The sequence below is a fragment of the Acinetobacter sp. LT1 genome (assembly GCF_059800965.1).
Map to the genome: position 1 here is coordinate 115344 of NZ_JBBAXE010000009.1, position 57671 is coordinate 173014.

The 57671-nt window shown below is 37.3% G+C and carries 57 protein-coding genes and 2 pseudogenes (2 of these 59 cut by a window edge); 40 read left to right on the forward strand and 19 right to left on the reverse strand.

The features are described 5' to 3' along the window. The 7 genes from mtlD to WBW42_RS10965 all read left to right on the forward strand — a co-directional run. Positions 1 to 1146, forward strand: partial view of a bifunctional mannitol-1-phosphate dehydrogenase/phosphatase gene (gene mtlD, locus WBW42_RS10935; protein WP_032056982.1) — the 3' portion only. It extends 1002 nt beyond the left edge of the window; 1146 of the gene's 2148 nt are visible here — the last part of the coding sequence; the start codon falls outside the window, past its left edge; it ends in the stop codon at positions 1144 to 1146. Positions 1147 to 1246: 100 nt separating this feature from the next. Continuing rightward, complete coding sequence (locus WBW42_RS10940) at positions 1247 to 1873, forward strand: 2'-5' RNA ligase family protein (RefSeq protein WP_032056981.1); 627 nt, start codon at positions 1247 to 1249, stop codon at positions 1871 to 1873. Continuing rightward, positions 1861 to 2379 (forward strand): bifunctional adenosylcobinamide kinase/adenosylcobinamide-phosphate guanylyltransferase, encoded by a 519-nt coding sequence (gene cobU / locus WBW42_RS10945; protein ID WP_163114484.1) that lies wholly within the window; start codon positions 1861 to 1863, stop codon positions 2377 to 2379. The genes WBW42_RS10940 and cobU overlap by 13 nt, the downstream gene beginning before the upstream one ends. 1 nt (position 2380) lies before the next feature. Then, on the forward strand, positions 2381 to 3436 hold the full coding sequence (gene cobT / locus WBW42_RS10950) for a nicotinate-nucleotide--dimethylbenzimidazole phosphoribosyltransferase (protein WP_032056979.1): 1056 nt from the start codon (positions 2381 to 2383) through the stop codon (positions 3434 to 3436). Beyond that, positions 3429 to 4028 carry a histidine phosphatase family protein gene (locus WBW42_RS10955; protein ID WP_032056978.1) on the forward strand — a complete coding sequence of 200 codons (600 nt, stop codon included), beginning with the start codon at positions 3429 to 3431 and terminating at the stop codon, positions 4026 to 4028. The genes cobT and WBW42_RS10955 overlap by 8 nt, the downstream gene beginning before the upstream one ends. Positions 4029 to 4150: 122 nt before the next feature. Beyond that, positions 4151 to 5719, forward strand: coding sequence for a histidine-type phosphatase (locus WBW42_RS10960; RefSeq protein WP_032056977.1), 1569 nt, complete (start codon positions 4151 to 4153; stop codon positions 5717 to 5719). Positions 5720 to 5825: 106 nt separating this feature from the next. Beyond that, positions 5826 to 6569 (forward strand): adenosylcobinamide-GDP ribazoletransferase, encoded by a 744-nt coding sequence (locus tag WBW42_RS10965; protein ID WP_032056975.1) that lies wholly within the window; start codon positions 5826 to 5828, stop codon positions 6567 to 6569. A 72-nt stretch (positions 6570 to 6641) separates the two neighbouring features. Here the strand turns inward: WBW42_RS10965 and WBW42_RS10970 are convergent, their stop codons facing one another. Together WBW42_RS10970 and WBW42_RS10975 are read right to left on the reverse strand one after the other, a co-directional pair. Next, positions 6642 to 7751, reverse strand: a complete 1110-nt coding sequence (locus WBW42_RS10970) for a 3-deoxy-7-phosphoheptulonate synthase (protein ID WP_017482234.1) — start codon at positions 7749 to 7751, stop codon at positions 6642 to 6644. 96 nt (positions 7752 to 7847) lie between these two features. Next, on the reverse strand, positions 7848 to 8735 hold the full coding sequence (locus WBW42_RS10975; RefSeq protein ID WP_032052162.1) for a sulfite exporter TauE/SafE family protein: 888 nt from the start codon (positions 8733 to 8735) through the stop codon (positions 7848 to 7850). A 61-nt stretch (positions 8736 to 8796) separates the two neighbouring features. Here WBW42_RS10975 and WBW42_RS10980 point away from each other — a divergent pair, with 61 nt between their 5' ends. Next, positions 8797 to 8913, forward strand: a complete 117-nt coding sequence (locus WBW42_RS10980; RefSeq protein WP_080776883.1) for a hypothetical protein — start codon at positions 8797 to 8799, stop codon at positions 8911 to 8913. Here the strand turns inward: WBW42_RS10980 and WBW42_RS10985 are convergent. The 4 genes from WBW42_RS10985 to WBW42_RS11000 all read right to left on the reverse strand — a co-directional run bounded on the left by WBW42_RS10985 (position 8888) and on the right by WBW42_RS11000 (position 13216). After that, positions 8888 to 9169 carry a hypothetical protein gene (locus tag WBW42_RS10985; protein WP_032056973.1) on the reverse strand — a complete coding sequence of 94 codons (282 nt, stop codon included), beginning with the start codon at positions 9167 to 9169 and terminating at the stop codon, positions 8888 to 8890. The two genes, WBW42_RS10980 and WBW42_RS10985, sit on opposite strands and share 26 nt — an antisense overlap. Continuing rightward, positions 9166 to 10722: a PepSY-associated TM helix domain-containing protein gene (locus WBW42_RS10990; RefSeq protein WP_032056971.1), complete on the reverse strand. Its 1557-nt coding sequence runs from the start codon at positions 10720 to 10722 to the stop codon at positions 9166 to 9168. The genes WBW42_RS10985 and WBW42_RS10990 overlap by 4 nt, the downstream gene beginning before the upstream one ends. Continuing rightward, positions 10715 to 11014 (reverse strand): hypothetical protein, encoded by a 300-nt coding sequence (locus WBW42_RS10995; RefSeq protein ID WP_032056970.1) that lies wholly within the window; start codon positions 11012 to 11014, stop codon positions 10715 to 10717. The genes WBW42_RS10990 and WBW42_RS10995 overlap by 8 nt, the downstream gene beginning before the upstream one ends. Before the next feature lie 66 nt (positions 11015 to 11080). After that, the gene (locus WBW42_RS11000; RefSeq protein ID WP_284105520.1) at positions 11081 to 13216 is read right to left on the reverse strand and encodes a TonB-dependent siderophore receptor; all 2136 of its coding nucleotides are present in this window, start codon (positions 13214 to 13216) and stop codon (positions 11081 to 11083) included. 220 nt (positions 13217 to 13436) lie between these two features. Between WBW42_RS11000 and lpxB the strand changes: the two genes are divergently transcribed. Next, complete coding sequence (gene lpxB / locus WBW42_RS11005) at positions 13437 to 14612, forward strand: lipid-A-disaccharide synthase (RefSeq protein ID WP_032057498.1); 1176 nt, start codon at positions 13437 to 13439, stop codon at positions 14610 to 14612. A 35-nt stretch (positions 14613 to 14647) separates the two neighbouring features. Here the strand turns inward: lpxB and WBW42_RS11010 are convergent, their stop codons facing one another. Further along, a complete protein-coding gene (locus tag WBW42_RS11010) occupies positions 14648 to 15517 on the reverse strand; it encodes a DUF2797 domain-containing protein (protein ID WP_004708933.1) in 870 nt (289 codons plus the stop codon). Positions 15518 to 15556: 39 nt separating this feature from the next. On the opposite strand from WBW42_RS11010, the gene WBW42_RS11015 reads away from it, so the two are divergent. Then, complete coding sequence (locus WBW42_RS11015; protein ID WP_032057497.1) at positions 15557 to 16018, forward strand: DUF6231 family protein; 462 nt, start codon at positions 15557 to 15559, stop codon at positions 16016 to 16018. A 99-nt stretch (positions 16019 to 16117) separates the two neighbouring features. Further along, positions 16118 to 16708, forward strand: coding sequence for a YidB family protein (locus WBW42_RS11020; RefSeq protein ID WP_002122193.1), 591 nt, complete (start codon positions 16118 to 16120; stop codon positions 16706 to 16708). A gap of 109 nt (positions 16709 to 16817) precedes the next feature. Here WBW42_RS11020 and WBW42_RS11025 read toward each other — a convergent pair whose 3' ends face one another. The 3 genes from WBW42_RS11025 to WBW42_RS11035 form a co-directional block, all read right to left on the reverse strand. Beyond that, a complete protein-coding gene (locus WBW42_RS11025) occupies positions 16818 to 17936 on the reverse strand; it encodes a porin (RefSeq protein ID WP_032057496.1) in 1119 nt (372 codons plus the stop codon). 256 nt (positions 17937 to 18192) lie between these two features. Then, positions 18193 to 18606, reverse strand: a complete 414-nt coding sequence (locus tag WBW42_RS11030) for an HIT family protein (protein WP_005069390.1) — start codon at positions 18604 to 18606, stop codon at positions 18193 to 18195. A 17-nt stretch (positions 18607 to 18623) separates the two neighbouring features. Further along, positions 18624 to 18893 (reverse strand): YARHG domain-containing protein, encoded by a 270-nt coding sequence (locus tag WBW42_RS11035; protein ID WP_002122146.1) that lies wholly within the window; start codon positions 18891 to 18893, stop codon positions 18624 to 18626. A gap of 854 nt (positions 18894 to 19747) precedes the next feature. Between WBW42_RS11035 and WBW42_RS11040 the strand changes: the two genes are divergently transcribed. Then, positions 19748 to 20212 carry a hypothetical protein gene (locus tag WBW42_RS11040; RefSeq protein WP_032057495.1) on the forward strand — a complete coding sequence of 155 codons (465 nt, stop codon included), beginning with the start codon at positions 19748 to 19750 and terminating at the stop codon, positions 20210 to 20212. A gap of 113 nt (positions 20213 to 20325) precedes the next feature. On the opposite strand, the gene WBW42_RS11045 is transcribed toward WBW42_RS11040, so the two are convergent. After that, positions 20326 to 21411, reverse strand: a complete 1086-nt coding sequence (locus tag WBW42_RS11045; protein ID WP_032057494.1) for an alpha/beta fold hydrolase — start codon at positions 21409 to 21411, stop codon at positions 20326 to 20328. 136 nt (positions 21412 to 21547) lie between these two features. On the opposite strand from WBW42_RS11045, the gene WBW42_RS11050 reads away from it, so the two are divergent. The 5 genes and pseudogenes from WBW42_RS11050 (at position 21548) to WBW42_RS11070 (ending at position 25796) form a co-directional block, all read left to right on the forward strand. Beyond that, positions 21548 to 22735, forward strand: coding sequence for an O-succinylhomoserine sulfhydrylase (locus WBW42_RS11050; RefSeq protein ID WP_032057493.1), 1188 nt, complete (start codon positions 21548 to 21550; stop codon positions 22733 to 22735). 168 nt (positions 22736 to 22903) lie between these two features. Beyond that, the gene (locus WBW42_RS11055; RefSeq protein ID WP_032057492.1) at positions 22904 to 23140 is read left to right on the forward strand and encodes a hypothetical protein; all 237 of its coding nucleotides are present in this window, start codon (positions 22904 to 22906) and stop codon (positions 23138 to 23140) included. A 264-nt stretch (positions 23141 to 23404) separates the two neighbouring features. Beyond that, complete coding sequence (locus WBW42_RS11060; RefSeq protein ID WP_002113538.1) at positions 23405 to 23734, forward strand: YbaB/EbfC family nucleoid-associated protein; 330 nt, start codon at positions 23405 to 23407, stop codon at positions 23732 to 23734. 9 nt (positions 23735 to 23743) lie between these two features. Next, positions 23744 to 24340 (forward strand): recombination mediator RecR, encoded by a 597-nt coding sequence (recR, locus tag WBW42_RS11065; protein ID WP_032054989.1) that lies wholly within the window; start codon positions 23744 to 23746, stop codon positions 24338 to 24340. Positions 24341 to 24672: 332 nt separating this feature from the next. After that, positions 24673 to 25796: pseudogene (locus WBW42_RS11070) on the forward strand (ribonuclease D). A 464-nt stretch (positions 25797 to 26260) separates the two neighbouring features. Here WBW42_RS11070 and WBW42_RS11075 read toward each other — a convergent pair. Further along, entirely contained in the window at positions 26261 to 26935 is a 675-nt protein-coding gene (locus WBW42_RS11075; protein WP_081038763.1) for an FMN-dependent NADH-azoreductase, read from the reverse strand. 118 nt (positions 26936 to 27053) lie between these two features. On the opposite strand from WBW42_RS11075, the gene WBW42_RS11080 reads away from it, so the two are divergent. The 3 genes from WBW42_RS11080 to WBW42_RS11090 all read left to right on the forward strand — a co-directional run bounded on the left by WBW42_RS11080 (position 27054) and on the right by WBW42_RS11090 (position 28783). Beyond that, positions 27054 to 27905 carry a LysR family transcriptional regulator gene (locus tag WBW42_RS11080; RefSeq protein ID WP_032070425.1) on the forward strand — a complete coding sequence of 284 codons (852 nt, stop codon included), beginning with the start codon at positions 27054 to 27056 and terminating at the stop codon, positions 27903 to 27905. Between the two features lie 97 nt (positions 27906 to 28002). Continuing rightward, entirely contained in the window at positions 28003 to 28269 is a 267-nt protein-coding gene (locus WBW42_RS11085) for a hypothetical protein (RefSeq protein ID WP_014206661.1), read from the forward strand. 178 nt (positions 28270 to 28447) lie between these two features. After that, positions 28448 to 28783 (forward strand): hypothetical protein, encoded by a 336-nt coding sequence (locus WBW42_RS11090; RefSeq protein ID WP_032057488.1) that lies wholly within the window; start codon positions 28448 to 28450, stop codon positions 28781 to 28783. Positions 28784 to 28856: 73 nt separating this feature from the next. Here the strand turns inward: WBW42_RS11090 and WBW42_RS11095 are convergent, their stop codons facing one another. Next, positions 28857 to 29021 carry a hypothetical protein gene (locus tag WBW42_RS11095; RefSeq protein ID WP_002113596.1) on the reverse strand — a complete coding sequence of 55 codons (165 nt, stop codon included), beginning with the start codon at positions 29019 to 29021 and terminating at the stop codon, positions 28857 to 28859. A gap of 463 nt (positions 29022 to 29484) precedes the next feature. Between WBW42_RS11095 and WBW42_RS11100 the strand changes: the two genes are divergently transcribed. The 8 genes from WBW42_RS11100 to WBW42_RS11135 all read left to right on the forward strand — a co-directional run bounded on the left by WBW42_RS11100 (position 29485) and on the right by WBW42_RS11135 (position 36889). After that, entirely contained in the window at positions 29485 to 29790 is a 306-nt protein-coding gene (locus tag WBW42_RS11100) for a YcgL domain-containing protein (RefSeq protein ID WP_005069366.1), read from the forward strand. Beyond that, positions 29783 to 30169 (forward strand): hypothetical protein, encoded by a 387-nt coding sequence (locus tag WBW42_RS11105; protein WP_032057487.1) that lies wholly within the window; start codon positions 29783 to 29785, stop codon positions 30167 to 30169. Before WBW42_RS11100 ends, WBW42_RS11105 begins: the two co-directional genes overlap by 8 nt. A gap of 29 nt (positions 30170 to 30198) precedes the next feature. Next, positions 30199 to 31050: an AAA family ATPase gene (locus tag WBW42_RS11110; RefSeq protein WP_002113662.1), complete on the forward strand. Its 852-nt coding sequence runs from the start codon at positions 30199 to 30201 to the stop codon at positions 31048 to 31050. Positions 31051 to 31065: 15 nt separating this feature from the next. Beyond that, positions 31066 to 32253, forward strand: a complete 1188-nt coding sequence (locus tag WBW42_RS11115; RefSeq protein WP_000498060.1) for a vWA domain-containing protein — start codon at positions 31066 to 31068, stop codon at positions 32251 to 32253. 36 nt (positions 32254 to 32289) lie between these two features. After that, positions 32290 to 33495 (forward strand): tryptophan synthase subunit beta, encoded by a 1206-nt coding sequence (trpB, locus tag WBW42_RS11120; protein WP_032057485.1) that lies wholly within the window; start codon positions 32290 to 32292, stop codon positions 33493 to 33495. A 236-nt stretch (positions 33496 to 33731) separates the two neighbouring features. Further along, complete coding sequence (gene prmB, locus WBW42_RS11125) at positions 33732 to 34739, forward strand: 50S ribosomal protein L3 N(5)-glutamine methyltransferase (RefSeq protein ID WP_002113580.1); 1008 nt, start codon at positions 33732 to 33734, stop codon at positions 34737 to 34739. Between the two features lie 12 nt (positions 34740 to 34751). Further along, positions 34752 to 35843: a chorismate synthase gene (gene aroC / locus WBW42_RS11130; RefSeq protein WP_002113712.1), complete on the forward strand. Its 1092-nt coding sequence runs from the start codon at positions 34752 to 34754 to the stop codon at positions 35841 to 35843. 329 nt (positions 35844 to 36172) lie between these two features. Next, entirely contained in the window at positions 36173 to 36889 is a 717-nt protein-coding gene (locus WBW42_RS11135) for a hypothetical protein (RefSeq protein WP_032057484.1), read from the forward strand. A gap of 241 nt (positions 36890 to 37130) precedes the next feature. Here the strand turns inward: WBW42_RS11135 and WBW42_RS11140 are convergent, their stop codons facing one another. After that, the gene (locus tag WBW42_RS11140; protein WP_017386898.1) at positions 37131 to 38360 is read right to left on the reverse strand and encodes a GGDEF domain-containing protein; all 1230 of its coding nucleotides are present in this window, start codon (positions 38358 to 38360) and stop codon (positions 37131 to 37133) included. 320 nt (positions 38361 to 38680) lie between these two features. On the opposite strand from WBW42_RS11140, the gene WBW42_RS11145 reads away from it, so the two are divergent. After that, on the forward strand, positions 38681 to 39433 hold the full coding sequence (locus WBW42_RS11145) for an iron-containing redox enzyme family protein (protein WP_002113940.1): 753 nt from the start codon (positions 38681 to 38683) through the stop codon (positions 39431 to 39433). 48 nt (positions 39434 to 39481) lie between these two features. On the opposite strand, the gene WBW42_RS11150 is transcribed toward WBW42_RS11145, so the two are convergent. Both WBW42_RS11150 and lipA read right to left on the reverse strand, forming a co-directional pair. Then, complete coding sequence (locus WBW42_RS11150) at positions 39482 to 40621, reverse strand: hypothetical protein (protein WP_032057482.1); 1140 nt, start codon at positions 40619 to 40621, stop codon at positions 39482 to 39484. A gap of 156 nt (positions 40622 to 40777) precedes the next feature. Further along, entirely contained in the window at positions 40778 to 41764 is a 987-nt protein-coding gene (gene lipA, locus WBW42_RS11155) for a lipoyl synthase (protein ID WP_032057480.1), read from the reverse strand. A 362-nt stretch (positions 41765 to 42126) separates the two neighbouring features. Here lipA and WBW42_RS11160 point away from each other — a divergent pair, with 362 nt between their 5' ends. The 6 genes from WBW42_RS11160 to WBW42_RS11185 are packed head-to-tail and all read left to right on the forward strand — an operon-like array spanning position 42127 to position 48973. Then, complete coding sequence (locus WBW42_RS11160) at positions 42127 to 43089, forward strand: thiamine pyrophosphate-dependent dehydrogenase E1 component subunit alpha (RefSeq protein WP_001177517.1); 963 nt, start codon at positions 42127 to 42129, stop codon at positions 43087 to 43089. A 13-nt stretch (positions 43090 to 43102) separates the two neighbouring features. After that, positions 43103 to 44122: an alpha-ketoacid dehydrogenase subunit beta gene (locus tag WBW42_RS11165; RefSeq protein ID WP_032057479.1), complete on the forward strand. Its 1020-nt coding sequence runs from the start codon at positions 43103 to 43105 to the stop codon at positions 44120 to 44122. Position 44123: 1 nt separating this feature from the next. Beyond that, on the forward strand, positions 44124 to 45659 hold the full coding sequence (locus WBW42_RS11170) for a dihydrolipoamide acetyltransferase family protein (protein WP_032057477.1): 1536 nt from the start codon (positions 44124 to 44126) through the stop codon (positions 45657 to 45659). Between the two features lie 10 nt (positions 45660 to 45669). Continuing rightward, complete coding sequence (lpdA, locus tag WBW42_RS11175; RefSeq protein ID WP_032057476.1) at positions 45670 to 47073, forward strand: dihydrolipoyl dehydrogenase; 1404 nt, start codon at positions 45670 to 45672, stop codon at positions 47071 to 47073. 26 nt (positions 47074 to 47099) lie between these two features. Next, complete coding sequence (locus WBW42_RS11180; protein ID WP_032057475.1) at positions 47100 to 47885, forward strand: acetoin reductase; 786 nt, start codon at positions 47100 to 47102, stop codon at positions 47883 to 47885. Positions 47886 to 47914: 29 nt separating this feature from the next. Then, on the forward strand, positions 47915 to 48973 hold the full coding sequence (locus WBW42_RS11185) for a 2,3-butanediol dehydrogenase (protein ID WP_000642319.1): 1059 nt from the start codon (positions 47915 to 47917) through the stop codon (positions 48971 to 48973). Positions 48974 to 49023: 50 nt separating this feature from the next. On the opposite strand, the gene WBW42_RS11190 is transcribed toward WBW42_RS11185, so the two are convergent. Both WBW42_RS11190 and WBW42_RS11195 read right to left on the reverse strand, forming a co-directional pair. Continuing rightward, the gene (locus WBW42_RS11190; RefSeq protein WP_000637008.1) at positions 49024 to 49935 is read right to left on the reverse strand and encodes a bestrophin family protein; all 912 of its coding nucleotides are present in this window, start codon (positions 49933 to 49935) and stop codon (positions 49024 to 49026) included. 69 nt (positions 49936 to 50004) lie between these two features. Next, entirely contained in the window at positions 50005 to 51276 is a 1272-nt protein-coding gene (locus WBW42_RS11195; protein ID WP_032057471.1) for a sigma-54 interaction domain-containing protein, read from the reverse strand. 191 nt (positions 51277 to 51467) lie between these two features. Between WBW42_RS11195 and WBW42_RS11200 the strand changes: the two genes are divergently transcribed. The 4 genes and pseudogenes from WBW42_RS11200 (at position 51468) to WBW42_RS11215 (ending at position 55966) form a co-directional block, all read left to right on the forward strand. Beyond that, entirely contained in the window at positions 51468 to 52163 is a 696-nt protein-coding gene (locus WBW42_RS11200) for an MBL fold metallo-hydrolase (protein ID WP_032057470.1), read from the forward strand. 9 nt (positions 52164 to 52172) lie between these two features. Continuing rightward, positions 52173 to 53828, forward strand: coding sequence for a bifunctional protein tyrosine phosphatase family protein/NAD(P)/FAD-dependent oxidoreductase (locus WBW42_RS11205; RefSeq protein WP_032057469.1), 1656 nt, complete (start codon positions 52173 to 52175; stop codon positions 53826 to 53828). Between the two features lie 228 nt (positions 53829 to 54056). After that, positions 54057 to 54848 carry a sulfite exporter TauE/SafE family protein gene (locus tag WBW42_RS11210; protein WP_005076117.1) on the forward strand — a complete coding sequence of 264 codons (792 nt, stop codon included), beginning with the start codon at positions 54057 to 54059 and terminating at the stop codon, positions 54846 to 54848. Positions 54849 to 54957: 109 nt separating this feature from the next. Then, positions 54958 to 55966 (forward strand): annotated as a pseudogene (locus WBW42_RS11215) (homoserine dehydrogenase). A 33-nt stretch (positions 55967 to 55999) separates the two neighbouring features. Here WBW42_RS11215 and WBW42_RS11220 read toward each other — a convergent pair. After that, positions 56000 to 56917, reverse strand: coding sequence for a DMT family transporter (locus tag WBW42_RS11220; protein WP_163114488.1), 918 nt, complete (start codon positions 56915 to 56917; stop codon positions 56000 to 56002). A 166-nt stretch (positions 56918 to 57083) separates the two neighbouring features. Here WBW42_RS11220 and WBW42_RS11225 point away from each other — a divergent pair, with 166 nt between their 5' ends. After that, positions 57084 to 57671, forward strand: the 5' portion of a protein-coding gene (locus tag WBW42_RS11225) for a helix-turn-helix domain-containing protein (RefSeq protein WP_032057468.1). Its footprint extends 267 nt past the window's final position; only the first 588 of its 855 coding nucleotides appear in the window; the start codon lies at positions 57084 to 57086; the stop codon falls past the right edge of the window.

Genomic DNA, 57671 nt, shown 5'->3' on the forward strand with positions numbered 1-57671 from the left:
TTACCCGAACAGGCCATCGAAGTTGAGGCAAAAATAATTGCAAAAGGGCTATATGCACGTTTTAACTCATCACTTGAAACATGTATTGAACCGTTAACTTTTCTAATTATTTTAAATAAAGTCGGTGCGAAATATTTAGTTATGAAACATCTTAGAGAAGCTCTACTAGAATTGACCAACGATGAAGATGTGACTGAGCATATTTTAAAAGAACATTACTTTTGCGACACCGTTGTAAACCGCATGGTTTCAAAGCTATCTAATCAAAATTTATATCGCCAACTTCGTATTAAGCATAATTTTCTTGAACAGCATTTAGAAGATGTGGAAAACGAGGAACAAATCGAAATTGAAGACTGTAATAAATTGACTCAAGATCAGCAAAATCAGGCATCTTTATATGTTGATAACATGCGCCGTAATTTTCAGCCAGGCCATATATTACAAAGCATGGATCTAATTCTGTTTCATAGCGAAACGGATATGCCAATTTATGTAGAAAAAGGCAGCCCTTTACTTGAAAAGTTGCGTCAAGTTGTCTTGGTGAATCAGATTACAGACATTCAATTAATCAAAAACCGACTATGGAATGGCGTGCATGCCATGCTTGCTTGGTACGCATCTTTACTAGGTTATGAGTCTATTGGTGTTGCCATGGGGGATCATTCAGTTAAAGTGTTTGCAGAAAACTTAATTAGAGAAGTAAAGCAAGGGCTTGCAATTGTATTACCTAATTATGCAAAAGATCTGGACCGCATGGCACAAAGCTTTCTAGACTCATGTGAATATGCTTTTAAAGATCCTTGTCAAAGAGTGGCACGAGATCCACTTCGCAAGTTAACTCATAATGAAAGAGTAATCGCATCAATTGAGTTAAATATCGCACATGATTTACCTTATAAAAACCTATTAAAAGGTGCTGCTTTGGGTTATGCCTATGCGATTCAATTTTTAGAAATTGAAGAGACTGATGCAATTAAACATTTGCACGAGCAAGTTAAAAAACTGGATATGAGTGCTGCTCAAAAAGCACAACTTGAAGTTGAGTTAACACAATTAGTTCAATATTTATTTTCTGAACAAGGCAAACAGCCTTTAAACATGAATATTGTCAACTCACAAAAAGCGCGAACTCAATATGCCTAAATCCTTTTAATTATGCTCTACAACTGAAAGGCAAACATGCTTTAATACAAAAACTTAATGATTTTGAATTAAAGCTGTGTTGCTAAAACCCTCGACGTTCATGATGCCAACATCTATACGGGATTATCCTGAGTGGCATCTTGGGCGCCAAAATTATGCGTTATGGTATTTAGAAATTAATGATCAAAAAATAGTTGATTATTTAGATGCCTTGCGTGCACATTTTTCAGAATTTTTAATAGAACCTAATCATCGCCAATATCATGTCACATTATTTATATGTGGATTCTTAACTAACGAAACTAAAATTTATGGTGATGACTTTAGTTTTGGTGAGTTTGTACAGCAAAGAGAAATCTTAAGAAAAGAAGATTTTGCTCCGTTTTATTTAAAAATTGGTTCAGTCGATAGTTTTAGTAGTGCTTTATTTGTAGAAATAGGAGACACCGAAAATATCTTATCTCAGATACGCCAAAAGTTAGGTTTAGTTTCTAATGAAATTGCGGCTTTAGAATATTGTCCGCATATTACTTTGGGGTTGTATAAAAAAGACTATAGTAGTGATTTGATTTTACATAAAATTTCTGAATTACCTGTACAATACAAACACACTGAATTTGACTTTAAAGTTGAGCATTTAACATTTGGTTATTATCAAGCTCAAACTTTACAAGGTAAGTTATATCCATCTCAGCATTTGTTCTTAGGTGATTCATGTTGCAACTGATTTTGGGTGGAGCCCGTTCTGGCAAAAGCCGACTGGCTGAACAAACAGCAATAAATATGCAATTAGCTGTGACTTATGTTGCTACGGCGCAAGCGCTTGACCCAGAAATGCAAAATCGAATTGAACACCATCAAAATCAACGTCCTGCTCACTGGTCTTTGGTTGAAGAACCATTAAATTTAGCAAATGCTCTACAAAAAATTGATCGCCCTAATCAAATTATTTTGGTGGATTGTTTAACACTTTGGCTAACCAATTTGTTACTTTTAGAAGATCAAAATATTCAACAACTTGAGTGTGAGCAACTATTAAAAGTTTTACCCACGCTTCAGTCAGAAATTATTTTAGTAAGTAATGAAACGGGTTTAGGCGTTGTGCCACTCGGTGAGATTAGTCGTCGGTTTGTCGATGAAGCAGGCAGACTACATCAAGCTCTAGGGCAAATTGCAAATAAGGTTGTGTTTTGTGTGGCTGGTTTTCCAATGATTTTAAAAGGTGAGAAATAAAATGAACTGGTGGTTAGAATCTGTACAGAAACCTGATGTGGACGCAAAACAACAAGCTGAGCAACACCAGCTTCAACTGACCAAACCTACAGGTGCTTTAGGTGATCTAGAACTGATAGCAGTAAAACTTGCTAGTTTGCAATCAAATGCGCATCCACACATTAACCATCCATGGATTACAGTTTTTGCTGGCGATCATGGCGTGGTTGAAGAAAATATCTCTGCATATCCTCAAGCCGTTACCCGTCAAATGTTACAAAACTTCACGACTGGTGGCGCAGCAATTAGTGTCATTGCCAAATATCATCAAGCACATTTACAAGTGATTGATTGCGGTACAGTTGGTGAAGCATATCAATATGCAGGGGTTGAACGTCATTGTATTCGTGTCGGCACAGCAAATTTTGCTAAACAAGCCGCAATGAATGCAGATGAATGTCTTGCTGCTTTAGAGTTAGGAAAAAACAGTGTAGACACGGCCAAATCTAAAGGTGCAGATATTTATATTGCTGGTGAAATGGGAATTGGAAATACCTGTTCTGCTTCTGCCTTAGCATGTCTTTTATTAAATGATACTGCCGAGCAATTAACCGGAGTCGGTACTGGAATTGGTGCAGATCAGTTAAGACATAAAATTGAAGTAATTGAAAAGGCAATTGAACTTCATCATAAACATGTTACTGGCGATGCGTTCAAAACACTGTGTGCAGTTGGTGGATTGGAAATTGCGGCAATTACAGGGGCTTATATCCGCTGTGCGCAGGTGGGCTTACCTATCATTGTGGATGGTTTTATTAGTTCGGTCGCTGCTTTATGCGCAGTGCGGATGAACCCTAAAGTACTTGACTGGATGCTTTTTGGGCATCAATCGGCAGAATATGGCCACCAACGTATTTTACAAGAACTCAATGCTGAGCCGATTTTAAAAATGAATTTACGTTTAGGTGAAGGTAGTGGTGCTGGCGCTGCTTTGGCATTGGTTAAAATGGCATGTGTATTACACAACCAGATGGCTACATTTGCCGAAGCTGCTGTAAGCGGGGATAAAATTGGGTAAATTTAGAATTGATTTGCTCAGACATGGCGAAAGTCAATATAGCCATACTTTACGTGGTCATTTAGATGATGAGTTAACGGCAAAAGGTTGGCAGCAAATGCAGTCAACCATTGAGCAAGTGGCTAATCAGCCATGGGATGTTATTATAAGTTCATCATTAAAGCGTTGTGCTTGTTTTGCTGAGCAACTTGCGAAGACAACTCAGCTGCCTTTACTTCTAAATCATGACTTAAAGGAAATGTATTTTGGTGATTGGGAAGGCGTCTCAACTCAGCAAATTTATGAAACTTCACCCGAATTACTTGCAAATTTTTGGCAAAAACCGAGTCAATATTGTCCACCTCGCGCAGAAACATTAAACCAGTTTCAAATAAGGGTTCTTAAAGGCTTTCAAGATTTGCTGAAGCATATGCAAAAGCAAAACTTACAGCATGCTTTAGTTGTTACTCATGGCGGTGTGATTAAGCTATTGGCTTGTTTAGCCAGACAACAACCTCTAGATGACTTACTTAAAATGCCAGCAGAGCTTGGAAAATTATATTCACTCGAATTTTATGAAACAGATGGTCAAGTAACTTTTAAGTTAAGATAGTAGATTTATTTTTATACACTTGTAAGTTGTTATTTTTACAATATTATTTTAGCCTGTGTAATAGAACTGTCATTGCTAATATCTAAGCTAATAGCATTTCTTATTAATCACACATCTGGCTTATGAATATTTTATTTAAAACAACTATGCTCGCCGCATCACTATTACTCGTAGCCTGTAACAATAATGATGATCAAGAAGCTCAAACTGCACCATCTACAAACCAATCAAAATATTATCAAACAAAAACGCCTTACCAACCTCAACAAGAAATAAAAAACTATGAAAAAGCACCGAATGGATTTCAGCCAGTTTTTACAGAGCTAGTGGCACGTCATGGTTCAAGAGGTCTCTCAAGTCTGAAATATGATTTGGCACTTTATAATTTATGGAAACAGGCAAAAGCAGAAAATGCCTTAACACCATTAGGTGAGCAATTAGGTGCTGATTTAGAAGCCATGATGAAGGCAAATATCTTATTAGGTTATGGCGTGGAAGGGATCCGCCAGTATGGTTATGGGAATGAAACCATGACTGGTATTTTAGAACACCGCGGCATTGCCGATCGCTTATTACAGCGCTTACCAACTCTTTTAAACTCGCAAGCATCTATATTGGTACAAAGTTCTGGAGTGGATCGTGCTGTAGATAGTGCAAAATTCTTCACTGCTGAACTCATCAAACAACGACCGCCACTGAAAGATAAAATTGTTCCATTGTCTTATACCAATTTATCGAGTGAAAGTATTCCAAGTGTTGAAGATGGTGGCGTTGATCGTTTTAAACTTTATTTTCATAGTTTGAATGCAGACGAAGACTTGGTTCAATCATTGAGTCCTAGCCAACAGAAAATTTATGATGCTAGTCAGTCCTATCAAGATTTTGAAGAAAATAATAAAGATTTAGCCCAAAAGTTAGATGAGTTATCAAAAAATACAGAAGCTGAAAAAATAGCCCAAACTGTACTTAATCCGATTTTTAAAGCAGACTTTATTAAAAAACTGGGCACAACAGGTTATAGCTTTAGCAATACCGGATCCTTTACGGTAACTTCACCTAAAGGTGAGCAAATTACAGAAAAAGGTAAGGGTAAAAATACAATTACTAGTGCAGTTGATGCAGCAGCTTATATTTATGAGCTCTATTCAATTTCTGGTGGCATGAAAGATGAGTTAAAGGGTATCGATTTTGATAAATATATGCCGTTAGATGCTGCGAAATTCTACGCTGAATTTAATGATGCAAACGATTTTTACGAAAAAGGTCCAAGTTTTACAGAGTCAAATCAAGTCACAAGTGAAATTGCTCAAGGACTTAAACAGGACCTGTTCCAACAAGTTGATGCCGTGGTGAATAAAGCTCAGCCTTACAAAGCAGTTTTACGGTTTGCTCATGCTGAAATTATTATTCCTTTGGCAACCAGCCTAGATTTACATAATATGATGCAGCCTTTACCACTACATCAGACTTATAATTACTCAACCAGCGCATGGCGTGGTGAAGTAGTTTCACCTATGGCGGCAAATGTCCAATGGGATATTTACCAAAATAGCCAAGGCAATACTTTGGTAAAAATGCTTTATAACGAAAAAGAAACTTTGTTCAAATCTGCATGTAACTATGCACGTTATACACCAACTAGTTTTTACTACGACTACATCAAATTGAAACAGTGCTATCAAATGCAATAGATTTTCAGTTTTTGAAGTCTTTAATGGGAATAGGGATTGCTATTCCCATTTTTATTTCTTCATAATCCAATTTGCTTTTAAATATAGATCAGTTAGAGACTTGGATATGACACCTTTTTGGATTGCATTGCAATTTTTAACTGTTCTGCCTATTGAGCTAAAGACAATGCCAACGGCGCAACAAAATGGTCGAGCTATTTTGTTTTATCCACTGGTCGGGCTGATTATTGGCGGCATTCTTTTTCTTATCTCGTGTCTTTTAGTTAAATTACCGGTTATTTTGCTTGCTACCATCATAATGACTTTATGGATTTGGCTGACAGGGGGATTACATCTAGATGGTCTAGCAGATACGGCAGATGCATGGGTAGGCGGTTTTGGAGACAAACTACGTACCTTACAAATCATGAAGGATCCAAGTTGTGGTCCAATTGGAGTTCTCAGCTTAGTTATTATTTGTTTGCTCAAGCTTGTACTGATTTATGTGTTGATTGAACAGCATCATACGTTATTTTTAGTCTTTGTCCCCGTACTTGGACGTGTTGTGCCGTCTATTTTGTTTTTAACTACGCCATATGTCCGTGAAAAAGGTTTAGGGCGTTCTTTAACAGATCACTTACCTAAAACAACTTCATGGATAATCGCTGGGTTCGTTCTACTATTACCTTTGTATTGGGAGTTGCAAGGGCTTATTGCCATCATTAGTTTTTTAATAAGTCTCGTTTATTTAAGACATCTGTTTATTAAAAGAATTGGTGGTATTACGGGGGATACAGTTGGTGCAGCGATTGAACTAAGTGAAACCGTACTCCTTTTTGCTTTTGTTTTGAGTTATTTTTATTTACTTTAATTTTGAGTTTCATCCAAAAATAAAAAAGCCCTCAAAAAATGAGGGCTTAATTTTCAATCTTAAAAAGATGAATTAGCGGTTTGGTAAAACATCTTTTAAAGCTTCATGCATTTCAAGCAATGTCTTTTCAGTAGTTTCCCAATCGATACAACCATCAGTTACTGATTTGCCATATTCTAAATCACAAAGATTGTCAGGAATATCTTGGCGTCCACCTTTTAAGTGACTTTCAACCATAATACCTACGATTGACTTATTACCATCTAAAATTTGTTCAGTAATATTTTTAAGAACAAGTGGTTGTAAATACGGGTCTTTATTTGAGTTAGCATGGCTCGCATCAATCATAATTTTGTTGCTCACTTTAGCTTTTGCTAAAGCATTTTCTGCTTCTGCAACAGAGCCTGCGTCATAGTTTGGTTTACCATTACCACCACGTAATACAACGTGTGCATAAGGGTTACCATTTGTATTAATAATTGAAACCTGACCGTCTTCATTTAGACCTAAGAAACTATGGCCATATTTAACAGATTGCATCGCATTGGTTGCAACAGTTAAGCCACCGTCTGTACCATTTTTAAAACCAACTGGTGAAGATAAGCCAGAAGACATTTCACGGTGAGTTTGGCTCTCGGTTGTACGTGCGCCAATTGCAGACCATGAAATTAAGTCTTGGTAGTACTGTGGAGAGTTAGGATCGAGTGCTTCAGTTGCACATGGCAAACCTTTTTCATTTAACTCAAGCAAGAGTTTACGACCAATACGTAAACCTTTTTCGATGTTAAATGAGTCGTTCATATCCGGGTCATTGATTAGACCTTTCCAACCAATTGTCGTACGTGGTTTTTCAAAATAAACACGCATAACTAGATATAGGGTATCTTTAACCTTTTCGCTTAGCGCTTTTAAGCGATCAGCATATTCGTGAGCAGCTTTTGGGTCGTGAATAGAGCAAGGACCAATAACAACAAACAAACGTTTATCTGAACCATCTAAAATATTACGAATAGTTTCGCGGCCTTTTAGAACAGTTTGCGAAGCAACATCAGATAAAGGAAGTTCTGACTTAAGCTCATTTGGTGTTACAAGAGTTTGAATGCTTTTAATATTAACGTCGTCGATATCTGGCTTTGAAACGGAATTTGAATGTGTAGTCATTGCTGTCACTGGTTCGATCATACTAAAGGTTGTTTTGTGTACTGAATATACCATGAAATAATTATGAAAATACTACATCTCATGGTATTTCAGATTGGAAAAATCCTATTGATTTTACTATCTTTCAGTCGAGTTGCCTGTTTTTTCGGCAACTACTGCTTGTTGTTGTACCACAGGTGCTTTCGGTTTTGCTTTGACTGGATGAACCATAAAGTTAACACCGAGGGCAAATAGGGTAATCCCTAGAATTTTTCGGATTAAACGTTCAGGCATACGAGAGCTAATTAATGTTCCAATAATAATTGCTGGAATTGAACCCACCAATAACCACATCAGAAGTGTAAAGTCGACGTTACCAGCACTCATGTGTCCAAGGCCAGCCACTAAGGTAAGCAATACTGCATGTACAACATCCGACCCAATAATTCGGATCATAGGTAAGTTCGGGAACATAATCACAAGTGCCATGATTCCAAATGCACCCGCACCAACTGATGAAAGAGTTACGAATACACCTAAAATGATGCCCATAATCACGATAAAGCTACGTTTTTTATGGATTGCCAACTGCTCATTTTCAGTTTGAGTGACTTCTTTAGTTCTGAATTTATTAAAGAATTTCTCAATACGCGTACGGAAAATGATGGAAACACCAGTTAAGGTCAGCATAAAACCTAACACCATGGTGAGTACAGCTTTATAGTGTGTTGACTGGCTTAAATAATGCTCAAGTACCCATGAAGTACCGAAAGATGCAGGAATACTACCTACTGCTAACCATAAAACAATTGGCCAGACAATATTGAGTTTTCTAGCGTGAACCATTGATCCACAAAATTTTGAGATTGCGGCATAAAGTAAATCGGTACCAATCGCGATATGAGGTTCAATTCTAAAAAGACTAATTAAAATTGGTGTCATTAATGATCCACCACCAACTCCTGTAATCCCTACACAGAAACCAACTAACATACCCGCTAAGATAAATTCAAAAGCACCAGACATCTTTATCGCCACTTATCACGAAACGCAGATATCTTATTCCTTTTAGAGATAAACAGTTGTCATGAATAATGATTTACTTATGCAAAAAAAAGCTAAGCAACGAAAATTTTGCTTAGCTTGTACTATTTTTCATCATTTTTTAAAGAAAATGATTATTTTGGTGACTTTAGTGGGTTAACTAAAAGTATAAGAAGAAAAGTTAATGGCGTTGCAAAGATCCACCAACTGACAAAACCAATTGAAAATTTATATTGTTGAATAAGAATAAATGCACATAAACCAAATAATATGAATGCGGCTATTTTGAAATATCGGTAATACTTTTGAGCTAACGATTTGAAATGACCTGTTGATTTCGGCGATCGATATTTCTCGCTCGCCATAAACAACATATACATCCCTAATAAAATTAAGATGAAAGCTATAAGAATCATGAGCTCACCTCAGTATTTAATTTATTCAGCTTTTTTTGAATTTTTGCGACAGCTTTATGCTGGATAGGTTGAATTTTGCAAAATATAAAAATGGCTAAAGCTGCAAATAGCCACAAAAATACATCTACACGTGCAAAGGTCCAATAATCACTGAGGCTTTGAACATACTCATGTTTAAGTAAATAAATTAGATTTAAGATTGGAAGTGCAAGACACAGCATAATAAAAACGCTAAGTTGAGTTCGCCACAAATGCTGTTTTTTAGTGATTAATGCAATGATTAAGCTAATTAACCAAACCAAGAAAAAGCTATAAACTTCATAATTGATTGTGGTTGACGTGACTGTAAACAATCGATTTGAGCTTAAATAGGCCACAGTTGCACAAGGCAATCCTACAAATGCTGCAACATTTAAACGGTCAACTAAATAGTGTCCGAAATGAAACTGACTATTTTTATTTTGAATTTGGCGTTTAAGACTCCAAAGTAATAAACCAGAAGCAATCATTACACAGCCTAAAATGCCTGAGAAAAAGAATCCTAAACGAAGTAAAGGCTGAGCAAATGTTGCCATGTGCAGGCCATAAACACCCGCATTCAATGTTGCAATAGGGCTATTATTACGTGTGTCTTCTAAGACTTTGCCAGTTGAAGCATTTAATGTAATTTGAGGCTGATTTCGAGTAATAGTGCGGTCTTCTTTTTGAATAAATGTAATTTGAGCTTGATTGGTATTTGGATTTTTTACACTCATTGTTGATAAAGGTTGGTTGCCCCAACTTTGTTGAACTTGGCTCAGCAGCTTCTCAATAGCTAAGTTTTGAGCAGGTTGAATCGATTGATTCTCAAATATAGTCTTTGTGCGGATTTCGGTAAAATATTGATAAGGGTTTTCAGGGTAAAGTTTTTGCATTCCCCAAGGCAGATATAAATAAAAGAAAATAGCTAAGCCTGTAAATGTTATGGTTAAAAAGAAGGGCAGAGCAATGACTGAAGAAATATTATGAAAGTCTAGCCATGAACGCTGAGACTTAAATGTACGTAAAGTAAAAAAGTCAGTGAATATTTTTTTATGGGTAATAATGCCTGAAACCAAAGCAATCAGCATAATAAATGCGGCAAGACATACGACTAATCGCCCAACTATTATTGGAATGCCAAAAAGTTGGTAATGGAAGCGGTAAAAAAAATCTCCGCCTAGGGTTGCCGAAAGTTGAAGTTCTTTTCCCGTATTAGCATCAAGTGTGGCATTACCATAACCGCCGTCAGCTTTTTCCCAATACATGGTGTTGACGGGACTTTCTGGTGTAGCCACAGTTAAGTACCAAGATTTGGCGTCTGGAGCGTTTTCTTGTAAATATTGATATGCTGTTTTAATAGCAATATCTTGCTTTACTTCATATTGCGCAAGTGCAGGCTGCATCCATAAATTAATTTCGTGGCGGTAATAAGATAGGCTACCCATTAAGAAAATGGCAAACACGAGCCATCCAAAAATTAAGCCAGTCCATGAGTGTAGCCATGCCATAGATTGACGTATACCTTTATGCATAACCCACCGTCCGTGTCACAATAAAGAAAAGGGCAAATAGTGCGATTGATACAATGGTCAGTCGTACTAATGATTGAATGCAGAAACCAACAATTACAAAGACTACGTAAAATAAAATCGATATAAATGCTGAAAGATAGATAGCCTCAGCTTTGTCCAGATTCAAAAGGAAAATTCCAGTGAGTCCAAGACTTAAATACGTCATACAGGCAAAGCCCATACCGAAAACTAGCAAGAATCGATAGAAAACTTTTATACGATATGACACAGGGAGATTTACAGTTTTGGACATCTTTACTGACACATAAACAAAGAATAATAAGTAAAGCCAATCCCTAAATTGGGATTGGCTACGGTATTAATATTTAAACTTTACAGCAACTGTATAATTGGCTGGAGCGCCATAAAAAGCTTGCCCATCGGGGAAACTATTTAAATATTTCTTGTCAAAAATATTATTACCATTTGCTTGAAGCGTAATATGATCATTGACTTCATAGCTTGCCATTAAATTGACTAAAGCATATGCATCTTGTTTGATCGTACTGTTTACATTTGAATCATATAACTTTATCCCATCTTGCCATTGTAAACCTGCACCAACTTTCAGCTTAGGTAAAGCTGGCGGAGTATAGGTGGTTAGCAAGTTAAGTGTCTGGTTTGGATTGTAGGTTCTTGCCTCGCCACCATTTTTTGTATCTTTAATACTAAATTGAGCATAGCCGAAAGAAAGATTTACGTTATCAGTAATTTGACCTGATAGACTGACTTCTACACCTTGTGACTCTAAATCACTCGTTGGTACTTTTCGATTAAGTGGATTTCCATCAGAGCTGCGTAAAGGGTAATTATTTTGTTCAGTTTTAAATACTGAAAGTGTTCCTGTTAAACGGTCATCTAGCCATGAACTTTTTACGCCCATTTCATAGCTTTTACCATCAATAGGTTTTAAAGCTTGATTGGTATCTTTATCAATACCAGTTTGAGGACGGAAAATTGAGGTGTAACTCATATAACCTGTATATTCAGGTGTAAAGTTATAAGTTAGTCCAACATATGGTGAGACTTTACTTTCACTATATGACATTGGTGAACCATAACTTTCACCTTTACTTTCAGCTTGGACATAGTTTGCACCAAGTAAAAGTTTTAAATCTTCATTAAGATGTAAGCGTGTCGCGGCATAGATGGAGTTAATATTCTGTTTATAGTTTGCGGCTTCCGTAAAATTCGACCAAGTTATAGATTGCGGTGTCCAACTTGCCCAATCTGTAGTGGTTGATTTTATAACGTTACTATCGTTAATCGTTCCTGTAGATTGTTTATCTTGCTGATGATTACGTACATAGCTATAGCCCAAAGATGCCTCATGTTCTTGGTTAAAAAGCTTATAGCTCCCTTCGAGATTAAAATCGACAGCATGTTTTTCTTGGTGTTCTTGGCCACCCCAAGGAGTTAGAGAAACACCTGAACCGTCAGCTTTTGGATAACCATAGTAATAGAGAAGACGGCTATTATGCTTCGTATCAAGATAGTTGTAAGTTAGCTTAGCCGTCCATAGGTCATTAATTTTTTGCTTTAATTCAACAAAAGCATTTTGAGTTTCATTATCCCAGTGTGCCCAGTCAGGGTTTGGATTATATGAACGATCATATGAAATTTGTTTACCATTGGCATCTAATAAAGGCAGAGAACCCCAGTTATTTGCATTAGGTTTATTTTGTTCTTGGCTATAACCTGCGGTAAGTAAAGTGCTATCTGTCAAATCAGCTTCAATAATACCTGCGAAACCATTTTTCTCAGAAGAATAGCGGTCAAGGTAAGAATCACCAGTTTGTTTATAGCCCATAATACGGCCACGTACTTTTCCACTCGGTATAATTGCGCCAGAAACATCAGCTTCATAACGCTGCGTATCCCAAGAGCCATAACTTACACCGCCACTTGCTTGGAATTCCTGAGTCGGGCGTTTTCGAATATTATTGATTGTTGCACTTGGATCACCGAAGGCGTTAGTTAAAGAATCAGCACCTTTAACAACTTCTACACGATCATAGAAATAAGTATCAGGATTCGTATTGTTATAGTTATAACCTGAGAGGGGAAAACCTACGCCGTCAGTTAATATATTTGAAATCTCAAAACCACGAGCCATATAAGTAGTTCGCTCAGTTTCTTGATTAGATACTGTTACACCTGGGGTATTTTTTAAAACATCTCGGGTACTAGTAAGACCAAAATCTTCTATTTGCTGACGAGTAACGACGTTAATGGTTTGAGGAGTTTCTTTAGCCTCAATATTAAGCTTGGTTGCGCTACTCGAGTTCTTAACATTATATGCTTTGGTTTGTTCAGAAGACTGCTCAGCATTTGATGCTTTAACTTGAATTGTCTGTAAAGATTGTACCTCTGAATCCTGAGCATGAGAGAGGTTCGCATAACAAATCGCGCAGGCGATTACGGTAAGCTTAAATGGTCGAGGTGGGATATTCATAAGATTAAGGATAATGTAAATAATTCTCATTTATTTTATTGTTTGTAAATGTAAGCTACAATTCAAATTGCATTGTTAATTTAGATTAAAAGATGGTGAATGAGTGTAATTTTAGATAGTTTGTACTGTGGCTGCTCTTGGTAAGTACATATAGATCAAGTTCAAGATTGATAAACCTCTATGCTAGAATGCATTATTTCAAATTCTTGGGTAAATGACCTTGGCAAACCGAAAACTTAAAATAGGCATTGTAGTTGGTGAAGTTTCTGGAGATACGCTTGGTGTGAAACTTATGCGTAGTTTTCGAGAACAAGGAATCGATGCCGAATTTGAGGGAATCGGTGGTCCTCAAATGATTGCTGAAGGTTTTAATAGTTATTACCCAATGGAAACTCTATCTGTGATGGGGATTGTTGAGGTCTTAAAAGATTTAAAAAAATTATTCGCCGTGCGTGATGGTCTAATCAATCAATGGACTCAACATCCGGTTGATATGTTTATAGGTATTGATGCACCAGACTTTAACCTTAGACTTTCGAAAAGTATTAAAGAAAAGAATCTTCCAATAAAAACAGTTCAATATGTGAGCCCATCAGTTTGGGCGTGGCGCCAAGGGCGTGTTCATGGCATCAAACAAAGTATAGATTTAGTACTTTGCTTATTTCCTTTTGAAAAAGTTTTTTATGAACAATATAAAGTTCCAGCAGCATTTGTCGGACATCCGCTAGCTAAACAATTGCCACTTGAGAATCCAATTCAAATTGCCAAACAGCAATTGGGTATTGATGAAAATCAAAAACATATTGCCTTGTTACCTGGTAGCCGCAAAGGTGAAGTAGAGCGTCTTCTTCCTATGTTACTGGGGGCTGCCAATATTTTGCATACCAAACATCCAGACATTCAATTTTTAATTCCGGCAATTAACGATGCTCGTAAACAACAGATTGAGCAGGGTGTTGAACAATTAGCGCCTCAATTAAAAGCAAAAATTCATATTTTAGAAAATACAGATAGTGAATCGAAAATTGGTCGTATGGTCATGAACGCGAGTGACGTTATTGCTTTAGCATCAGGAACGGCGACATTAGAAGCCATGCTGATGCATCGACCAATGGTCACATTCTATAAATTGCATTGGTTAACTTATTTAATTGCTAAATTCTTGGTGAAAATTCCTTATTACTCTTTGCCTAATATTATTGCGGGTAAAAAAGTAATTGAAGAGCTAATTCAAGCTGATGCCACACCTGAAAATTTAGCAGCTGAAATAGAAAAACTAATGAATGTTGAGACAGCTCAAATTCAAGTGATGCAACATTTAACTATGCATAAACAGCTTATTTCTGGAAATACAGAAGACCCAGTCCAAGCAGTCCTAAAAGTACTTGAAAAGTAAAAAAAGCCCCATTTTTAGGGGCTTTTTAAATCTACTCAGGCACGTACAATCAGCTCGTAACCAGTATATTTACGAATGTTGATAACACCAATATCAAAAATTAAATATTGGCCTTTAATCCCTTGTAATACACCGCGAATTTTCGGTGTTTTATCTAAGTTTAGAGACTTAATTTTTTCAGGATATTGTTCAACTGGGTAAACAAACTCACGTGGCAATTCATTTTCTAGTAGTTCAACCGTTTCGTTAAATTCAAGGTTTTGACTAAATTCTTCACGAATAGTTTGAATTTTAGGGGCGAACTCTTCGATTAATTGATCCCGTTGTTCAACCATATTTAAAGGTTCAGCTTCACCCTTGAGGAGTTTGCGCCAATCTGTTTTATCAGCAATTAAAGAACCAAACATGGTTTCAAGTTGACCAGATAAACGGCGTGATCCAACTTTTAAAATAGGTAAGGCTTGAGTTGCACCTTGATCTAACCAACGACCTGGCATATGGCTAACACGAGTAATACCCACTTTTAAAGCACTAGAGTTTGCCAAATATACAATATGTGGTTGGAAACAAACGCTATGGGCAAAGTCATCTTCACGACATGTGCCTAAGTGATAGTGACATGTTTCAGGTTTCATAATACAAAGGTCACATTCTGCTTTGGTCTTAAAACATTTAAAGCAGTGGCCTTGAGAATAAGACTTTGGTGTTTTAGTGCCACAAGAAGTGCAATAAATATTACCTGTCCATTCGATTTCTAGTTCTTGTCCTAAATTAAAAGGAAGATCAATTTCTGAACGGTCTAATACAAATTTGTATTCAACATTTGCCTTGGTTGTCTGTTGATCAGTTACACTAGCATCTTTTAGGCCTGCATGCATTTTATGGCAAATGCCTTGTAGTTCCATAAAGTTTAAACTCACATCTTTCAATTAAGGGTTGCAGTTATGGCTGAACAAAATGTCATCACTTCTATGCTAGACGATTTATCAAACGAACAGCCCATTCATACTGCACTTTGTATTGGCCAGAAAATTGACCAGAATAACGCAATTCAATGGCACTATTTTACCGTAACTGAGCTTTTAAGTCTGCCTTTTACTCAGCGTTATGACTTGGGTTTTGTATTGTTTGATACTGATGAAATGCAAAACATCAGCGATGTACAAAAATCACAATTATTAGTAAAGCTAAGAGATTTATTAGCGAAACGAATTGTAGTGGTAAGTAAACGCAGTGATGAGCAGTTATTACGTTCTTTAGGTTTTACTCAACTTATTGATAAAACTTCATATGATAGTGATTTTGCTTTATGGCAATTTAATATATTGACTTATAAACATGTTCCAGACTGGTTTAATTCAAAGTTCTGGGCGAACCCGGAAAACTGGAATAAATTCCGCTGGTAAAAGGGCCTTAAATCTCTTTCAAAATTTAACAATTTGGTTTTTGCTGTCTTAACAAGAATCCGCGTATGCTCATGTATAAACCATACATAAGAGTTACACATGACTAATTTAAGCAACATTGTAGAAGTTTTGGCTAAGCAGGCTTTAGGTGGGAATCAGCAAGCGTCAGGTCAAGGTGGTTTAGGTGGAATTTTAGGTTCAGTGCTAGGACAAATGGGGGGTAATACTTCATCTGGTACCCAAGGTGGTCTTGGGGGCGTACTAGGTTCTGTATTAGGGCAAGTGACTGGCAATAACAACACACCTCAAGCAGGTGGCGGTGTACAAAGTTTATTAATTGCAGTTGTGCCTTTAATCTTAGGTTGGGTGCAGCAACAAGGTGGTTTACAGGCTGCATTAGAAAAGTTGAAAGGTGCGGGTTTAGGAAGCCAGGTTCAAAGCTGGGTTGATCCAAATCAAAGTAATAGCGAAGTTCCGACTCAGCAATTACAGAGTTTATTTAATCCAGCTGACATTGAACAAGTTGCTGAGCAAGCCCAAGCGCCAAAAGAGCAAGTTTACGGTGCAATCGCATCCGTCTTACCTCAGGTCATTGACTCTTTAACACCTCAAGGTGACAGTACCGATCATCAAGAAGCAAACCAAGATATTCAAAATGTCATGAATCTTGTAAGTGGTTTTTTAAAATAAGATATAAATCTACAAAAGCCGATAAGTCTTATATCGGCTTTTTTTACTCAGGACAAAAAATAAAAGGGCATAAGCCCTTTTATTTTAGATCTGAATCAAACATAACCGATTAGAAGTTATATTCGATACCAGTACCTACAACAGTTTGTTTGTCGTCTTCTTTAATCCAGTCGCGTTTTTGTTGAGCAACGATACCGTAGAAGCGAGCTTGTTTGTTGATTTGGTAATCAAGACCTAAACCGTATAAGTCAATTTTACGATCTTGTTTACCGCTTACTTGTGTTTCAGCAGAAGCGTATTCTGCTTTCACTTTAAGTTTAGTGTTAGGAATTTTATAAGCAGCTGTTACTGCATATGCTTCTTCTTCTAAACCTTTGTAGTTTATATAGGTATCTGTAGTTTTATCAACACCATCTACACGCGTAGTTTTTGACGTTTTATAAGCAGTCAAGTCATCAGTAGGTTCAGCGTGTTGCCATAAAGCACCTACAACAAAACCAGATTTGGCAATATCATAAGAACCAGTTACACGGTAAGCATCGGTATAAACATCTTTTAGACCGTAAGCTGCATATTTACCTTTAATACCAAAGTCACCAGCAGCAGCAATTGCTAAACCGATATCTTTGTTTTCGTAACCAAGCGATGTTGATACAGAGTCAAAGCTATCATTTTTGCTGTCTTTACCAGTTTCACCTTGTTTGCTATCAGAGGTGCTTTCACCAGTTTGAGCCATGATATTGAATGTTAAACCAGCTAATAATTTAGGGTCTAATTCAAAACCGATCACGTTGTCTAAACGGTTTTCACCGTACATGATATTAGTAATATCTAAACGTGTATCGTCATTAAAGATGTCTTGGTTACCACCAGCAGCTGTTTTAAAGTAAGAATCATACTTACCTACTTTTAATGTACCAACACCTTCAGTTTTTAAACCGATAAAACGGTTACGAGCACTAAGGTCAGTATCAGAACCTGAACCATCAGTAGAAATTGCCCATTCAGCTAAATAAACAGCAGATAACTTATCAGTTAATTTCTCTTCGCCTTTTACCCCAATACGAGAAGAGTTTGAGTTAACTTCGGTAACGTCACTTTTACCATCGAAATTTTTATTATCAACTTGGTTAATAGAAACATTTAGTTTGCCATACAAAGTTGGCGCTGCTTGCACCGCGTTTACGCTCAAAGTTGCAACTGCGGCAGCGAGTAGCAATTTCTTCATTGAGATTTCTCCAAAAGGTATTTAAAAATGGCGTATGCCTAGCTAACTATTTATTTTGTAGTTGACTTATGTACAAAAAGTTACAAAAGCTCACCAACTTGCTAAGCAGTATCGGCAAAATTTGTGACAGAGAAGTGAAGAATAAATGACAGTTTTATGACGTTTAAAATTTAGAAATAAATTAGTTGTTTTCATTTTTTTATAGTTTTTAGACGAAAAAAAGCGGAGCCTAAGCTCCGCTTTAACCATCTAAAAATCAAAGAGCTGCTTTAATTTTTTCAGCTAATTCTTTAATTTTTTCTTGATCCCCTAACTCAACAGCATGGCGTCCAAGATGATGCACATTTGTTGGAATTAGGTGAAAATGAACATGTGGAACAGTTTGTCCTGCTGCTGCTCCAGAAAGTTGCATCAATACAATACCTTCCAAATTGAGTGCTTTTTCCATTGCCTTAGCAATCTTTTGAACAATTTGTATAGTATAGGCTGCTGCTTCAGCAGGTAAGTCCAGCAGTGTTACAGCAGGTGTTTTTGGAATAACTAATGTATGACCATCGGCTTGAGGCATAATATCCATAAAAGCTAGAACTTGATCATCTTCATAGACTTTTATCGCTGGAAGTTCTCCACGTAAAATTTTTGCGAAGATATTTTGATCATCATATGCCATGTATTATTCCTTTAAAATTATTTACATTTCAATTCTTTTTGACGTTCTTTAATAGCGTCAAGACGTTGTTGCTCTTTGTCAGAAAACTTTGGTTTTGTCGTATGACAGTTTTCATTACCATATTTTTCTTTAGCATCAGGATCTTTAAAACAAAAGCCTTTTGACGCATAAATCAAATTGTAATCATCTTGCAATTTTTGACATTCTTGCTCAGGTGTTGCAGCTTGTACGCCTAAACTAGCAATGCTCACCATGCCAGTAAAGACTGCAACCATAAATTTATTCATGAGCTTTTCCTCAGTTAAAGGTATGAACCTGTACTCAATATAAGGTTTCTTACCAATATTTCAATGACTATTAATTACTCAGGTGTCATTTTGGTTTGTATTTTGGGCAAAAAATTAATAAAATCTTTATATATCAATGTCTTAAAAATAAACAATAAAAACAAAAACTTAACTAAATTTTTATATATCTTTCCATAATTTAACTACTATCTAATACCTTGTAATTGCTCATAATGAATGAAATAGGGGACTTGCTTCTATTAAATAAAAAATCAAAAAGTTCGTAGAAAAGCCATATTTATGACTCATCTTTTGCTGAAAAGACAGTTTTAGTTTGAATTTTGGTCAATGGAAAAGAAAGATATTAATGCCATGATCAAAGAACAAAGCGTGATAATTATCACATTTTGTATTTTAGGATTAGGTGGAATTCACTAGGTCCATTTATTTTAGACGGAAATGGGCTTCTCTTATTGAAACAGAGATAAAATTATTTTCGACTTTTATTTAAGATTAAAATTCACCTGAAAGATGCATTGATTTTACATATTTAAAGTCTTATTATATGCCCCATAATTGCTGCGTTTGATAGTTTTTGTTTTTTATAGCCCATTTCTCCAAATGAAATGGGCTTTTTTTATTAAAGTTATTTCGAATCATTAAAATTTAGTATTTTATATTGAGAATAATTTCGCCTTATATTTGGATTTTGTGGCATAGTCTAAATGTTGCTTTCATAATTGCCCTGATAGTTACTTTCTACCCTCATACCCTTACACATAGTAATAGTATATTCATCATACTTCCTTAAAGGATCAGTCGTTCGTTAAGACTAAATATTAAAGGAATAGGTGATGTCACAATTTTTACTAATTGCTGAAAAAGTTTATAAAAAGTTCGAAGAAGAAAAGCTTTTCTCCGAGGATGTAATTGGGCACTTGAATAGCTTAGTTAGTATTATACGGCAAGAGATAAAAGACACTTCATACAAACTAAAATATAACTTTATTGATTTTGAAGAATGTTTAAATAAACCTGCAAAGAAATGTTCAGTTAAACTCGATATCAGCTTAATGCCAATTTATAAGAATAAAAGTGAATACATTATGTGGTTAGCGAGTTTTATCGAAAAAATTACTCTAGGTGGAAGAGAAAAGTTTCCACCGCTTACAAATAGTTTACTTCCGAGCTGTATAGTGACTAATCCTTATGTAACAAAACTGGAGCAGGCCAAGGCCTCTTCTGAAAAAAGTGCACAGATGATTGTAAATTACTTTAAATCATCCGATTATAAAAAAGTTAACAAAGTGCCTTCATAGTGAAAATAATAATTTTCTATTAAAACAATAATATTATTGGTAAATGCACTGTTATAAGAGGGTTTATTCCACCCAACCGAATAAAAGCAATAGGTTGAATCATGACCTTATTCTTAAATTTGCGTTGATCGTTCGGTGAGCCATTTTGCTAGTTGTGGCCAGAACTCCAATGCACTTGCCTGACTCGACATGAGACCCAAATGTCCGCCAGGGATGAGAGTAAACGTAACATCTTGGCTACTGGTTAACTGGCTTAATGGTTGAGCTGCATCAGCGGTAACCAGTTGATCACTACGACCCGCGCCCACTAAGAGAGAGCAGTCGATATTTTTTAATTCAATTTTTTTATCTTTTAACTCAATAAAGCCGCGCTTCAATGGATTTTGCAACCAAACATTGAACAACATGTCCTGATTAATTCCACCAGGGTAATCAATCATATTATTTAAAAAGCTACTTAGAGTGGCATGCTCTTGTACGAACTGAAGATCATTAAGATTTTTTAGTAGTTGAATATGACCATCGAACCAGCCTTTAGGGTCAAGAATTTTGAAACCTAAAGAATTTAAAATTCCTGGGCTATGAATCAAACGTTTTGGCAATCCAGAATAAATACGTTCTTGAATTTTTTTATTGCGACCAATCGCGTTGTTTATGGTTCGATAGAGTTTCCCAATATAGCCAGAAGCATAACTGTCTATTGGACTACCAAGTACTATAAGGTTTTTAACATAATTTGGATGATTATGCGCTGTATATAAAGTGACGAATATACCTGCCATACTCCATCCATGAAGCGAGATTTGTTCACTTCCTGAGTGTGTTCTGACAAGTTGTATGGCTTTAGGAATGAAATCTTCAATAAATGATAAAAAGTTAAGATGTCTATCTTTAAAATTTAAGCGGCCCCAATCCACAAGATATACGTCAAAACCTGCATTTTGGAAGTATTTAATAAGAGAGCGATAAGGATATAAATCATATATCGCCATATTAATAGCGAGTGGAGCAACGAATACTAAAGGTTCTTTGAATTGTTTTTGAGTAGCTGCGTAATAACGTATACGGGTTTGATTAAATTCACCAATCACTTCGAACGGAGTGCTTTGTGACAAAACCAATGTTTTTGGGCGAAATAGTCGGGTAGAGAGGTGCTTGATTTGACTTTGTTCAGAGACAAGGGACTTTAAGCGTTTCATCTTGCTTTTACCAACTATTTACTAAAGTTGAATAAAGTCTAAGCGATAATTTTAAGGTTTACCTTGACCTTAAATACCCTAGACACTCAAAATGATGATAGTTTTTTAGTACATGACCAGTAAAGGCGAACATTTAATGAACCAGTCTGATGATTTAGAATACCAACTTGATACTTTAGCCATTCGTACCGGACATACTCGTAGTTTTGAAGGCGAACATGGCGAACCGATTTTTTTGACTTCATCATTTGTATATGAAAATGCGGCTGAAGCTGCAGCAAAATTTTCTGGTCAAGTTCAAGGAAATATCTATTCTCGTTTTACTAATCCGACTGTATCGATGTTCGAAAAACGTTTAGCAGCTTTAGATGGTGCTGAACGAGCTGTAGCGACGAGCTCTGGAATGGGCGCAATTTTGTCAGTTGCTATGGCATATCTAAAAGCGGGTGATCATGTTATTTGCTCAAGAGCAGTTTTTGGTTCAGTTGTTGCTTTGTTTGAAAAATATATTGCCAAGTTTGGTGTAGACATTACATTTGTTGATTTGTGTGATTTAGACGAATGGAAAAATGCTGTACGTCCTGAAACCAAACTTTTCTTTGTTGAGTCACCGTCTAACCCTCTAGCTGAGATTGCAGATATACAAGCGCTAGCAGATATCGCCCATGCGAATGGCGCATTACTTGCGGTTGATAACAGTTTCTGTACACCTGTTTTGCAGCAACCACTCAAGTTTGGTGCGGATCTTGTGATTTACTCTGCGACTAAATACTTAGATGGCCAAGGCCGTGCATTAGGCGGTGCTGTTGTTGGCAATCATCAGTTGTTAGAAGAAGTTTTTGGTGTTGTTCGTACGCTTGGACCATCAATGAGCCCATTTAATGCATGGGTTTTCTTAAAAGGTCTAGAAACTTTACGTTTACGTATGAAAGCACACTGTGAGAGTGCTCAGATTCTTGCAGAATGGTTATCTACACATGAAAAGGTAGAGAAGGTTTACTATGCTGGTTTACCAGCTCATGAAGGTCATGAACTTGCTGCTAAACAGCAAAATGGCTTTGGCGGTATTGTATCCTTCGTTGTTAAAGGCGAGCGTGAAGATGCATGGAAGGTTATTGATAATACTAAGTTTATCTCGATTACTGGTAATCTAGGTGATGTAAAATCGACGATTACCCACCCAGCAACCACAACTCATGGCAAACTTTCTGTTGAAGCAAAAGAAGCAGCTGGTATTCAAGAAGGTCTAATTCGTGTTTCTGTTGGTCTAGAAGATATTAATGACATTATTGGTGATATCTCACGTGGGTTGGATTTAATCTAATTAAATTTTGTTAGTTAGGGAAAAGTCACATTTATTTTAATGTGGCTTTTTTTGTTACTAATAAGCAACAATAGCAATAAAAAGTCTACGTTTTGTTATAAATCAGTCTAAAATTTCAACGTATAAAAGTTCTAAATTTAATAAAAATAACAAAGAGAGTCTTTAGTCATGCTTAAACCAATAATTATTTTAGTTGCAATAGGGGCAATTGGTCTGGTCGGATATAGAGTATTTGCCCAAAAAGATGAACCAACACAGATCAGTGAAACTGTATTATTAATTAATGATGCAAACAAATCTGTTCAAGATGCTGATCTTTCAATAGAAAAAGCCAATACTTCTTTCAAGAATGTTCCCTTAAGTGAATATAAAACAAACAATAAAAGTCTACAGGCTGCACAGTAACTTTTCTAAATTTTACTTTTTTCAATTCAACAAAAGTTTTTTATATAAAAGCTTTATAGTGGATTAACCATAGAAAATAGTTTCATAGATACCAATAGAAAACATTGATTTATTGTGTCAGAATTACGGATTAATTTTGATTTAAACGTACTAACCTCAATGATCTTGAAGATCAATAGGGGAATAGAAAGAGTTTAAGTTTTGCAGTGTTATGTGACTATCAATAATACTTGAAATATTTGATAGAGATACGGAGTTAGGTTTATGAATATCAATATGCTTATGCAGCAAGCGCAGCGCATGCAAAAAGATATGGAATCAAATATAAAAAAGGCTAAAGAAGAGCTTGCTCAAACTGAAGTACATGCTGAAGCGGGCGGTGGTTTGGTTAAAGTTACAATGACTGGCCGTTATATCGTAAAACGTATCGAAATTAATCCAGAATTACTTCAAGATGAACCAGACATGATTGAAGACTTAATTGCTGCTGCTGTAAATGATGCTGTGCGTCAAGCAGAAGTGATTTCTGAAGAAAAAATGCAAAAAGCAAATTCTGGTATGGGTTTACCACCTGGCTTAGCGGGCATGTTCTAAGGAAATTCAGTGTTTAGCGATAGATTTGAACAACTCGTTCAAGCTTTACGTATATTGCCAAGCGTTGGTCCGAAGTCGGCTCAACGTATGGCTTTACATCTTTTGATGAAAAATCGAGAAGGGGCATTTGCATTAGCGCATGCTTTACATGAGGCTTCAAGTTATATACATGAATGTAGTGTCTGCCATTCTCTGACTGAACATGAAATTTGTGATATTTGCGCCTCAACTGACAGAGATGATCAGTTATTGTGTGTGGTTGAATCACCAGCGGATGTGATGGCGATTGAGCAAAGCGGTAGCTTTCGTGGAAAATACCATGTTTTAGGTGGCCATCTTTCTCCATTAGATGGTATTGGTCCGGAAGAAATTGGTATTCCTTATCTCATTCAGCGTTTAAGCCAAGGTAAGATTGAAGAAGTCATTTTGGCAACGAATGCAACTGTAGAAGGACAGGCAACGGCTCATTATTTGGTAGAGGCGACTAAGCACTTACCAATACAAATGACACGTATTGCTCAGGGCGTACCTCAGGGTGGTGAACTCGAGTATGTCGATAGCCATACCTTAAGTCAGGCAGTGCATAACCGTATGAGAATGAAATAAGCATTGCGATGCTTATTTCATTAATGAATGCACTATCAATTTGATTAAATTTATTAATTAAATTCAGTTATTAAACATAAATATTATTCTGTCTTTTATTATTAAAGATAGTTTAAATAAAATATGAATATAAGAATGAAAAAGGTCTTATAAATTTTAAATAAAGAACATTTGGAGATAAATTTAAAAAGTACAATTAAAAGATCAAAAAATTATCTATTTTCGAAAAATTGTTCAAAAATAGAGTATTCATAAAGGATTAAGTAGCATTTTTCTGCTTCTATGTTATATATACCAGAGTTTAAAGCACTCTTTGCAATACTTGAGAAAGCATGTTTCAGTTTATCCAACAGCAAACCGAATTGGTTGATGTTCTTCAAAAAATGGATCAATGTTCAATATATGGACTTGATACAGAATTTATTAAGGTTGACACACTCTGGCCTAAACTTGGAGTATGCCAAGTCAATGTAAATGGTGATGTCTATCTGTTGGATGGTGTTTCATTAGATCTAAGCCAGTTTTGGAAAAAGATTTTCCTCGCGCAGCAAAACATTTTTCATGCATGTGGAGAAGATATTGATTTAATCTATCATTATGCTGATCAAGAAGATTTGCTTAATGTATTTGATACTCAAGTGGGCCTTTCTTTTTTAGGTCATGGCCTGCAAGTGAGTTACCAAGGTGCTTTAAAACTTTGTCTTGATATTGATATTGAAAAAGATCAGACCAGATCTGATTGGTTAGCTAGACCTTTATCGCCTCAACAACTTTGTTATGCTGCTAACGATGTTTTGTATCTAATGAAGTTAGCTCATCATATTCAAGAACAGCTTAAGCAGAAAGGGCTTTATAACTATGTTCTTGAGGACTGTAGTAGTCTAACTAAAGAAATCATTAGTGAAACCCCTAACGAATTACTATATACCGATGTGGGAAATTATCGTCACTCACGTCGTCAGCTAATGCAATTACAAAATTTAAGTGAATGGCGTGAATACATTGTGAAAGCAACGAATCAGCCACGCAGTTTTATTCTTAGAAATTCAACCATGATTGATATGGTTGAAAAAAACCCTCGCAATAGCTTTCAACTTTCGCAAGTTAAAGATATTCGTCCAAACGTAGTTCGCGAGTACGGCAAAACGATTTTAGAACTTCTTAAAGATTTGCCAGTCGAAAGCAAATGGCCATCAAAGATTGCAAACCATTTAAGATTACGTCTAAAGAGACTTTAAATAAAATGGATATGGTGCTTGCTCATGCAATAAATGAGACTTCTATTCCTAAAGAAGTGTTGCTGAGAAAAAAATGGTTAAACGCCATTCATCAACATGTTCTATCTCAAGGGGATGAACAGGATTTACCTGACTATCTATTAGGATGGCGTTATGAGTTATTAACGCAACCATTAATCCAGTTGTTTCAAGAAGAAAAACAAAGTTTATCTATTTAAAATGCAATAAATAATTAGAAATTTAAAGGCTCATCATATGATGAGCCTTTTTAACTAAAGCATAACCATTCTGTTAAATTTTTAATTAATTACTATTTAAAATGAGCTAATTATAATATCTAAGTATACAAAAAATAGATTTTCTGTAGTTTATCTAAAGAATTATTTAGTCTAATAAAATTCATAAAATAATGTAATAAAGTAAATATAATTTGAAATTTCAATAATGAATTAAATTAACTTATATAATGAGAAAAATTCAATTGATTAAACATACAGGTCTGTATATTCTTGGATTTAAGAAAAACAACTTCAATTTATATAATATATAACTATAAGTTTGTTTCGGTGCAGAAATGAAAAGCCTACCCAATTGGGTAGGCTTTTTTATTTTTAATGATATGGCTTAGTTAAAGTAACTTAATTTTATGAAATTTAAAAATGAGTATTAAAATCTACAGATATTATCTAAATGAATCAGCAAGTTTAGAAACAACTTCTTCAGCTTTTTGGAAAGCATTTTCCAATGATTCTATATGCCTATGATCTCCAAACTCTTGATACTCAGAAGTAATTTCATAAATTTTTTCTACGCCTAAATATTTGCTCAGTGTACGAATGTGGGGTACAAGATGACTCATATCATGCCGAATCCCATCTTTCTCAAAGCCAAATTCACCGCTGGAAGTGATAATAATTAAAATTTTTCCAGCTAAAAGAGGCTGTAAGGGAAAGTCTCCACGAGCTAGGTCAAAATCAAAGGTTTTATTGATACGAATAATTTGATCAAACCATGCTTTCAGTTGAGCAGGCATGCCGTAATTGTACATAGGTGAAGAAATTACAAGAATATCTGAGCTCGAAACTTCTGCTATTAATTGATCTGATATAGATAAAACATCACGTTGAGCTTCGGTCCTTTTATTGTCAGGTGTGAATACAGCATCAATCCAGTCTTGATTAATAAAGGGTGGTGGATTCATTCCTACGTCACGATAAATATACTCATCTATAGGCAATTGTTGTTTCCAAGAGTTGATCAACCGACTGGCAATATTTTTTGAAATAGAATTATGATTTGAGTTGGGGTTAATCGCAGCTCTGACACTAGCATCTATATGTAATATTTTACTCATCATTAATTCCAAAAAGGTTAGGATTTAATTTATTTTGAGTTTTAAAACATAAGTAGACAAACGAGAAAATTACATTTATAGATGATTTTAATTCATTCATAAATGTAAATGGGGAGGAAGCATGCAAGTTTCTTTGCAAGCACTTAAAGCATTTGAATCAGCCGCTCGATTGGGTAGTTTTAAGTTGGCTGCTGAAGAACTTTCGCTTACACCGACTGCAATTTCACATCATGTTGCGAATCTAGAAAGCAGATTAAATGTTGATTTATTTCATCGACAGGTAAGGAAAATAACGCTTACAACGACAGGGCAAAGACTTGCTGCAGCAATTTCTGAGGGGTTTCGTAAGATTGAAGATGCACTAGATGAAATAACAGTAAATGGAAACGTAGTGAGAGTCGCTAGTACGTCTTCACTAGCTGCAATGCTGCTAATTCCTTCCATAAATGAATTTTATCAATTGCATCCCAATATATCAGTTGAGTTTTCTACAGGTGAAACTTTAGACAATCACTTATATACATTACCTATTCGATATGGCGACGTATCTTTGGTCCAGTCTCAAGATATCGTTAAATATGAGTCTTTTAATGTATTTGGTTCATCCAAACTTGATCTGCTTAAATGTTCTAGTGAACCAATAACTTTATTTTCGACAGAATGGAAAAATAAGGCATTACCAAGCCCACCATTAGAGGCTTGGCTTGAGGAAAATGAATGGAACCAAGATAGGGTGACGATTAAGAAATTTGATCAGGAAATTTTTGGGATACACGAGGCTTTATCTGCCAATGGATTGGTATTTTGTTCTACTACACTTTCCCAAAGGTTTGTTAAGGCAAATCTTTTACGGGAGTTTAAAACTAAAGCTGTTCAATCAAAGCTGTGTTACTACATTCCAAATAAGGAGGATCTTAAAAATAGAAATGCCAGAAAATTTATCGAATGGGTGGAAAGTTTATTCAATCAATAAACCTATATCTCTGATTGGTTTTAACTACACAACACTAAAACTTATATAGCGTTTTTATGATATAAAATTAGATAAATTAATAATTAGAGAGATAAATATGCTTAACAACTTTAATGCTGAACAAGCTCGTCAAAACGCTAAAAACTTTAAAATAAATCAAGACGTCATATTGGAAAAAATTTTAACTGGTACTGAGTCTGAATCTAAGGAGGGGAAACGAAAAGCAACTTTCTGGTTTCCTGTTGATGCTATAAGCCCTGATCATCTTACACTGGTTGAAGAGGAGCTTAGAAGCAGAGGTTTTAATGTCTCAACTGATATTGAGCACTCCGGTACCACGATTACAATTGAAATAAGCTTCTAATGAATGATTGTTTTAACTAAACCACTCTTAAAAAAGAGTGGTTTTTTATTGCATGATATATTGTGAGTTAAAAGAAATTAAATATAAATTTATTTACAATTAAATTTATATTAATCAGGATATTATTTGACAGGTTCTATCTTGTTCTGTAGCTTTACTTTTTGAGTGGAATATGGATATGAACTTCCAAACAATACTTTTATCTTTCAAAAATCAATCTACTGGTACAGATGCATTTAAAGACTTAAAAAATGCATGTGAGCAGTCTCTTAAAGAATCTCAAGATACAAAAGAAAAAGCAGCAGTTTACCTAATCTACGGTTTCGCACGTAGTTATGTAATCTTATATGAAGATGAAGCTGTAACGACCGAATTTGCCCATACTTCTAAAACCCAACTCATCACTTATATGGAAAGTCTTAATGATGCTTTATTAAGTCAAGATGATAGCGCTATTTTGAGTGCCTTAAATCAAGTAAGCGATGACTATATAAAAAGCTCTCGCGTCTTCTAGAAAAAAATTAACACGTCCTTAAATAAAAAAATACTTCTTTAGTTTGGGCTAAAGAAGTATTTATTTTTATATATTAATGGGACTTTTTCTTACCGCCACCATCTTGTTTGTTGACGGTAGACCATGCAATTCGTTCGGCTTCTTCTTGAGAATGGCCTCTATCTACTTCACTCTCAACAATATGTTTGGCCTGACGTTTTTGCTTTGCTGTATAAGCAGTTTTATCACCACGAGGCATAATTTCGTCCTCCATATCTATGAACAAGATACTTATTATTGAAACATATCTCGCTATTAAACGAGTTAAGTAACGTCTGGTGATGTGTAGTGAAGTAGTTAAAAGTTTTACTCAAGTGTGTATTCTTAAATAGGTGAAAAAGAAATTTATTATTTTGATAGCTTAAGTATAAATCTTGCAAGAACACTATTATCAAATCTTTGATGATGAATACTTTTTTAAAATCCAAGAACTGCTTTTATTTTAATAAAATAGATTTTGTGTTTTAATATTTAAAATCAAAAACTTATATTATTTTTGTGAAATATAACTCCTGTTTGGAACAAAGTTATTATCGACCTTAATCAATGTTGTAGGTTAATATTTCTCAAGAATTAAAAAAACGACTGATGCGTAAACAAACCTGCGTGTGTGTGTCGTTTTTTTTCATGTATGCTGTCCTTAGTTCAAGAGTTGATTTGAAATGCACTGTGATATTTATAGATCGAGCAAAAAAGATGAAATGTACATGTATATTGCTCGTCCAAACTATCCTGACAATACGGAACAAGCTGATCCGTTTGAAAATGTTCCTGAAGCTGTTTTACAAGCGTTTGGTCGTGCAACGTTTGTCATGCATTTAGAGTTGGCTCCAACACGTAAATTGGCGCGTGTTAATGTTTTACATGTTTTAGACTCATTACAAACAAAAGGTTTCTTTATTCAGATGCCGCCAGAAGGGTTAATTAACCCGAATGCAGTTGAACCAGAGGGCTTACGTGGTGCGTGAAGATCAAACTAGAATAATGAATCAATTATTCTCTTTTTTGGATGTTATTCCTGAAGGTGTTATTGCTTTAACAGCTTATGGAATAGGCGCTATTATTGCTTTGTGGTGTTGGTGGCGATTAATGCGCCGACTTCCTACCACCTTTGGTGCAATTAGCTGGCTGATTGTATTTGCTATTTTAGTTACACCAACAGTGTCTGAAGGACCGAATGCATCTGTAGCACCTGCTATTTTTGGACTCCTTTTTGGTGTTTTAACTAAAGATAGTCCGTTGATTTGGTCAAATTTATCTTTAATTCTGTTTGTAGTTGGTCTAGGTTTGGTAATTGGATATTGTTGGTCAAAATATTCAACAAACAAAATCATGCGTTCCATCTAACCATTGAAATAGAAAAATAAGGTCTTTACATGTCTGCTGATACCCAACATTTTACCGGTACAGATCAATATATCGCGACTGATAGTCTTAAGCTTGCTGTAAAAGCAGCTCGTGCTTTGCAAAAGCCTTTACTGATTAAGGGTGAACCGGGCACGGGTAAAACTTTACTTGCTGAACAAGTAGCACAAAGTTTAGGTTTAAAACTGATTACTTGGCATATCAAATCTACAACTAAAGCACAGCAAGGGTTGTATGAATATGATGCAGTTTCTCGTTTAAGAGATAGCCAGTTAGGTGATGACCGAGTTTACGATATTAAGAACTATATTAAACCCGGTAAATTGTGGGAAGCTTTCACCAGTGAAGAGCGTTGCGTATTATTAATTGATGAAATTGATAAGGCCGATATCGAGTTTCCAAATGACTTGTTGCATGAACTCGATAAAATGTCTTTTTATGTTTATGAAACGAATGAAACAATTACGGCAACGCAACGCCCAATTGTAATTATTACTTCAAATAATGAAAAAGAATTGCCAGATGCTTTCTTGCGTCGTTGCTTCTTCCACTATATTGAGTTTCCAGATGAAGCCACAATGCGAGAAATCATTGCGGTTCATTTCCCAAATATCTCTGCAACATTGGTGAACGAAGCTTTACAGGTTTTCTTTAAACTACGTGAAATTCCTAATTTGAAGAAACCACCATCAACCTCTGAGTTAATTGATTGGTTAAGCTTGCTCATGGCAGATGATATGCCTGAAGATGTATTACGTAATCGAGATACCTCTAAAGCTATTCCACCTTTATATGGTGCTCTCATCAAAAACGAGCAAGATGTACAACTTCTCGAACGCTTGGCTTTCATGTCTCGACGTTAAGGGAGGGAGTAACCCATGTTTGTGCGGTTATTTTACACCTTACGTAAATATGGTGTTCCAGTTACCACTCGTGAACTCATTGATCTAAACCGTGCGGTGAGTGAAGGTTTGGTTTTTGCCGACCAAGAAGAGTTCTATCAGCTTGCTAAAACTATTTTAGTTAAAGATGAGCGATTTTTTGATAAGTTTGATCGTGCCATGAAAGATTACTTTGATGGCATTGAAACTTTTGATATCGATGAGTTGCTTAAGCAAGTTCATAAATTACCAAAAGACTGGTTCGATTTAGAACTTCTCGAAAAGCATTTAACACCAGAGCAAAGAGCTGAACTTCAAAAAGCAGGTTCTTTAGAAGAACTGATGAAAATGCTAGAAGAGCGTTTACGCGAACAGCATAAGAAACACCAAGGTGGTAACCGTATGGTTGGCACAGGTGGAACTTCACCTTTTGGAGCTTTTGGTGACCATCCAGAAGGCGTCAGAATTGGTGGGCCGGGGCGTAAACGTTCGGCGGTTAAAGTCTGGGAACAGCGGAAATACCAAAATCTAGATGATGACCAAGTTCTTGGAACTCGTCAGATGCAAATTGCGTTACGACGTTTACGCAAATTTGCTCGCCAAGGCGCAGCTGAAGAGTTAGACGTTGATGGAACTATTCGAGAAACAGCCAAACAAGGTATCTTGGATGTTCAGATGGTGCCAGAGCGTCGCAATCGAATCAAAGTACTGATGTTGTTCGATGTGGGTGGTTCGATGGATGCACACATTGCCCAATGTGAAAAGCTTTTCAGCGCAGCTAAAACCGAATTCAAAACGCTTGAGTACTTTTATTTCCACAACTGTCTTTATGACTATGTTTGGAAAGATAACTACCGAAGAACAGCAACCCGCATGAATACGTGGGATCTGTTCCATACTTACGGACGCGACTATCGTGTAATTGTGGTGGGTGATGCCAGTATGGCACCGTATGAGCTGAAATCGGTAGGTGGCTCGGTTGAATATATGAATGATGAAACAGGTGAGGTTTGGTTACGTCGCCTACGTCAACATTTTGATAAAACAGCATGGTTAAACCCTGAAACTGAAGGGTATTGGCATTACACTCAAACCATTGGTTGGATTAAAGAGATTTTTGAAAACCATATGTATCCAATGACCCTAAAAGGCATTGAGGACTTAACACGCTACCTTTCTCGATAAACTTGATAACTTTAATAATTTAAAAAGAGGGATGATATGCAACATCAAATTAATGGTATTGCTTTGCCAAATGAACAGGGATTTTTTGGTGAATATGGAGGCCAATTTATTCCTCCGCATTTAAAAGAAGCAATGGATGAAATTAATGTTGCTTATGAGGAAATTCGCCATACACCAGAATTTCAAAATGAACTATCAGACCTCTTTACAAATTATGTAGGTCGTCCAAGTCCTTTATTTCACGCAAAACGTCTTTCTGAGCAGTTAGGCGGTGCACAAATTTATTTAAAACGTGAAGACTTAAATCACACGGGTGCCCATAAAATTAATCACTGTTTAGGTGAGGCTCTTCTTGCCAAATATATGGGCAAAAAGAAAGTTATTGCTGAAACAGGTGCGGGACAGCATGGCGTTGCTTTAGCCACGGCTTGTGCTTTAGTTGGTATTCCATGTGAAATTCATATGGGACAAGTCGATATTGAAAAAGAACACCCTAATGTGGTCAAAATGAAAATTTTGGGTGCTCATTTAGTTTCAGTAACACGTGGTACAGCAACCTTAAAAGATGCTGTAGATAGCGCGTTTGAGGAATATTTAAAAGACCCTAAAAATTTTATTTATGCGATTGGTTCTGTGGTTGGACCACATCCATTTCCAAAAATGGTCCGAGATTTTCAATCGATTATTGGCAATGAAATTAAAGAGCAGACGCATCATCGTTTTGGTAAAAACCCAGATTATGTTGTCGCATGTGTTGGTGGCGGTTCAAATGCAATCGGTGCCTTTACAGCATTTCTAAATGATTCGGATGTGAAATTGGTAGGAGTTGAACCAGCAGGACATGGTTTAGAAACTCACATGCATTCGGCAACTTTAACCTTAGGTAAACCAAGTCAAATTCATGGTATGGCGTGTTACGTGCTTGAAAATGAAGCTGGTGAACCGTTACCCGTGCATTCTATTGCTTCAGGATTGGACTATCCTGGTGTTGGGCCACAGCATAGTTTCTTAAAAGATTTAGGCCGTGTGGAATATAGCACTGCAACTGACCAAGAATGTTTGGATGCTTTTATGACCTTATCTCGTGTAGAAGGAATTGTTCCTGCGCTTGAAAGCTCACACGCTGTCGCATGGGCAATACGAGAAGCGCCAAAGCTGTCGAAAGAAACCATGATTGTGGTTAATCTTTCTGGTCGTGGAGATAAAGATTCGGATTATGTGGCAGAAAAACTTAAGATTTAAACCCACTAAACATCAAAAGCGGTCAAACTTCAAAGACCGCTTTTTTATTTCATAGACGAAATCTATACCTTGTTAAAAGTTCATTATTTCTTAATTAAAACAAAGTATTCTGATTTTAAGCTGTGATTGTTAGAGATAGGTGTGTAAAACACTGCTTCACAAGGCAAAGCGTTGCGTTGCTTTGTCTCACTCAGTAGAATAGTCACTTTGCAAAATTTGCCTTTGGAGACGCCTAAGTGGAGCGACCGACGATTAGCCCTGAACATTTACAGGAAGCTGCTGAAAATTTATCTACAATTCGAGATTTTATTCGCTTTGGGGTATCAGCATTACGTCAACATGATGCACATTTAGGACAAGGTACTGAAGATTATTTTGCAGAAAGTTCTGCATTAGTTTTACAAACCTTATCTCTTGAATGGTCAGCAGACTCAGAGATTTTAGATGCTAAGCTTTTGCCAAGTGAAAAAGCAGAATTCTTAAGTTTGTTAGAACGTCGTATTAATGACCGTATTCCGACTTCTTATTTATTAAATTTAGCTTACTTCTTTAATAAGCCATTTTATGTGGATGAGCGCGTACTTATTCCGCGTTCACCAATTGCTGAATTAATTGAACAACGTTTTGCACCATATTGCTTAGATGAAAATGGTCAAATGCGTGAAGCACTTAACAACCTGCCAGAAAATGCTAAACCTAAAACTCCACAGCGTATTTTAGATATGTGTACAGGTTCTGGTTGTATTGCTGTAGCTTTGGCTTATGCATATCCAGATGCGGAAGTGGATGCAACGGACATCTCTAAAGAAGCTTTAGAAGTAGCATCGATTAATGTTGAACACCATAATAAACAATATCAAGTTGCTTTACTTGAATCAGACCTATTTGCCAAGATTCCAGCTGAAAACCAGTACGATTTAATTGTAAGTAACCCTCCATATGTTGATGCTGAAGACATGGCTGACTTACCGGAAGAGTTTTTACACGAACCTGAGCTTGCATTGGCAGCAGGCCAAGATGGTTTAGACCTCGTGCGTAAAATGCTTGCTCAAGCGGCAGATTATTTAACTGAAGATGGTTTAATTGTCATTGAAGTGGGTAACTCTGAATGGGCTATGCGCCAAAACTTCAATACTATTGATTTCAACTGGCTTACTTTCCAAAAAGGTGGTTCTGGCATTTTTGCTTTAACCGCAGAACAATGTCGTCGTTATAGAAAATTATTTGAACAGCAACAAGCATAAGGAGTTGTACATATGGCAGGGAACAGTATTGGACAACTCTTTCGTGTAACGACATGTGGCGAGTCTCATGGCGTTGGCTTAATGGCAATTGTTGATGGTGTGCCACCTGGTCTTGAGTTAACTGAAGAAGATCTACAAAAAGATCTGGACCGCCGCAAGCCGGGTACATCAAAATTTGCGACCCAGCGCAAAGAGCCTGATCAAGTTGAAATTATTTCTGGTGTGTTTGAGGGTAAAACTACTGGTACGCCAATTGGTTTACTCATTCGTAATACTGACCAAAAATCGAAAGATTACGGCAATATTGCTCAGACTTTTAGACCGGGTCATGCGGACTACACCTATACACAAAAGTATGGTTTCCGTGATTACCGTGGTGGTGGTCGTTCGAGTGCACGTGAAACTGCTATGCGTGTTGCAGCGGGTGCTATTGCTAAAAAATATTTAGCAGAAAAATTTGGTGTATTAATTCGCGGTCATGTCACACAAATTGGTAATGAAGTTGCTGAAAAGCTAGATTGGAATGAAGTTCCAAATAATCCGTTTTTCTGTGGCGATGTAGATGCTGTTCCTCGTTTTGAAGCATTGGTTACGTCTTTACGTGAACAAGGTACAAGCTGCGGGGCTAAGCTAGAAATTTTAGCTGAAAAAGTCCCTGTAGGCTGGGGTGAACCTGTTTTTGACCGCCTAGATGCTGACATTGCTCATGCCATGATGAGTATTAATGCGGTAAAAGGTGTTGAAATCGGGGATGGTTTCGCAGTTGCTGGGCAATTTGGTCATGAAACACGTGATGAGTTGACGAGTAATGGCTTCTTAGCGAACCATGCAGGCGGTATTTTAGGCGGTATTTCGAGTGGTCAAACCATTCGAGTCGCTATTGCATTAAAACCAACTGCAAGTATTACAACACCAGGTAAAACGATTAATTTAAGCCGTGAAGATACTGATGTATTGACTAAAGGCCGTCATGACCCATGTGTAGGTGTACGAGCAACTCCAATTGCAGAAGCAATGTTGGCTATTGTCCTAATGGATCACTTCCTACGCCATCGTGCACAAAATGCAGATGTTGTTCCACCGTTTGCACCAATTGAACCATAGTCATAATTCTGACTGTAGTAAATTAAGCCCCCATATTTAACTTAAACTTGGGGGCTTTAATTTTTTATCACATTGGGCTCTATTAAATTTTAAATTATTTCCTTGTCTTATAATCTCTATATAAATATAATACGCGCGATTTATTTCTGAATATATTTATCTGCTTAAGTAAGAAATTAAAGTCTTATTAATTTTATACTTGCTCATGATATTTATATCTTAAAGCTAATTTTATTCAAATTAGCTTTATATAAGTTTATTACATATTTAAATTTTATTACTTTAAACAAATAATTTTCAAAGTCATCATTGAAATTGGGGAAATATCAATGAATCAATGTACATATAGAATTGGCTGTATGTCAAAGGATAAACTATTGCCTAAAAACTTAGAGGCAATGATAAAAGTTATTCATGACTTATCTTTATCCTCTCAGCTATCTGAAAATTGGATATATAGTGATGATAATCCAGATATATATATTATTGATTTAGACAGCGGCTATACAAATATTCTTCTTCCTAAAAAAATTAAAATTGTATTAAGTAATAATCCTGAGCTTTTAAAAGGTTATCAATATGGATTAAAGAGACCCTTAAGGTATCAGGAGCTTTTAAAAATTTTATTAGAAATTGAAAATAATGAATATTTTAAAAAATCTTATCGAGAACGAATAGAAAATATAACTGCTACAGATCCGTTTGAGACAAAAATTCTATATAAACTTGTTTGTTATCCAAACTTTAAAAATATTCATGCAGAGCAAATTGTTAATGTAACTAGAGTTTGTGCTTTATTATCTATTGAATCAAAGACAGTCCAAGAAATTAAAAAATTCTTGAACTTATCTGTAGATGAAATACAAAAAATTATAGAGATTATTAAAAAAGAGGCTTATCCGAACTATGAAACGATACATGAGAATATTGTCTCGATATTGCCATTTTCAAATGAAGTTGTTCAGACAACACCTCCAAGGATGGAGCAAAACTTATTGCTCTATTTTATAAATAAACTTTGGAAGAAGTTAAAAGGAGAATTCTGAAGAACTGGAATTTTTTAGCTTAGAGTAGGTATGTTTTAATCTTAACTAAACCATTCTTAATTTAATATTAAGAACTAAACAACAATATCTGGTACATATTAAATCTAGATTACATTTAGCTTTACCACGGATGGAAAAGCTAAATAGAGAATTCTTTCATTATTTTAATTCAAAAGATTAATATCAAAAGCAAATAATGTAATCACTAGTCAAAAGTTATCCTCAATAGTTATTTTCCATTTTAAGTCAAATCTACAATTTGTTCTTCGTTTACAGCAATCTTATATTGATTACGTCCATTGGTTTTTGCTTTATATAATGCATGATCTGCTCGTGCCACAAAAGCAGAAATAGAATCGTTTAGACGTGGAATTGTGGTTGCGACTCCTACACTAATAGTGACGTGTGGTGAAACATCACTACATGGGTGTTTAATCGCAATTTTATTAATCGCATTCATTAAACGTTCGACTTGTATCAAAGCTTGCTGAGAATTTGTCATTGGAAATAGTAGTAAAAACTCTTCACCACCATAACGAGCAACTAAATCTCCACTACGAGCAGCAATAGAAGAAATAGCAATTGCGATTTCTTTTAAACATTCATCACCTTTGAGATGTCCTAGCGTGTCATTGTATGCTTTAAAATAATCGATATCGACCATCATAATAGTGAGTGGGGTTTCATGTCGTAATGCACGGCGCCATTCATTATCCAAAGTTTCATCTAGATAACGTCGATTGGCTAAACCAGTAAGTGCATCTTGCTGAGAAAGTAAGGATAACTGCTGCGCTTGTTGCATGAGCTCAATGCGATTCAGCTCAATCATACAGTTTTGTAGATAGTTTTCTCGATGTTGACGGTCCGTTGCATAGGCGAGGGTCATTCCCAAAAAACTACTAAAAGTGTAAGTTCGGTTTAAGAACGTCCAGTCGATCACACCATTTAAGTAGTTACTTACTAAAATTCCAACTAGTCCTCCCATCCATCCAGCAAATATGGCTGTATAGAAGCGCATACCAACAGCACCATAAATAATAACGATTGCATACATCATCGCAGCATGAAAAAGAACATTATCTTGTCCATTCTCAATAACGTTAATTAAAATAAAAGTAATTGCTACCGCTAAAGCCGAGCCAACTCCTACATAATAATCAAAATACTGATTTAATTTTTTAATAAATGATAAAATCCAAGCGATAAGAACAATTACACCAACCCAAGAATAATAGCTAAACCAGGATAAAACTTGTTCACTTGGTAAAACTTGATATATACCAAAGCTTAAAAATATATATAATATTAAAATAATAGGCGCTCTGTAGCGGAATTCATAGGCAGCACCGTTTTGGTATTGAAAACGATAAATCGTTTCAAGCTGCTTTGGAAACCATACAAAGTTTAATCCTCGTGTGGTTAATAAATCTATTTGTTCCTGTCCCAATATATTGGAACCCTGCAACTTCATAATTAATGCTCTCTATATTGGAAGTTGTCATAAAATGAGACTTATTTTAAGTAAAGTTCCATCTAAAAATATTGATTATATAATGTGTGGTTTATTCAAAATAATAATACAGATTTTTTAAAAAAGTAATGATTTTTATCTATGTTAAATGTGATAAAAATCACGACATTTCAATGATTAGCCTAATAATTATCTAAAGTTCCCCAATCCATCGAAAAAAGTTACAAATGGTCGATTAACGATTGTATCTTTATCATTTTCGGATAGACTTATAGCGTGAAATACAGATGATTGCTGTCATATAAATAGGAAAATTAGCAATGACTGCTCTAAATCAATATGGAATGAATTTAGAAATTACGCCGCATAATGGATGGTCACAACGGTTCTGGGACGACCTGTTACCAGCTAAAGAACGGGTGAGTAAACATCCGTTTTTTACGGAAATGGCCAATGGGGGATTGAGCCTAGATAGTTTCCGTTATGCTTTACTTAATTTCTATCCATTAGTCGCCCATTTCCCGTCATATATGGCTGGAGCATTGGGGAAAGCGACTGGATTTTCTGAACCGGGAGTTACTGAAGCGCGAGATTGGCTAATTCAAAATATTAAGGTAGAAGAGCGACACTTAAAATGGTATCGCGATTGGGCTGGAGGTTTTGGCTTAACAGTTGAAGAACTTGATCATGTACGACCACCTGCTGCTATGAATGCTGTAAACCATTTTCTATGGAATATGAGTCATCGAGGCAATTTGGCAGAATGTCTGGCTGCAACAAATTTGGCGATTGAATGGGCAACTGGAGATTGGTCTATTCAGGTGTATAAAGGTATTCATACCTATACTAATCATCCTGAAGTCACGATTGATAAACGTTCTTTAGCTTGGTTGCGCGCTCATGCACATTACGATGATCTTCATCCATATGAAGCTATGGAGTTGATTAAACGCTTATGTAATGACCGTCCTGACTGGCAGCAAAAAGCATTTCATGCTGCTGAAGAAGGGCTGCGATATTATGAATTAGCTTTGGACGACTGCTATAGGGTACAGCTTCAAGCCTCTGCTTGATCTAGCCTTAAAAAGGGAGAATATCGTATGGATATTCTCCCTTTTATTTTATTCGAGCAACTTTAAGAGTTTAGTTCGATAAGGTGTTTCTTCGGGTAATAGTTCAAGTAAACGTTCAACGGCATCTACACGGTCTGGTACACGACTGACCACTCGTAATAATTGATCAATATCTTCAATTTGATAAATCACATGACTCAAACGAGCGTCAAAACAATCTCTCCATGCGCATAAAAAAGGACTTTCTGATTTAGCTAAGAAACTTCCTCTATAGAGTGTAAGCGTAGTTGATGTAAAACCAAGGTTTAAGGCTTGTTCGGCCATTAAAAAATCACATTGAATTTCACAGTTAAGTCTATATGGTCGTGACTCGATAACGTCGGGTATTAAGTTTCTGAGTTGAGAAAGTTCTGCTTTTAAAGTGGTGGTACTTACAGGCCGATCACCATATAAAGCATAGTGAAGTTCTTCAAGATTAATCCCTTCGGGACAAAGGGTTAGAATGCACAGAATCTCAATTTGACGTTGAGTCAATGTAAGGCTGTGTTGGTTATATTGAACTTTAGGAGTACCGAAGGCTTTAATATATAAGATATTTTTCTGATGAAGTTGAATTGCTTGTTTAACAATGTCAGCACAACGCTCTACTGCTAAAACTCCAAGTGAATTATGTTTTTGATATTTGGTCGATAAATTCATAATTCCATAAAACTGACCTGTATTTGTATCGGTAATCGGTGCTGCATAACAGACCCAGTCTCTGACACTATTCATCTGGTTTTCGTGTGAGTAAACACAGCTTGCAGAATGTGTATTTAATGCTAGACCAATCGCATTTTGACCTACAGCCTGAGTAGACCATTGTCCACCTTCAACAAAGTGTACTTGCTCAGCCGATGAGCGCATAGGGTGACTACTCCATGTCCAAAGTAGAGTACCATGAGGATCAGTCACACCAATGGCCATATCGGCATCTTCGGCAATATGCATTAAGTTGCGATGGCACTCGTGAATCGAACGACCAAATAATGAGTGTTCCCATTCCTCACCCAGATCAAACAAAGGTGCTGCTTCAAGGTCAAGTGATGGTTTTTTTCCTAATTGTTTAGAATGAGATGAGGATTCCGGCCGAAATAAGGACGGAGTAGTATCTATTAAAGGCGATGATAATTGTTCTGACATATCCATATCGAAATTCCTTTATCATTGAAATGGCGTATCCGTAGCCGCTCAACAGTTATAACTTTCTTATTGTGACTATTTCTTAGTTATCTCCTTACCTTAAATAATTTTATAAGTCTTGACCATTATCCTATTGGATAAGTTTTGTTAATTGCCTAATCATTAAGATAAGACATCTTGTCGGCTGAAAGGCTTTGGCACTTCTTCTCCAAAATATTGTCGATCAGCAAAATAGCTAGAACGAACCATAGGTGCGCTCCAAATATTTTTAAAACCTAATCGCTTACCGTGTCGGGTATATCGTTCAAATTCTTGTAAATTTACAAACCGATGAATAGGCGCATGTGATTTTGAAGGCTGAAGATATTGACCAATCGTGACAAGATCGACTTGATAGTCTTTTAAATCGTTGAGTAGGGCAAGCACTTCGGCCTCAATTTCTCCTAATCCAACCATCAGGCCAGACTTGGTTTTGATATCGGGACAATATGCTTTAAAGCGTTTAAGTAATTCTAGCGAATGTTGATAATCTGAACCGGGGCGCATCGCTTTATATAAACGAGGAACCGTCTCAATATTATGATTAAACACATCTGGAGGCGATAAGCTTAGAGTTGAAAGTGCTGTCTCTAAACGACCGCGAAAATCTGGTACTAAAATCTCAATCAATGTTTCTGGACAACGTTTTCTAATTTCTTCAATACACTTTACAAAATGTGCAGCGCCGCCATCATGTAGATCATCGCGGTCTACAGAGGTAATCACGACATACTTTAAGTTTAGATTTGCGACTGTTTCTGCCAAATGCTTAGGTTCATCTTCATCTAGCGGTTTTGGACGACCATGAGCGACATCACAAAATGGGCAGCGACGAGTACAAATATCGCCCATAATCATAAATGTTGCCGTACCTCCACCAAAACATTCCGGTAAATTTGGACACGCCGCTTCTTCGCAAACACTGTGTAACTTCTGTTGGCGCAGTAAATTTTTTATGCGTTTAATTTCTTCAAAATCGGTTATTTTGGCTCTAATCCAATCCGGTTTAGTGGGTAACTCTTCTGTAGGTAAAATTTTAATCGGAATGCGAGCAACTTTATCTGCTCCTCTTAATTTAATACCAGTTTCTATTTGCCTTTTTAAGTCCATATATAAAATTCCATTTTATATTAAATAATTTTCAACTAGACTCTATATAATAAAAATCCTTATAATTTAAATAAAGGACATAGAGTTTATTAATGAGCGTAGTATACAGCTAATATTATAAATTAATAAAGGTTGGTTAAAGGTTTGTTTCACAAGCCAATGAAATGTATTAAAATTTTTTAATTTTATTTTTGCTGTACAAGTTTTTGAAAAATAAAAAATAATATCCATAAAAACCATTTAAAACTTTTTAGTCTAATAGCATATTAAATTAAATTGAGTTTTATTATTTATAGCGAAACATATAACTCTCGCTGAAACTTGGTTGATTTTTAATAATCAAGATAATAAAGGAAAAGGATATGCAATTAACGGAAGAGCAATTACTCGCAGCATATAAACGCATGCGCGATATTCGTGAATTTGAGGATCGACTTCACGAAGAAAATACCAATGGTGATATTCCTGGCTTTATTCACTTATACAGTGGTGAAGAAGCTGTAGCAGTTGGGATTTGCGAAAATTTAACCGACAAAGACTATATCACTTCAACACACCGTGGACATGGACACTGTATTGCAAAAGGCTGTGACATTCACGCCATGATGCTGGAAATTTTCGGTAAAGATGACGGGCTATGCCGTGGAAAAGGCGGTTCTATGCATATTGCCGATTTAGATAAAGGTATGCTCGGTGCCAACGGGATTGTGGGTGGTGGACCTCCTTTGGCTATTGGTGCGGCGTTGACAGCGAAAACCTTAAAGACTGGTGGTGTCGGACTGTCTTTTACAGGTGACGGTGGCTCAAACCAAGGCCTTACTTTTGAAGCGATGAATATGGCTGTTGTGCTTAAACTTCCAGTAATTTTCGTTTTCGAAAATAACGGTTTTGGTGAAGGTACTGGTCATGATTACGCTGTAGGAAGTAAGGACATTGCTGGTCGTGCAGCAGGTTTTGGTTTACCTGCAGTTAAAGTTGATGGGACCGATTTCTTTGCCGTCTATGAAGCCGCTCAAACTGCCATTGAACGCGCACGTCGTGGTGAAGGTCCAAGTGTCATTGAAACCATTACAAACCGTTTTTATGGCCACTTCGAAGGTGACCCTGGCTTGATTCGTTCTAAAGAAGAAGTCGAGTTCATCAAAGAAAATAAAGATCCTTTGAAAATTTTCCGCGAAAAAGTTAAAGGCAAAATTGATGAAGCCAAACTAGACGAGATTGATGCAGCTTCAAAGGCAAATGTTGATGATGCCGTTGCTAAAGCTCGTGCTGCGGCATACCCAAAACCAGAACAACTCCTTACTGACGTCTATGTCTCTTACTAAAGGAATAGTAAAGATGCCAAATAAAAGTTTTCGTAATGCAATTAAAGAAGCTATTGAATCAGAAATGCGTCGTGATCCAACCGTATTTGTTGTTGGTGAAGATGTTCGCGGTGGACACGGCGGTAAAAACACTGAAGAAAATCAGTTAGAAGGTTTCGGTGGTGTATTGGGTGTAACCAAAGGTTTATGGACAGAGTTTGGTTCGGAACGTGTTATTGATACGCCAATTACCGAGTCTGCAATTATTGGTATGGCCGCTGGTGCTGCGGCTACAGGTTTACGTCCTGTTGCTGACTTAATGTTTATGGACTTCTATGGCGTGTGTCATGACATGCTTTATAACCAAGCCGCTAAATTCCGTTATATGTTTGGTGGAAAAGCAAAAGCACCAATGGTTGTACGTGGCATGATTGGCGCTGGTTTTTCTGCGGCAGCCCAGCATTCTCAGTCACCATATAACGTATTTGCCGCGGTTCCAGGCTTAAAAGTTGTGGTTCCATCTAGCCCATATGATGTGAAAGGACTGTTAATTCAGGCCATTCGTGATGATGACCCTGTAGTGTTCTGTGAGCATAAAATGCTTTATGACATTAAAGGTGAAGTTCCAGATGATGCCTATACCATTCCTTTTGGTGTAGCAAATTACACCCGTGAAGGGACAGACGTGACCATTATTGCTTTAGGCTTGATGGTACATCGTGCTAATGAAGTGGCAGACAAATTGGCAAAAGATGGTATTTCGGTTGAAGTGGTAGACCCTCGTACAATTTCACCTCTGGATGAAGAAGGAATTTTAGAGTCTGTTGCGTCGACTGGACGTGTGGTTATTGTCGATGAATCAGCTGCACGTTGTGGTTTTGGACATGATGTTGCTGCACTAGTTGCACAGAAAGGTTTCCACTATTTGAAAGCACCTATTGAACTCGTAACGCCACCACATACGCCTGTTCCATTCTCTCCAGTTTTAGAAAAAGAATGGATTCCAAGTGTAGAGCGTATTGAGCAAGCTGTGCGAAAAACATTGGAGGCTTAGGATGAGCGAAATTAAAACGCTGGAGATCCCAAAATGGGGATTATCCATGGAAGAAGGCACGATCGCCCAATGGTTGATTAAAGAGGGTGATAGCTTTAATAAGGGCGATGAGATTTGTGAAATTGAAACCACAAAAATCGTCAATGTATTAGAAGCGCCTTTTGCGGGAACTCTCCGTAAAATTTTAGCGAAAGATGGTGATACTTTACCTGTTGGTGGTCTTATTGCCGTATGTGCTGAAAGCCAAGTTTCTGATGCAGAAATTGAGCAGTTTATTGCATCACTAGGTGGTTCAGCAGCTAAAGCCCCTGAAGCACCTTCGGAGCAAAGTAAAGCAGAAACATCTGCACCTGTTGCTGAAAAAGCAGAACAACCACAGTCTGTAGCTGCAAGTGCTCCAGTTCCAGTAAAGACTGCTAAAGGTGACTACGCTGTACCCGAGTCATTACAAGGCTATCAAGCATCTGATGAGTTGTTTACAACACCGCATGCGTTAAAGCTTGCAGAAAAGCACAATGTGAACTTGGCAAAAGTCACAGGTTCTGGTCGTGAAGGACGTATTAGTGTTCAAGACATCCAAAAAGCTGTGCAAGCTGCTGGTGGTCAGTGGCCTGATGTTAAGCAACAAACTCAAGCTAAAGTAGTTAAATCTATGGCCGATGATAGCCAAGTTTTAGCGACACCTGTAGCACGCCGTTTAGCAAAAAAATGGGGCATTAACCTAAATGACTGCCGTGTTTCAGGTACTCGTGGCCGTGTCTGTAAAGAAGATGTTGAAGCGGTTTACTATCGTAATAATCCAACGTCGGTAAATGAACAATCTGTGCAATATGCAGCTCAACCACAATCGACCGTTACTACTGTCGCGATGAATGGTATGCGTAAGGCGATTGCTTCACGGTTACAGGCTGCAAAACGTAATGCACCGCATTTCCGCTTGGTGGTCGATCTCAACGTAGAGGCTTTGCAAAAACTACGTAAGCAGATTAATGAGGCTGTTCCACAAGTGAAACTTTCAATTAATGACATGCTAATTAAAGCAGCTGCTGCGGCACTAATTAAAGTACCTGAGGTGAATGTTCAATTTGATGAAGCGACTCAATCAATTTTACAGTTCTCTCAAGCGGATATTTCGGTGGCTGTAGCGATTCCAAACGGTTTAATTACACCCATTGTGAAAGCTGCAAATCAGAAGTCTTTAGCACAAATTTCTGATGACATGCGTGATTTGGCAACCCGTGCTAAGACTGGCAAGTTACAACCTGAAGAGTTTCAGGGCGGCAGCTTTAGCATTTCAAATTTAGGAATGTTAGGCATTAAGCAGTTCGACGCCATTATTAATCCACCGCAAGGTGCAATTATGGCATTAGGTGCTTCTGAATCACGTGCTGTTGTTGAAAATGGCAATGTAGTGGTTCGTGAGATTGTCACAGCGACGTTGTCATGTGATCACCGTGTCATTGATGGCGCAGTTGGGGCGAAATTCTTGGCCAGCTTTAAGCAGTTTGTTGAAAACCCTGCTTTAATTTTGGTGTAGGAGAACCCGCATGTCAGAAGCTCAATTTGATTTAATTGTGATTGGCGCGGGACCGGGTGGGTATGTGGCTGCAATTCGTGCAGCCCAGCTCGGGTTAAAAACCGCAATTGTAGAAGAGCAACATTTAGGTGGAATTTGTCTAAATTGGGGCTGTATTCCAACTAAAGCTTTGCTTGCAGGTGCAGAGCTCGCAACCCAGTTTAAACATGCAGGACAGTTTGGTTTTCAGGTATCTCAACTCGATTTTGATATTCAAAAGCTTGTGCAACATAGCAGACAAGTGTCAGCTCAATTAGTACAAGGTATCGATTACTTACTGAAAAAGAATCAGGTCACTGTTTTTAATGGTCGTGCTCAGCTTACGGCTAAAGAAAAAATTGAAGTGACCGATGCTCAAGGTAAAAGTCAGGCTTTGAGTGCGCCACATATTATTTTGGCAACTGGAGCTAAAGCTCGACATGTTCCTCAGCTTCCTGTCGATGGAACATATGTGTGGAGCTATAAAGAAGCGCTTGTACCAGAGCAATTACCAAAAAGTTTACTGGTTGTGGGCTCGGGAGCGATTGGCAGTGAGTTTGCTAGTCTTTATCAAGACTTGGGGTGTCAGGTCACTCTTATTGATTTAGCCAAGCAAATTTTACCAACCGAAGATGCAGAAGTTGCTCAATTTGTCAGAAAGCAATTTGAACAAAAAGGAATGAAAGTCTTAACCGATGCTGTGGTTCAAAGTATTCAAATTGAAAATGGTCAAGTCCACTGTGTGGTTGAAACGGCAAATCACGTTCAAACGCTTGTTTTTGACCGTGTGCTTTCGGCAATTGGTGTACAGCCGAATACCACGGGGCTAGGACTTGAACGTTTAGGTGTAGAACTCAACCCACAAGGTTTTGTGGCAATTGATGACTATTGTAAAACCAACGTAGCAGGGCTTTATGCGATTGGTGATGTGGCTGGAGCACCGTGTCTTGCCCATAAAGCAAGCCATGAAGGCATGATATGTGTCGAGAAAATTGCTGGCGTAGCAAACGTACATTCACTTGATCGTAGCCAGATTCCGGGTTGTATTTTTACTCATCCACAAGTGGCGAGTATTGGTTTAACGGAAAATGCAGCAAAAGCTAAGAATCTACCTATACGTATTGGTAAGTTTTCTTTAACTGCAAATGGTAAAGCTTTAGCAATTGGAGATGCGTCAGGTTTCGTTAAAACGGTGGTACATGCAGAAACGGGTGAATTACTTGGTGCACATATGGTAGGCCATGAAGTGACTGAACATATCCAAGGCTTTGCGATTGCCAAATATCTAGAAGCAACTGATGAAAGTTTAGCTCAAGTGATTTTCCCACATCCAACCTTATCAGAAGCTATGCATGAGTCCATTTTGGCCTCAATGCAACGAGCGATTCATATGTAGAAATTCTACATTTACAGGAGTTGAACATGGTTAAGGGATTAAAAAATAAAGTCGTTTTAGTGACTGGGGCAGCTCAAGGCATAGGCCGTGGGATTGCCCTGCGCTTGGCGCAAGAAGGGGCACATATTGCATTAGTTGATATGAAACAAGATCGACTGAATGATGTGCAGCAGGAAATTCAGGCTTTAGGTGTAAATGCGAGCACATTTATTGCTAATGTAAGTGACCGCGAGCAAGTGTATGCCGCTATAAATCATGCTGAGCAGACACTTGGTGGGTTTGATGTCATGATTAATAACGCTGGAATTGCACAAGTTCAAGCGATTGCGGATATCACACCTGATGAATTCCAAAAAATTGTTGATATTAATATTGGCGGCGTGCTGTGGGGAATACAGGCTGCTGCTGCAAAATTTAAGCAACGTCAACATAAAGGAAAAATCATTAATGCTTGTTCAATTGCAGGCCACGATGGGTTTGCTTTACTCGGTATTTACTCGGCAACCAAATTTGCGGTACGAGCACTTACCCAAGCTGCGGCAAAAGAATATGCCAGTCACGGTATTACGGTAAATGGATATTGCCCCGGAATTGTCGGAACTGATATGTGGGTTGAAATCGATAAACGTTTTGCTGAAATTACCAGTGCCGCAATTGGTGAAACTTATAAAAAGTATGTGGAAGGTATTGCTTTAGGTAGAGCCCAAACACCAGACGATGTAGCAGCATTAGTTGCTTTTCTGGCAAGTGAAGATTCGGACTATATTACGGGTCAATCCATTTTAACAGACGGCGGAATTGTCTATCGCTAAAACAACATCCTGATTTGAGGGAGATAATAATGAAAGCAGCGCGTTTTTATGACAGAGGCGATATTCGTATTGAAGATATCCCTGAACCAGAAGTGACTCCCGGCACTGTAGGCATTAAGGTAGCTTGGTGTGGAATCTGTGGTACAGATTTGCATGAGTTTATGGAAGGGCCAATTTTTATTCCACCGTGTGGACATCCACATCCTATTTCAGGTGAATCTGCGCCGATTACCATGGGACATGAATTTTCAGGTGTAGTCTATGCAGTTGGTGAAGGTGTTGATGATATTGAAATTGGTCAGCATGTAGTCGTAGAGCCTTATATTGTGGCCGATGATGTACCGACCGGACCGGGCGATAATTATCATCTTTCCAAAAATATGAACTTTATTGGTTTAGGTGGGCGTGGTGGTGGTTTGTCGGAGAAAATTGCAGTTAAACGCCGTTGGGTGCATCCAATTTCCAATAAAATTCCACTGGATCAGGCGGCCTTAATTGAACCGTTATCGGTAGGTCATCATGCCTATGTGCGCAGTGGTGCAAAGGCTGGTGACATTGCACTGGTTGGCGGAGCCGGCCCAATTGGTCTATTGCTTTCGGCAATTTTAAAAGCGAAAGGGCTTAAGGTCATCATTACTGAGCTAAGTGCAAAACGTAAAGAAAAAGCCAAAGAGTCGGGTGTTGCAGATTATATTTTAGACCCGTCAGAAGTTGATGTTGTTTCTGAGGTCATGAAAATCACTAATGGCGATGGTGTCGATGTTGCATTTGAATGTAGTAGCGTTAACAAGGTATTAGATACTTTGGTTGCGGCAGTGAAACCAACAGGCGTTATAGTTATTGTTTCGATTTGGAGCCATCCAGCATCAATTAATGTGCATAGTGTAGTAATGAAAGAGCTTGATGTACGAGGCACAATTGCCTATGTAAATGACCATCAAGAAACTATTAAACTGGTTGAAGAAGGTAAAATAAATCTGGAACCTTTTATTACGCAGCGTATTCAACTTGATGATTTGATTTCACAAGGTTTTGAAACCTTAATTCATAACAATGAGTCAGCCGTTAAGATTATCGTACATCCATAAATAGACACTTAAGCCTATAAAAAAAGAGCGATGATTCGCTCTTTTTTTTATTAAAGTAAATTGTTGTTTTTGGCTTCAATAATAGGGGGTAATGGCTGCCCTAAAGAGCTTAGAGACTCACGTTCAATCAAACGCACAATAGAATCGAGCGGTAAATCATTTTCTTGCAAACCGAAAGGTTCTTCAATTTGAGCACTTAGGGCATCTAAACCTAAAAACATATAAGCGATTAAACCCACAATAAGTGGTGTCCAAATGCCTAAAGCTGCTTCAAGGCTAAACGGTAATATGAAACAGAAACAATAAACGGCACGGTGCAAAAGTACTGAATAAGAGTAGGGCAAAGGCGTCCCAGCAATTCGGTCACAACCTGCTTGGATATTACCTAGCTCAACAATATGTCGATTTAGCGTGCTATAGATAATGTCACTAATTTCACCATCTTTGAGTATTTTAACTAAATCTTTTTGAATATTTTCGAGTACAAATTGCGGCGCATTAATATGCTCATTTAAATAATTAAGTGAAGAGTTATTTAAATAGGCATGTTCAAGAAATTTTGTGGGTTCGACTGTTTGTTGACGTAAACGATCACGCAATAAATTACTAAAAATTAAGACCTGATGGATTAAATGTTCACGTTGTTCATTAGATAAAACATGGCTGTCTCTGACAATATGTCTGGCATTGGCAATTAAAGCCCCCCAGAGCTTGCGGCCTTCCCACCAACGGTCATAACACGCATTATTTCGAAAACCCGTACAAATCGAAAGAATCACACCAAAGATGGTAAATCCGATCGCGGGTACGGTAGGAATTTGAATCCAATGATAATAAGAGAGCCAGACCACACATGCTGAAATAAGTACAACAAAACTCAGTGCAGGCAAAACCTTCGGCAAAATTGTTCCTTTCCAAGCAAATAATAATTTAAATACATTGCTTTTATCACGGACAATCATATAAAGCCTTTGAACTAACGAACCTAACCAAGTGCAATATGATACGCCTTAGATGAGCTAAATACCTAGCTAAAGCTTATGCTTTTGTCTGTATCGCCAAAGAGTAGTACGGCTAATACCAAAAATATTCGCGACCATATTCAAGTTATGGTTATATTTTTCTAAAGCTGCTTGTACATTTTCTGGACTAAGCTCTGTATTTGTCTCGGGTAATTTAACGTAATCCTCCGCATTTAAGAGTTCATTTGGTAAGTCTTCGACTTCAATTTCATCTTTACCATTTGCCATGGTTAAAGCATAAAGAAGGGTGTTTTTAAGCTCACGAACATTTCCTGGCCAGTCATAGTTCAATAAAATTTGCATGGCTTTTTGATTAACATGGCGAGGCATTGTGTCGAGTTGAGTGGAGCTTTCTTTTAAAATCTGATCGACAATAAGAGGAATATCGACTTTTCTCTCTCTGAGTGGTGGTATAAAAATTGGAATTACGCGTAAACGGTAGAGTAAATCATGACGGAAACGCCCAGCCTTAGCCTCTTCGCGTAACGCCTTATGCGTTGCAGTGATAATACGGACATTGGCTTGAATTGGTTTTTCACCACCTACAGGAGTAAATTCACCTGTTTCTAACACCCGTAATAATTTAGCTTGAAGCTCTAAAGGAATCTCGGCAATTTCATCTAGAAACAGTGTTCCACCTGCGGCACGTTCAAAAACGCCTTTATGGTCACGAATTGCTCCCGTAAAAGCACCTTTCACATGCCCAAAGAGTTCACTCTCTAAAATATTAGAATTTAAAGCTGCACAGTTAATCGCTACAAAAATCTTATTTTTACGTTGGCTATAATCATGAATTGCTTGTGCCACAAGTTCTTTACCACTACCAGATTCGCCGCGGACGAGCACAGGAAACTCAGTAATTGCCACTCTTTGAATAATTGAAAACATGCGAGTCATTTCTGGTGAACAACTATTAAAAACTTTAGCCAAGTCTTGCAATTGTTCTGTTAGCTCTACTTGATCAGCAATATCATTCTCTATGCTAACGGGCTGTAGAATATGCAATTTCCCGATAATGCGATGCTCTGCGATGTAAATATCATTTTCCTGATAGATGAATCGCTTTCTCATTTTAGGAGTATTGATTTCAAGATACTGATTATGATGATCTTGAGTAAGCGCTGCCATACTCTCTACAGAAATATCGTCTGTATTAAATTTATAGTGAATTGCTTGAGTCGTTGTATCTGCTAAAAAAAGACTCGCATTTGGGAATAAAGCTTTTAATTGCTCAAATAAAATAAAAAAATCTTGTTCTGACTCAAAATTTAACTTTGCCATTTCATATGTTTCACAATCGTTTCATTGAAACATACTTGAGTTTCATAGGAACATCAAGCTGCGTTTGTTTTCTAACTTTAATTTCATTTTTTATATTAAGTGTTTGATTCTTATATTTATTATTTAATTTTAAATAATTGGCATCTTATTTGCAAAATATAGGAAAGAAATAAATTATTGGGGTATAAATCATGTTCTTTAAGCAGTTTTTTGAAAAAGAAAGTTCGACTTATACATATATGCTTGGGTGTGAAGAAACACGAGAGGTTGTTTTAATTGACCCAGTCGCATCAGATATAGCGATTTATACAAAAGAATTAGAGCAGCATCAATTTACGCTCATCTATACCTTAGATACCCATGTTCATGCAGACCATATTACCGCTGCGAATTTGCTTCGGGAACGTCTCGATTGCAAATCGGTTTTACACCGTAATTCAGATGTAAGTTGCGGAGATATTTTAATTACAGATGGTTGCATACTTAAAGTTGGCAACCTCAGTATTGAAGCACGTTATACACCAGGTCATACCAATGCTTGTACGAGTTATTTGGTTGAAAACATTGTTTTCACTGGTGATGCATTATTAATTGATGGGTGCGGTCGAACTGACTTCCAACAAGGTAATGCAGGCACACTTTATGACAGTATTCATAAGCAACTTTTCAGCCTACCTGACGAGACTATTGTGTATCCAGGACACGACTACAAAGGTCGTTTATCTTCAACGATTGGCAATGAACGTTTAAATAACTCACGTTTAGGTCAGAATCGTTCAAGAGACGATTTTATTAAATTGATGAATAATTTAAATCTGCCATACCCAAAACAAATCGATAAAGCACTTCCTGCCAATCAGGCTTGCGGCTCAATTTCACAATTATAAGGTGGCAATATGGAACTTAAACGAGTTAATCAAGATTTTTATGTTGCTGGCCAGATTACTGCCAACGATATTGCAAAAATTGCAGCCCAAGGAATAAAAACTCTGATATGTAACCGACCAGATGGAGAAGGTGCAGATCAACCCAATGTGATTGAAATTGAAGAAGCAGCTCAGCGGCATAGCCTAAACGTAATCTATCAGCCTGTGACCAGTGGCAAAATTACCGATCAACAAGTTACCGAGTTTAAGCAGCTTTATCAGAATGCTCAGAAGCCCGTTTTAGCATATTGTCGCTCTGGTATGCGTGCAATCAGTTTGTGGGCTTTGGCTGAAGTTGAGCCAAAAGATACAGCGCTGTTAGTAGAAGCGGGTAATAAGCTTGGGTTTAATTTGAAAGGCTTGGTGCCACGTATTTTAAAACGTGATCATGAACCAGCGACAATTCCTTCTTATAGCGTTGTGATTGTGGGCGCTGGAGCAGCTGGAGTTTCTGTTGCATCAAGCTTACTGTCTCGGGAACCTCATTTAGATATTGTCATTATTGATCCGGCAGATACCCACTATTATCAACCGGGCTGGACCATGGTTGGTGGCGGTATTTTCAAACCACAAGTAACCGCACGGTCAATGGCAAGTGTGATCCCTTCAAAAGTGAAATGGATGAAAGCAGCTGTTGCCGGATTCGACCCTGAGCATAATCAAGTTATTTTGGAAGGATGCCAACCCATTCAATATAAAGCTTTGGTCGTCTGTCCTGGTTTAAAACTGAATTGGCATGGAATTGAAGGTTTAGTCGAAACCTTAGGGAAAAATGGGGTGACGTCTAACTATCGTTATGATTTAGCGCCGTATACATGGGAATTGGTGCAACAGCTAAATGGTGGAAAAGCAATCTTTACCCAACCGCCTATGCCGATTAAATGTGCCGGTGCTCCTCAAAAAGCGATGTACCTTTCAGCCGATTACTGGTTAAGACAAGGCAAACTCAAAGATATCTCTATCCATTTTTATAACACTGGCGCTGTTTTATTTGGTGTGAAGGAATATGTACCTGCACTAATGCAATATGTCGAAAAATATGGCTCTGAACTGCATTTTAACCATCAACTTGTCAAAGTAGATGGGCCTGCAAAAAAAGCATGGTTTAAGGTAGTGAACAATGAAAATGCAGCATTGGTCGAGACTGATTTCGACATGTTGCATGTTGTTCCACCGCAACAAGCCCCAGACTTTATTCGTGCCAGCACACTCACTGATGAAGCAGGCTGGGTGAGCGTGAATCCTCAAACCCTACAACATACACAGCATGCCAATATTTTTGCTTTAGGTGATGTGATGAATGCGCCTAATGCCAAAACTGCTGCTGCGGCACGAGCACAAGCTCCTATCGTTGCAGTAAATGTTCTCGCACAACTGAACGGTGAGCAAAATTTATGTGAATACAACGGCTATGGCTCATGTCCACTTACTGTAGAACGTGGAAAAATCGTTCTGGCTGAGTTCGGTTACGGCGGCAAATTACTCCCAAGCTTTCCGAAATGGGTGATTGATGGGCAAAAGCCATCTCGTTTGGCATGGTTACTTAAAGAGCAGATTTTACCGCCGATTTATTGGCAAGGCATGCTCAAGGGCCGCGAGTGGATGGTCAAACCTGAGCGAGGTTAAGCAAAGCAACGCTTTGTACGAGCGCAAGACGAGAACTATGTTCGAGTTAAGAGGTTAAACAAAGCAACGCTTTGTACGAGCGCAAGGCGAAAGCTGTGTTTGAGCGGAAGAGGATAAGCAGAGATTAATAATCTTTACTCTAAGAAGCGACTAAAGCTTCGCAGATTTATTCACTCATTAACCAGCAGTCTACTGCAAATAATGTATATGCAATTTTAGGCTTTTGATATGTTATTACTTGTCGTTGAAGGCATCGTGATTGGTTTTTTACTTGGTCTTACTGGTGCTGGTGGGGGTATTCTTGCTGTACCCGCGCTTATGACCAGTCAAGGCTGGAGTGTGGCGCAAGCTGCACCGATTGGGTTGTTGGCGGTTGCGCTATCTACTCTCATAGGAACCATTGAAGGCTTATTTAAAAAGATTGTGCGTTATCGCGCTGCAATCTGGATTGCCCTAATTGGTGCTCCTATGGCACATATCGGCATTTTAATAGCTAACACGATTTCACCTATTTGGCTCATGTTAATGTTTAGCTTGGTCATGTTTACAGTGGGCTATCGACTTATTAGTAACCGAGTATCAGACTTTCATAACCCGCCGTGTCAGGTTAACCCAAGTACGGGGCGCTTTATCTGGAATTTTAAAACGGGAAGCGTTCTTGCCAGCATCGGAATTATTGCTGGGCTTTTAACAGGCATGCTAGGGGTTGGTGGCGGCTTTGTAATTGTACCAGCGCTTAGAAAAGTCACAAATTTGGATATGCATAGCATTGTGGCAACGTCACTTATGATTATTTTTCTCATTAGTGGAGTGAGTATTGTGATGCATATTGCAGAGGGTTTTCACTATCCAGTAGGCATTACTAGTGCGTTTGCGCTCGCATGTGCAGTTGGTATGTTATTAGGGCGCAGAGCTATTCGTTTTATTCCGTCTGCAATTGTGCAAAAAGTCTTTGCTTTAATGGTTTTTGCTGTCGCAATTTATATGGTCATTAAGATAGTTAATCTAACAAATATCTAAGTAATATAGTATTTTAACTATCTCTGTAGTTAGCAATTTTCCAAAGACGAGATGTTGAAATTCTCTTTGGAAATTTGATTTAAACCATATAAATTTTTGAGAAAGTGATATGAAGCGAGTTAACTTGGCAATTTGCGGTTTTGGACGGATTGGACAACAAATTGCAGAGCTCCTTTTAAATCGAACGACCTACTATAAACAAAAATATCAAATTGATGCCCGTTTAGTGGGTGTCTGTAACTCATCGTCAGGCTTAATTGATCAAGAAGGTTTACAAGCTTCAAAGTGGCTAGATAAAACACAATATCAAGCAGGCCTAACTGAGCAGAAGTTTTTAGAACAGGTTCAAGCAGATGTCATTATTGAGACAGGGCCAAGTGACTATGTAACAGGTGGAAAAGGCCTCTTTTATTTAGATTATGCTTTAACACATAGCATGAATGCGATTGCGGTATCTAAAGGTGCTTTAGTCGTAGATGGTAAAAAATTAGTTAACTTGGCACCTCAGCACAATAAAAAACTATTTTTTAGCGGTGCAACAGCTGCTGCCTTACCAACTGTTGATTTGTTTGAATATAACTTAGGTGGCTGCCAAATTTTAGAAATAGAAGGTGTGTTTGTTTACAGGCACCACGAATTTTATTTTGAATGATATGTTGCAACATGAATGTGCGTTTGCAGAATCTCTTGAAAAAGCTCAAGCAAAAGGTATTGCAGAACCTGACAGCTCTTTCGATGTAGATGGATGGGATACTGCTGCCAAAATTACGATACTAGCCAATACTGTTTTGGGGGCTGATGTAAAAATTCAAGATATTCCAAGACAAGGAATTAGTCATGTGACTGCCGATCATATTCGTGATTGGAAAAAAGAAAATATAATTCCTCGTCTGGTCGGTTTTATTCATATTAAGAATCAGCAAATTCAAACCGGTGTTGAATTAAGATTAGTTTCAGCAAATCATCCTTTTGCTCATCTGCAAGGTTCCAATAAATGCATTCGGGCGTTAACGCAAGAAATGGGGGAATTTGTTGTCAGTGGAGGGGCATCTGCGCCTTTAGCCACAGCAGCCGCGGCTTTAAAAGATTTTGAGTTGATGCTTAAAACGGGCTGCTAGAGATGAATTATTACTTATAAAAAAAGCAGGCTTTTAGGCCTGCTTCTCACAATTTTTTTGACTATTAAATAACTTTTTTCCAATTTCTAACTTACTAAACATTAAGTAGTTACCAAGTAAGATTAATAAAATTCCAAATACAGCATTTATAGTCCATACATATCCTTCAAAGAATGTAGAAACTGTTAGAGCAACTAAAGGGAATAGCAATGTGCTATACGCTGCTTTGGCTGCGCCAATTCGTCCAACAAGAGAAAAGTAAGCAGAGAACCCAATAACCGTACCAAATACAGCCAAGTAAAGTACCGAGCTTAAAAATGGGAAATTCATTGGAGGCATTAAATCTAGGCCAGTAAATAAAGCTAGACTTAACATCACCAATGCCCCATAAGTCATGGCATAACAATTTGTTGAAAAAATATTTAGGCCACGTTTTTGGTGTCTAACACTAATCATGTTCCCTAAAGAAAAACCGTAAGTGCCTACTGCACACAGACCGATACCCATCAATAACTGTGCATTAAACTGACTATTAATCAGGTCATGCCAGAACAGTAAAACAATACCTATGAGCCCTAAAATTGCGGCTGGGGCAAAGTTTGGCGATGGTTTTTGCTTAAAAAAGATAAGTGCATTAATAGCATTAAAGAAAACAGCCATCGAAAAAATGACAGACTCTAAACCACTGTTTACATATTTAACGGCGGTATAAAAACAAATAAAGTTTAGGCCGAAAACACAAAGGCCTTGCAGCATACAGAACAAATGATCTTTTAAAGCAATCCGCTGTAATTTTCCTGAAAATAGTAAAACAACCCACAGTAATAAGGCTGAAATAGCAAAACGCCATAAAATTGCGACAACGGGCGTTGCATAGTGGCTTTGAACGGCAATTCCAATCCATGTTGTTCCCCAAATCAACACCACCGCAACATAGAGTAAAATATTCATAACTTCATCCTCGATTACCAAGCTTAAGTATCTAGGAATGCTTCATTTTTCACGTATATATTCTTGTGTTGCACATGCAAGATCTTGCGTTTTTTATAGATCTAAACTAGCTGAATTTTGCTGAATATGGTTAACTTAAGCTCAATGATATTCGTTTTAATTTTGCATGGCCTATCAAACTTTAGAACAGCTACAGCAATCTAAAGCCAAGCTTCACGAAACTGTGGTGCTTGATGAGAATATGCAACTTGCATTTTGGTCTAATCAGAAAGATCGTGTAAGTGTCTGTAGCGATCACCACACTTTAAGTCTCTATATTCAAGATGGCTATGAAAGCTATCAAAAAACCCCTGCAGGCTGGAAAAACGGCGGTGGGCCGGGGCGTTTTTGCTTATTGCCTGAGCATCAGGAGTCGACTTGGGACATACGTGGTGGGCTTAAATTCGTTCACTTGTATTATACCGACCAACATTTGCGTGATGTTGCCGAAAAAATATGGGACAAAGAACCTAATCAAATTGAACTAAACGAAGTTGTTTTTAACGATGACGAAAAGATTCGAGCGCTTTATCAGTTTTTCTTGCTAGATTGTGATTGGAAAGATTCAGCAAACCATTTACAAATGAGTACAACTGCCAGTTTATTGCTGAACCATTTAATTCGAAGATATAGCAGTGTTCAATGGCAACAACCTACTATCAAGGGTGGGCTCGCTCCTCATAAACTCAAATATATTCAGGACTGGATTGAAGGG

Coding starts and splice junctions, on each gene's coding strand:
- WBW42_RS11090 (WP_032057488.1), top strand. CDS start 28,448: ATGAACTTCCAAACAATACTTTTATCTTTCAAAAATCAATCTACTGGT.
- WBW42_RS11135 (WP_032057484.1), top strand. CDS start 36,173: ATGAATCAATGTACATATAGAATTGGCTGTATGTCAAAGGATAAACTA.
- WBW42_RS11015 (WP_032057497.1), top strand. CDS start 15,557: ATGGCTGAACAAAATGTCATCACTTCTATGCTAGACGATTTATCAAAC.
- WBW42_RS11195 (WP_032057471.1), bottom strand. CDS start 51,276: ATGGCAAAGTTAAATTTTGAGTCAGAACAAGATTTTTTTATTTTATTT.
- WBW42_RS11045 (WP_032057494.1), bottom strand. CDS start 21,411: ATGAAACGCTTAAAGTCCCTTGTCTCTGAACAAAGTCAAATCAAGCAC.
- WBW42_RS11180 (WP_032057475.1), top strand. CDS start 47,100: ATGGTTAAGGGATTAAAAAATAAAGTCGTTTTAGTGACTGGGGCAGCT.
- WBW42_RS11210 (WP_005076117.1), top strand. CDS start 54,057: ATGTTATTACTTGTCGTTGAAGGCATCGTGATTGGTTTTTTACTTGGT.
- WBW42_RS11040 (WP_032057495.1), top strand. CDS start 19,748: ATGTCACAATTTTTACTAATTGCTGAAAAAGTTTATAAAAAGTTCGAA.
- WBW42_RS11190 (WP_000637008.1), bottom strand. CDS start 49,935: ATGATTGTCCGTGATAAAAGCAATGTATTTAAATTATTATTTGCTTGG.
- WBW42_RS10990 (WP_032056971.1), bottom strand. CDS start 10,722: ATGCATAAAGGTATACGTCAATCTATGGCATGGCTACACTCATGGACT.
- WBW42_RS11055 (WP_032057492.1), top strand. CDS start 22,904: ATGCTTAAACCAATAATTATTTTAGTTGCAATAGGGGCAATTGGTCTG.
- WBW42_RS10965 (WP_032056975.1), top strand. CDS start 5,826: ATGACACCTTTTTGGATTGCATTGCAATTTTTAACTGTTCTGCCTATT.
- WBW42_RS11020 (WP_002122193.1), top strand. CDS start 16,118: ATGACTAATTTAAGCAACATTGTAGAAGTTTTGGCTAAGCAGGCTTTA.
- WBW42_RS11085 (WP_014206661.1), top strand. CDS start 28,003: ATGCTTAACAACTTTAATGCTGAACAAGCTCGTCAAAACGCTAAAAAC.
- WBW42_RS11035 (WP_002122146.1), bottom strand. CDS start 18,893: ATGAATAAATTTATGGTTGCAGTCTTTACTGGCATGGTGAGCATTGCT.
- WBW42_RS10980 (WP_080776883.1), top strand. CDS start 8,797: ATGAATAATGATTTACTTATGCAAAAAAAAGCTAAGCAACGAAAATTT.
- WBW42_RS10985 (WP_032056973.1), bottom strand. CDS start 9,169: ATGATTCTTATAGCTTTCATCTTAATTTTATTAGGGATGTATATGTTG.
- WBW42_RS11205 (WP_032057469.1), top strand. CDS start 52,173: ATGGAACTTAAACGAGTTAATCAAGATTTTTATGTTGCTGGCCAGATT.
- aroC (WP_002113712.1), top strand. CDS start 34,752: ATGGCAGGGAACAGTATTGGACAACTCTTTCGTGTAACGACATGTGGC.
- WBW42_RS10995 (WP_032056970.1), bottom strand. CDS start 11,014: ATGTCCAAAACTGTAAATCTCCCTGTGTCATATCGTATAAAAGTTTTC.
- WBW42_RS11075 (WP_081038763.1), bottom strand. CDS start 26,935: ATGATGAGTAAAATATTACATATAGATGCTAGTGTCAGAGCTGCGATT.
- WBW42_RS11060 (WP_002113538.1), top strand. CDS start 23,405: ATGAATATCAATATGCTTATGCAGCAAGCGCAGCGCATGCAAAAAGAT.
- lpdA (WP_032057476.1), top strand. CDS start 45,670: ATGTCAGAAGCTCAATTTGATTTAATTGTGATTGGCGCGGGACCGGGT.
- WBW42_RS11220 (WP_163114488.1), bottom strand. CDS start 56,917: ATGAATATTTTACTCTATGTTGCGGTGGTGTTGATTTGGGGAACAACA.
- WBW42_RS11080 (WP_032070425.1), top strand. CDS start 27,054: ATGCAAGTTTCTTTGCAAGCACTTAAAGCATTTGAATCAGCCGCTCGA.
- trpB (WP_032057485.1), top strand. CDS start 32,290: ATGCAACATCAAATTAATGGTATTGCTTTGCCAAATGAACAGGGATTT.
- WBW42_RS11200 (WP_032057470.1), top strand. CDS start 51,468: ATGTTCTTTAAGCAGTTTTTTGAAAAAGAAAGTTCGACTTATACATAT.
- WBW42_RS10960 (WP_032056977.1), top strand. CDS start 4,151: ATGAATATTTTATTTAAAACAACTATGCTCGCCGCATCACTATTACTC.
- WBW42_RS11170 (WP_032057477.1), top strand. CDS start 44,124: ATGAGCGAAATTAAAACGCTGGAGATCCCAAAATGGGGATTATCCATG.
- WBW42_RS11110 (WP_002113662.1), top strand. CDS start 30,199: ATGTCTGCTGATACCCAACATTTTACCGGTACAGATCAATATATCGCG.
- WBW42_RS11140 (WP_017386898.1), bottom strand. CDS start 38,360: ATGAAGTTGCAGGGTTCCAATATATTGGGACAGGAACAAATAGATTTA.
- WBW42_RS10940 (WP_032056981.1), top strand. CDS start 1,247: ATGATGCCAACATCTATACGGGATTATCCTGAGTGGCATCTTGGGCGC.
- WBW42_RS11150 (WP_032057482.1), bottom strand. CDS start 40,621: ATGGATATGTCAGAACAATTATCATCGCCTTTAATAGATACTACTCCG.
- WBW42_RS11025 (WP_032057496.1), bottom strand. CDS start 17,936: ATGAAGAAATTGCTACTCGCTGCCGCAGTTGCAACTTTGAGCGTAAAC.
- WBW42_RS11095 (WP_002113596.1), bottom strand. CDS start 29,021: ATGCCTCGTGGTGATAAAACTGCTTATACAGCAAAGCAAAAACGTCAG.
- cobU (WP_163114484.1), top strand. CDS start 1,861: ATGTTGCAACTGATTTTGGGTGGAGCCCGTTCTGGCAAAAGCCGACTG.
- WBW42_RS10975 (WP_032052162.1), bottom strand. CDS start 8,735: ATGTCTGGTGCTTTTGAATTTATCTTAGCGGGTATGTTAGTTGGTTTC.
- WBW42_RS11160 (WP_001177517.1), top strand. CDS start 42,127: ATGCAATTAACGGAAGAGCAATTACTCGCAGCATATAAACGCATGCGC.
- WBW42_RS11100 (WP_005069366.1), top strand. CDS start 29,485: ATGCACTGTGATATTTATAGATCGAGCAAAAAAGATGAAATGTACATG.
- WBW42_RS11030 (WP_005069390.1), bottom strand. CDS start 18,606: ATGGCATATGATGATCAAAATATCTTCGCAAAAATTTTACGTGGAGAA.
- WBW42_RS11165 (WP_032057479.1), top strand. CDS start 43,103: ATGCCAAATAAAAGTTTTCGTAATGCAATTAAAGAAGCTATTGAATCA.
- WBW42_RS11145 (WP_002113940.1), top strand. CDS start 38,681: ATGACTGCTCTAAATCAATATGGAATGAATTTAGAAATTACGCCGCAT.
- WBW42_RS11000 (WP_284105520.1), bottom strand. CDS start 13,216: ATGAATATCCCACCTCGACCATTTAAGCTTACCGTAATCGCCTGCGCG.
- WBW42_RS11050 (WP_032057493.1), top strand. CDS start 21,548: ATGAACCAGTCTGATGATTTAGAATACCAACTTGATACTTTAGCCATT.
- lipA (WP_032057480.1), bottom strand. CDS start 41,764: ATGGACTTAAAAAGGCAAATAGAAACTGGTATTAAATTAAGAGGAGCA.
- WBW42_RS11115 (WP_000498060.1), top strand. CDS start 31,066: ATGTTTGTGCGGTTATTTTACACCTTACGTAAATATGGTGTTCCAGTT.
- cobT (WP_032056979.1), top strand. CDS start 2,381: ATGAACTGGTGGTTAGAATCTGTACAGAAACCTGATGTGGACGCAAAA.
- WBW42_RS11010 (WP_004708933.1), bottom strand. CDS start 15,517: ATGGAACTACAAGGCATTTGCCATAAAATGCATGCAGGCCTAAAAGAT.
- WBW42_RS10970 (WP_017482234.1), bottom strand. CDS start 7,751: ATGATCGAACCAGTGACAGCAATGACTACACATTCAAATTCCGTTTCA.
- WBW42_RS11185 (WP_000642319.1), top strand. CDS start 47,915: ATGAAAGCAGCGCGTTTTTATGACAGAGGCGATATTCGTATTGAAGAT.